The sequence below is a fragment of the Pseudomonas sp. VA159-2 genome (assembly GCF_024126635.1).
Lineage (GTDB): Bacteria > Pseudomonadota > Gammaproteobacteria > Pseudomonadales > Pseudomonadaceae > Aquipseudomonas > Aquipseudomonas muyukensis.
Genome location: NZ_JAMYBV010000013.1, coordinates 56,781 through 113,961, shown reverse-complemented (window position 1 = coordinate 113,961; position 57,181 = coordinate 56,781). Strand labels below are relative to the sequence as shown.

Annotated in this window: 47 protein-coding genes (2 of these 47 only partly in view); 30 read left to right on the top strand and 17 right to left on the bottom strand. The window is 67.0% G+C overall.

What is annotated here, in order from left to right:
- The 4 genes in view from NJG22_RS14930 to cpaB are tightly spaced (at most 18 nt apart) and all read right to left on the bottom strand, a layout consistent with a single transcriptional unit that may run on beyond the window.
- Window positions 1–1,071, bottom strand: partial view of a CpaF family protein gene (locus NJG22_RS14930; protein ID WP_217852508.1) — the 5' portion only. It extends 186 nt beyond the left edge of the window; 1,071 of the gene's 1,257 nt are visible here — the first part of the coding sequence; it begins with the start codon at window positions 1,069–1,071; its stop codon lies beyond the left edge, outside the window.
- Window positions 1,068–2,258: a pilus assembly protein gene (locus NJG22_RS14925; protein ID WP_253095550.1), complete on the bottom strand. Its 1,191-nt coding sequence runs from the start codon at window positions 2,256–2,258 to the stop codon at window positions 1,068–1,070. Before NJG22_RS14925 ends, NJG22_RS14930 begins: the two co-directional genes overlap by 4 nt.
- Window positions 2,255–3,490, bottom strand: coding sequence for a type II and III secretion system protein family protein (locus NJG22_RS14920; protein WP_253095548.1), 1,236 nt, complete (start codon window positions 3,488–3,490; stop codon window positions 2,255–2,257). Before NJG22_RS14920 ends, NJG22_RS14925 begins: the two co-directional genes overlap by 4 nt.
- A gap of 18 nt (window positions 3,491–3,508) precedes the next feature.
- A complete protein-coding gene (gene cpaB, locus NJG22_RS14915) occupies window positions 3,509–4,456 on the bottom strand; it encodes a Flp pilus assembly protein CpaB (RefSeq protein WP_253095546.1) in 948 nt (315 codons plus the stop codon).
- Window positions 4,457–4,745: 289 nt separating this feature from the next.
- On the opposite strand from cpaB, the gene NJG22_RS14910 reads away from it, so the two are divergent.
- Both NJG22_RS14910 and NJG22_RS14905 read left to right on the top strand, forming a co-directional pair.
- Window positions 4,746–4,928, top strand: a complete 183-nt coding sequence (locus NJG22_RS14910; protein ID WP_253095544.1) for a Flp family type IVb pilin — start codon at window positions 4,746–4,748, stop codon at window positions 4,926–4,928.
- A gap of 47 nt (window positions 4,929–4,975) precedes the next feature.
- Entirely contained in the window at window positions 4,976–5,383 is a 408-nt protein-coding gene (locus NJG22_RS14905; RefSeq protein ID WP_253095542.1) for a response regulator, read from the top strand.
- A gap of 40 nt (window positions 5,384–5,423) precedes the next feature.
- Here the strand turns inward: NJG22_RS14905 and NJG22_RS14900 are convergent, their stop codons facing one another.
- From NJG22_RS14900 to pbpC, 3 genes are all read right to left on the bottom strand, one after another.
- Window positions 5,424–7,094: a POTRA domain-containing protein gene (locus NJG22_RS14900; protein ID WP_253095540.1), complete on the bottom strand. Its 1,671-nt coding sequence runs from the start codon at window positions 7,092–7,094 to the stop codon at window positions 5,424–5,426.
- A gap of 85 nt (window positions 7,095–7,179) precedes the next feature.
- The gene (locus NJG22_RS14895; RefSeq protein ID WP_253095538.1) at window positions 7,180–8,727 is read right to left on the bottom strand and encodes a collagen-like triple helix repeat-containing protein; all 1,548 of its coding nucleotides are present in this window, start codon (window positions 8,725–8,727) and stop codon (window positions 7,180–7,182) included.
- Window positions 8,728–8,967: 240 nt separating this feature from the next.
- On the bottom strand, window positions 8,968–11,301 hold the full coding sequence (pbpC, locus tag NJG22_RS14890; RefSeq protein WP_253095536.1) for a peptidoglycan glycosyltransferase PbpC: 2,334 nt from the start codon (window positions 11,299–11,301) through the stop codon (window positions 8,968–8,970).
- Window positions 11,302–11,369: 68 nt separating this feature from the next.
- Between pbpC and NJG22_RS14885 the strand changes: the two genes are divergently transcribed.
- On the top strand, window positions 11,370–11,663 hold the full coding sequence (locus NJG22_RS14885; RefSeq protein WP_253095533.1) for a hypothetical protein: 294 nt from the start codon (window positions 11,370–11,372) through the stop codon (window positions 11,661–11,663).
- A 128-nt stretch (window positions 11,664–11,791) separates the two neighbouring features.
- Here the strand turns inward: NJG22_RS14885 and NJG22_RS14880 are convergent, their stop codons facing one another.
- Window positions 11,792–16,696 (bottom strand): alpha-2-macroglobulin, encoded by a 4,905-nt coding sequence (locus tag NJG22_RS14880; protein WP_253095532.1) that lies wholly within the window; start codon window positions 16,694–16,696, stop codon window positions 11,792–11,794.
- A 190-nt stretch (window positions 16,697–16,886) separates the two neighbouring features.
- On the opposite strand from NJG22_RS14880, the gene NJG22_RS14875 reads away from it, so the two are divergent.
- Entirely contained in the window at window positions 16,887–18,224 is a 1,338-nt protein-coding gene (locus NJG22_RS14875; RefSeq protein ID WP_253095529.1) for an MATE family efflux transporter, read from the top strand.
- A gap of 116 nt (window positions 18,225–18,340) precedes the next feature.
- Here NJG22_RS14875 and NJG22_RS14870 read toward each other — a convergent pair whose 3' ends face one another.
- The 5 genes from NJG22_RS14870 to NJG22_RS14850 all read right to left on the bottom strand — a co-directional run bounded on the left by NJG22_RS14870 (window position 18,341) and on the right by NJG22_RS14850 (window position 23,350).
- A complete protein-coding gene (locus NJG22_RS14870) occupies window positions 18,341–18,796 on the bottom strand; it encodes a transposase (protein WP_253095527.1) in 456 nt (151 codons plus the stop codon).
- Window positions 18,797–19,007: 211 nt separating this feature from the next.
- Window positions 19,008–20,921 (bottom strand): arginine decarboxylase, encoded by a 1,914-nt coding sequence (gene speA, locus NJG22_RS14865; protein ID WP_253095525.1) that lies wholly within the window; start codon window positions 20,919–20,921, stop codon window positions 19,008–19,010.
- Window positions 20,922–21,073: 152 nt separating this feature from the next.
- Window positions 21,074–21,445: a translation initiation factor Sui1 gene (locus tag NJG22_RS14860; RefSeq protein ID WP_253095523.1), complete on the bottom strand. Its 372-nt coding sequence runs from the start codon at window positions 21,443–21,445 to the stop codon at window positions 21,074–21,076.
- 299 nt (window positions 21,446–21,744) lie between these two features.
- Entirely contained in the window at window positions 21,745–22,281 is a 537-nt protein-coding gene (locus NJG22_RS14855) for an NUDIX hydrolase (protein ID WP_253095521.1), read from the bottom strand.
- Window position 22,282: 1 nt separating this feature from the next.
- A complete protein-coding gene (locus NJG22_RS14850) occupies window positions 22,283–23,350 on the bottom strand; it encodes a DUF2333 family protein (RefSeq protein WP_134692510.1) in 1,068 nt (355 codons plus the stop codon).
- Window positions 23,351–23,599: 249 nt separating this feature from the next.
- On the opposite strand from NJG22_RS14850, the gene NJG22_RS14845 reads away from it, so the two are divergent.
- The 14 genes from NJG22_RS14845 (at window position 23,600) to NJG22_RS14780 (ending at window position 42,849) form a co-directional block, all read left to right on the top strand.
- Window positions 23,600–25,216, top strand: coding sequence for a diguanylate cyclase (locus tag NJG22_RS14845; RefSeq protein WP_253095519.1), 1,617 nt, complete (start codon window positions 23,600–23,602; stop codon window positions 25,214–25,216).
- Window positions 25,217–25,460: 244 nt separating this feature from the next.
- Window positions 25,461–27,422: a methyl-accepting chemotaxis protein gene (locus NJG22_RS14840; protein WP_253095517.1), complete on the top strand. Its 1,962-nt coding sequence runs from the start codon at window positions 25,461–25,463 to the stop codon at window positions 27,420–27,422.
- A gap of 174 nt (window positions 27,423–27,596) precedes the next feature.
- Window positions 27,597–29,354 carry a protein-disulfide reductase DsbD gene (locus NJG22_RS14835; RefSeq protein ID WP_253095515.1) on the top strand — a complete coding sequence of 586 codons (1,758 nt, stop codon included), beginning with the start codon at window positions 27,597–27,599 and terminating at the stop codon, window positions 29,352–29,354.
- A 178-nt stretch (window positions 29,355–29,532) separates the two neighbouring features.
- On the top strand, window positions 29,533–29,985 hold the full coding sequence (gene aroQ, locus NJG22_RS14830; protein ID WP_011535870.1) for a type II 3-dehydroquinate dehydratase: 453 nt from the start codon (window positions 29,533–29,535) through the stop codon (window positions 29,983–29,985).
- A 100-nt stretch (window positions 29,986–30,085) separates the two neighbouring features.
- Window positions 30,086–30,550 carry an acetyl-CoA carboxylase biotin carboxyl carrier protein gene (gene accB, locus NJG22_RS14825; RefSeq protein ID WP_134692518.1) on the top strand — a complete coding sequence of 155 codons (465 nt, stop codon included), beginning with the start codon at window positions 30,086–30,088 and terminating at the stop codon, window positions 30,548–30,550.
- Between the two features lie 17 nt (window positions 30,551–30,567).
- Window positions 30,568–31,923: an acetyl-CoA carboxylase biotin carboxylase subunit gene (accC, locus tag NJG22_RS14820; RefSeq protein WP_134692520.1), complete on the top strand. Its 1,356-nt coding sequence runs from the start codon at window positions 30,568–30,570 to the stop codon at window positions 31,921–31,923.
- A gap of 297 nt (window positions 31,924–32,220) precedes the next feature.
- Window positions 32,221–33,099 carry a 50S ribosomal protein L11 methyltransferase gene (gene prmA / locus NJG22_RS14815; protein ID WP_253095513.1) on the top strand — a complete coding sequence of 293 codons (879 nt, stop codon included), beginning with the start codon at window positions 32,221–32,223 and terminating at the stop codon, window positions 33,097–33,099.
- A 42-nt stretch (window positions 33,100–33,141) separates the two neighbouring features.
- Window positions 33,142–34,449, top strand: a complete 1,308-nt coding sequence (locus tag NJG22_RS14810) for a DUF3426 domain-containing protein (RefSeq protein ID WP_253095511.1) — start codon at window positions 33,142–33,144, stop codon at window positions 34,447–34,449.
- 205 nt (window positions 34,450–34,654) lie between these two features.
- Window positions 34,655–35,668 (top strand): tRNA dihydrouridine synthase DusB, encoded by a 1,014-nt coding sequence (gene dusB, locus NJG22_RS14805; protein WP_217852467.1) that lies wholly within the window; start codon window positions 34,655–34,657, stop codon window positions 35,666–35,668.
- On the top strand, window positions 35,665–35,985 hold the full coding sequence (gene fis, locus NJG22_RS14800) for a DNA-binding transcriptional regulator Fis (RefSeq protein ID WP_134692528.1): 321 nt from the start codon (window positions 35,665–35,667) through the stop codon (window positions 35,983–35,985). The genes dusB and fis overlap by 4 nt, the downstream gene beginning before the upstream one ends.
- 76 nt (window positions 35,986–36,061) lie before the next feature.
- Window positions 36,062–37,669, top strand: a complete 1,608-nt coding sequence (gene purH, locus NJG22_RS14795) for a bifunctional phosphoribosylaminoimidazolecarboxamide formyltransferase/IMP cyclohydrolase (RefSeq protein WP_253095509.1) — start codon at window positions 36,062–36,064, stop codon at window positions 37,667–37,669.
- Window positions 37,670–37,855: 186 nt separating this feature from the next.
- On the top strand, window positions 37,856–39,151 hold the full coding sequence (purD, locus tag NJG22_RS14790; protein ID WP_253095507.1) for a phosphoribosylamine--glycine ligase: 1,296 nt from the start codon (window positions 37,856–37,858) through the stop codon (window positions 39,149–39,151).
- A gap of 135 nt (window positions 39,152–39,286) precedes the next feature.
- Window positions 39,287–42,052 carry a hybrid sensor histidine kinase/response regulator gene (locus NJG22_RS14785; protein ID WP_253095505.1) on the top strand — a complete coding sequence of 922 codons (2,766 nt, stop codon included), beginning with the start codon at window positions 39,287–39,289 and terminating at the stop codon, window positions 42,050–42,052.
- Window positions 42,053–42,252: 200 nt separating this feature from the next.
- The gene (locus NJG22_RS14780; protein WP_253095503.1) at window positions 42,253–42,849 is read left to right on the top strand and encodes a MarC family protein; all 597 of its coding nucleotides are present in this window, start codon (window positions 42,253–42,255) and stop codon (window positions 42,847–42,849) included.
- A gap of 12 nt (window positions 42,850–42,861) precedes the next feature.
- Here NJG22_RS14780 and cobJ read toward each other — a convergent pair whose 3' ends face one another.
- The 4 genes from cobJ to cobG are packed head-to-tail and all read right to left on the bottom strand — an operon-like array spanning window position 42,862 to window position 47,210.
- A complete protein-coding gene (gene cobJ, locus NJG22_RS14775; protein WP_253095599.1) occupies window positions 42,862–44,553 on the bottom strand; it encodes a precorrin-3B C(17)-methyltransferase in 1,692 nt (563 codons plus the stop codon).
- Window positions 44,550–45,284: a precorrin-2 C(20)-methyltransferase gene (locus NJG22_RS14770; protein ID WP_253095501.1), complete on the bottom strand. Its 735-nt coding sequence runs from the start codon at window positions 45,282–45,284 to the stop codon at window positions 44,550–44,552. Before NJG22_RS14770 ends, cobJ begins: the two co-directional genes overlap by 4 nt.
- Window positions 45,281–45,907: a precorrin-8X methylmutase gene (locus NJG22_RS14765; protein WP_253095499.1), complete on the bottom strand. Its 627-nt coding sequence runs from the start codon at window positions 45,905–45,907 to the stop codon at window positions 45,281–45,283. Before NJG22_RS14765 ends, NJG22_RS14770 begins: the two co-directional genes overlap by 4 nt.
- Window positions 45,900–47,210, bottom strand: coding sequence for a precorrin-3B synthase (cobG, locus tag NJG22_RS14760; protein WP_290444944.1), 1,311 nt, complete (start codon window positions 47,208–47,210; stop codon window positions 45,900–45,902). The genes NJG22_RS14765 and cobG overlap by 8 nt, the downstream gene beginning before the upstream one ends.
- A gap of 182 nt (window positions 47,211–47,392) precedes the next feature.
- On the opposite strand from cobG, the gene cbiE reads away from it, so the two are divergent.
- The 12 genes from cbiE to NJG22_RS14700 all read left to right on the top strand — a co-directional run.
- Window positions 47,393–48,604, top strand: coding sequence for a precorrin-6y C5,15-methyltransferase (decarboxylating) subunit CbiE (cbiE, locus tag NJG22_RS14755; protein WP_253095497.1), 1,212 nt, complete (start codon window positions 47,393–47,395; stop codon window positions 48,602–48,604).
- Window positions 48,597–49,691 (top strand): cobalt-precorrin-5B (C(1))-methyltransferase, encoded by a 1,095-nt coding sequence (locus tag NJG22_RS14750; RefSeq protein WP_253095496.1) that lies wholly within the window; start codon window positions 48,597–48,599, stop codon window positions 49,689–49,691. Before cbiE ends, NJG22_RS14750 begins: the two co-directional genes overlap by 8 nt.
- Complete coding sequence (locus NJG22_RS14745; protein WP_253095494.1) at window positions 49,688–50,416, top strand: cobalt-precorrin-6A reductase; 729 nt, start codon at window positions 49,688–49,690, stop codon at window positions 50,414–50,416. The genes NJG22_RS14750 and NJG22_RS14745 overlap by 4 nt, the downstream gene beginning before the upstream one ends.
- Window positions 50,417–50,499: 83 nt before the next feature.
- Window positions 50,500–50,730, top strand: coding sequence for a type II toxin-antitoxin system VapB family antitoxin (gene vapB, locus NJG22_RS14740; protein ID WP_253095492.1), 231 nt, complete (start codon window positions 50,500–50,502; stop codon window positions 50,728–50,730).
- The gene (gene vapC / locus NJG22_RS14735) at window positions 50,730–51,140 is read left to right on the top strand and encodes a tRNA(fMet)-specific endonuclease VapC (RefSeq protein WP_253095489.1); all 411 of its coding nucleotides are present in this window, start codon (window positions 50,730–50,732) and stop codon (window positions 51,138–51,140) included. Before vapB ends, vapC begins: the two co-directional genes overlap by 1 nt.
- Window positions 51,141–51,212: 72 nt before the next feature.
- Window positions 51,213–51,650, top strand: a complete 438-nt coding sequence (locus NJG22_RS14730) for an NfeD family protein (protein ID WP_134692558.1) — start codon at window positions 51,213–51,215, stop codon at window positions 51,648–51,650.
- 27 nt (window positions 51,651–51,677) lie between these two features.
- Complete coding sequence (locus NJG22_RS14725; RefSeq protein ID WP_253095488.1) at window positions 51,678–52,532, top strand: SPFH domain-containing protein; 855 nt, start codon at window positions 51,678–51,680, stop codon at window positions 52,530–52,532.
- A gap of 116 nt (window positions 52,533–52,648) precedes the next feature.
- Window positions 52,649–53,038, top strand: a complete 390-nt coding sequence (locus NJG22_RS14720) for a DUF2946 domain-containing protein (RefSeq protein WP_253095486.1) — start codon at window positions 52,649–52,651, stop codon at window positions 53,036–53,038.
- 46 nt (window positions 53,039–53,084) lie between these two features.
- The gene (locus tag NJG22_RS14715) at window positions 53,085–53,564 is read left to right on the top strand and encodes a copper chaperone PCu(A)C (RefSeq protein WP_253095484.1); all 480 of its coding nucleotides are present in this window, start codon (window positions 53,085–53,087) and stop codon (window positions 53,562–53,564) included.
- Window positions 53,565–53,584: 20 nt separating this feature from the next.
- A complete protein-coding gene (locus NJG22_RS14710; protein ID WP_253095482.1) occupies window positions 53,585–54,016 on the top strand; it encodes a DUF2946 domain-containing protein in 432 nt (143 codons plus the stop codon).
- Between the two features lie 69 nt (window positions 54,017–54,085).
- A complete protein-coding gene (locus NJG22_RS14705) occupies window positions 54,086–56,146 on the top strand; it encodes a TonB-dependent copper receptor (RefSeq protein WP_253095480.1) in 2,061 nt (686 codons plus the stop codon).
- Between the two features lie 58 nt (window positions 56,147–56,204).
- Window positions 56,205–57,181, top strand: partial view of a PepSY domain-containing protein gene (locus NJG22_RS14700; RefSeq protein ID WP_253095479.1) — the 5' portion only. The gene runs 388 nt beyond the window's last position; the window shows 977 of its 1,365 coding nt (coding positions 1–977); it begins with the start codon at window positions 56,205–56,207; the stop codon falls past the right edge of the window.

Genomic DNA, 57,181 nt, shown 5'->3' with positions numbered 1-57,181 from the left:
CACCACGTCCAGGGCCGCGCAGATCATCTGCCGCAAGGTCTTTTCGGCAACCTGGCGGCCAGTGAGGCCGACCAGGGTTTCCAGGCGCAGCAAGGCATCCTGGGCGGTGTTGGCATGCACGGTGCTCATCGACCCGTCGTGGCCGGTGTTCATCGCGGTCATCACATCGAGCACCTCGGCACCGCGGATCTCGCCGAGGATGATGCGGTCCGGGCGCATGCGCAGGGCGTTGCGGATCAGCTCGCTGGCCTTGATCTCGCCATGGCCCTCGGCGTTCGGCGGGCGGGTCTCCAGGCGCACGACATGCGGGTGGTGCAGTTGCAGTTCGGCCACGTCCTCGATGGTCACCAGGCGTTCCTGGGGCGCGATCATCTGGCTGAGGATGTTCAGCAAGGTGGTCTTGCCGGTGCCGGTGCCGCCGCTGACCAGGATATTGCAGCGCCGGGCCACGGCCCGTTCGAGAAAGTCGTAGATGGCCTGGTCGATGGCCCGGGTGGCCAGCAGGTCGGCGCTCTTGAGCATGTCCTGGCGGAACTTGCGGATCGACAGGCACGGCCCGTCCAGCGCCACCGGTGGGATGATCGCGTTGACCCGGCTGCCGTCGGGCATGCGCGCGTCGACCATCGGCGACGACTCGTCCAGGCGCCGGCCCAGCGGCGCGAGGATGCGCTGCATCACCCGCTCGACATGGTGCGCATCGATGAAGCGCAGGTCGGTCTGCTGCAACAACCCGGCGCGTTCGACGAACACCCGGTACGGGCCGTTGACCAGGATCTCGGTGACGCTCGGATCGCGCAACAGCACTTCCAGCGGGCCGTAGCCGGTCAGCTCGTCGACGATCTCCTCGGCCAGGCGCTCCATCTCGTAGCGCGACAGCGCCAGGCGCAGCCGCGCCACGTAGTCGCCGACCTGCTCGAGGACGAACTGCGCCAACGCTGGGCGCGGGCCTTCGAGCAGGTTGCGGCCGCTGTCCTCGATGGCATCGATGACGTGCCGGTGCAAGGCGCGCTTGAGCACCTGCGGATCGCTGGCGGCATGGCGTGGCCCGCCAAAGGGTTCTTCGTGGTTCATCGGTTGCCCCACAGCCGGCGCAACCAGGCATGGGCCGGTGGCGCCAGGTTTTCCGAGCGCCGCGCCAGGCGCTCGCCGAGGCCGCGCAAGGCCTGGGTCAGGCTTTCCCGCGGGGCCAGTTCGAACAGGCTCAGGCCCTGGTTCTTGGCGTTCAGGCGTAGCTCCGGGCTATGCGGCATGACGTTGAGCAGCGCCAGGCCGTAGCGCTTGGCCAGGGTCTCGGCATCTGGCGCCACCTGGCGCTGGTAGCGGTCCACCAACAGGCTGGCATGCTCGAGCTTGATGCCGCGGTCGCGCCACTGCTCGAGCACGTCCAGGTTGCGCCGGCAGTCGAGGATGTTCTGGTCGGTGTACAGGATCAGCTTGTCGCAGTGGCTGACGATGGTGCGCAAGGCCTCGCTGTCGTCCTGCCCGGTGAGGTTCACGACGATGTGCTGGAAGTGCTGGCGCAGGGCGCCGAGCAGCATGTACACCTCGGCGGCGCTGGTCTGGCCGAGGGCCTCGTCGTTGTCGGCATAGGCGAGGATGCGCAGGCCGCCCTTGTCGCGGCTGAAGGCGCTGTCGATCAGGGTCGCGTCGAGACGGCGCAGGTGGCGCAGGGCATCGCCGAAATGGAACGAGGCCTCCAGCCCCAGCAGTGCCAGGCTGTCGCCGCGGGGCAGGCCGAGGTCGAGCAGCAAGGTTTGCTGGCCGCTGTCCTGCACCACCCGCGCCAGGTGGGTGGTGAGCAGCGCGCCATCGGCGCCGTGCTGGGCGCCATACAGCACGCTTAGCCCTCCCAGGTTGGGGTTGCTGGCCACCGTCGGCAGGCGCTTGCCCAGGCGTCGCACCAGGCCTGCCACCTCGCTGGCCCGCGAGCCGTAGGCGACGAAGTCGCGGGCACCGGCGCGCATGGCGTGCAGCACCAGCTGGTTGTCCATGCCATCGCCCAGGGCGACGATCGCCAGCATCGGCTTGGCCTCCAGCAGGCCTTCGATCAGCGCGCACTGGCCGATCAGTTGCTCACGGTCCAGGCCGATGAACACCAGGTTGCTGAAGGTCATGTCGACCAGCGCCAGCAATTCGTCCAGGCCCGGGCTGCTGGTGCCGATCACCTGGCCGAGAGGCGCCAGCGCGCCTTGCAGCCAGTTGAGGTCTTCCTCGTTGCGGGTCAGGGCCAGGTAGGTGTGGTTCAGGCTTTCGTTCATTGGGACAACCCGCCACGGCCTTCGAAGTTGCCGTTTTCCATGAAGAACAGGCGGCCCCAGCTGGGGTCGTAGGTGCGCAGGCGCTCGCCGGGCAGCTCGGGCAGGCGCGCGTTGGCGGCCAGCGGCTGGACCAGGTGCGGAGTAACGATCATCAGCAGTTCGGTTTCCTCGCGGTTGAGCGCCGACTGGCGGAACAAGGCGCCGATGATCGGCAGGTTGCCCAGGCCCGGCATCTTGTCCACGCTGGAACGCACGTTGCTGCTGATCAGTCCGCTGATGATGAAGCTCTCGCCATCGGCCAGGGAGATGCTGGTGTCGGTGCGACGCACGCTCAGCCCCGGCACCCGGGTGCCGGCGATGACCACCGCGTTGTTGAAGTCGAGCTCGCTGACCTCGGGCGCCACCTTCAGGGTGATGCGGTCGCGGCTGACCACGGTGGGCGTCAGCGCCAGGCGCACGCCGAACTCCTTGTATTCGATCGACACGTTGTCGCTGCCGCTGCTGGGCACCGGGATGGGGATCTCGCCACCGGCCAAAAAGCTTGCGGTCAGCCCACTGAGCACAGTGAGGCTGGGGCGCGCCAGGGTGTAGGCGAAGCCGCTGTTCTCCAGGGCATTGATCATGGCCAGGAAGCGCCCGTTGTTGCCGCCCAGGACGATGTTGAAGACCTCATCGTCGAGGCGCGCGCCGGGGATGTCGCTCGGGCGCACCGTGGCCCCGGGCACCGTGCCGGGCGAGCCGATGAGGCTGTTGGAACCCTTGAAGAACAGGCGCGCGCCGGCCTCCTTGTACTTCAGCCGGCGTACCTCGACGAAACGAATATCGGCCTGCACCTGCACCGGCAGGTCTGCCTGCGCCGAGGGCAGTTGCGCGGTGGGCATCATGTCGGCGCTGGCCCGGCCCTTGACGAACAGCATGGCCCGGTGCGGCTGGGCGGCGCAGCCGGTCCACAGCATCAGGCTGGTGCTGCCCTGGGCCACCGCCGTGAGCAGCACCGCGCGCTCGCCGCTGGGCTGCACGTCGGCGACCTTCGGCTCGCCCACCGCGGCGCGGGTGATCGCTACCGGCAGGCGCAATTCCTGTTGCAGGCCCTGGTCCAGCTCGATCACCGAGGGCAACTGATCGAACGCCGCGCAGCCCTTGCCGGCGGCCTGCGCCTGCGCTGCCAGCAGCAGGCACAGCAGCCCGGTACAAGAGGTCATACGCAAAGCGCTATGCAAAGAACTACGCATGGAATGCATCCTTGCCGGTCAAGGAGTCTTGTTGTTATCGCCGCTCTGCGCACCACGGATGATCTGCATGGCCGGCGCGCTGGCACCGGCGAGCGCGGCGGAGCTGGCCAGGGGCACCTGGGACAGCTGGCTGAAGCGGTAGAGCTGGCGGTTGGCGTTGTCCAACTGCGGGCTGGCAGCCTGGCCCGACCAGTAGGCCGCCAGGCGCTGCTCGTCGGCGCTGCGCACCGCCAGGCGCAAGGTGCCGGCCTGGGCCGCCAGCATCAGGCGGCTGGCCAGGGCCTCGGGCACCGCCAGGCCAACCGTGCGGGTGGCGTTGCTGTTCAACGACTGCTGGTCGCGGCGGGCCTTCTGCTCCTCGGCGGTCTGTGCCGGGCGGCCATCGTTGGCCAGCCCGGTCTGCTGGTCGACGCTGAGCACACGCAGGGCCGGCAGCACCACCTGGGCCGACGCTTGCGGGTTGTTGTTCTCTTCGCGCAGGAACAGCAGCACATCGACGAAATCGCCGGGGCGCAACTGCCCAGCGGCGCCGACCACATCGTCCACCGCCACCGCCACCGCGCGCTCGTCGGGGCGGATCATCCGCGCCAGCGGGCCGCCGGCCTGGAAGCTCGACTCCTCCAGCCAGCTGCCCGCCGCCAGTGGCCGCGCGCTACGGCGCCCGAGCACCTGGTCGAGTTGCTCGAAGGCCCCGGCCGGCACCACTTGCAGGCGCTCGACCAGCACATCGTCGCCCGTCAGTGGAGTATTGGCCGGCACTGCGCGGCGCATCACCACGATGGGCGAACGCGCCGGCTCAGGTGGCGCGGCAACGATCACCGGGGCGGGGGCGACCACCTCGGAGGGCGCCATGGGTGCTGCGGCAGGCACCGCGGCCGGACGGCTCAAGCGCAGCCCCCAGTACCCGGCCAGCAAGGCGGCGACGAGGAACAGGCCGGCGAGGATCATGGTCAGGCGACTGCTCATTTGCGCTCTCCCCTACGCCTGGAACCAATGATGGCAAAAGGTAACTATTTCGCTATTGGACGGTAGCTGAGCCGCAATCTTTCGCCATTAGCTGTGCCGTTTTTTTCGAGCCATGAAATTGACGCTTCGGCAAAACAGGCACTTGGCCCGGCTAATCGGCCCTAATACTTTTGGACTAATGCTTTGTTACATTTGCAGCCTGCCAGGGCTTGGCGATGCTCTGATGGCAAAGGGGTGTCACTTCTCAAACCCCGACGACCGGCGCCCAACGAGCGCAAGGAGCAATGCCATGCTGCTGCAACAGATCCTCCTCCATTGCAAAGCCTTCCTGCACGGCAAGGATGGCGCCTCCGGCATCGAGTACGCCGTGATCGCGGCCATGGTCGCGGTGGTGCTGGCCGGCTTCGTCACGCCCATCTCCACCGAAGTGTCGGCGATCATGACCACCATCAAGACCGCCATCACCCAGTGACCGCCAGCGCCCTGCATGACCTGTAGTCCCCTGACCAGGAGCCGACCATGCCCAACTCGTCGTTGCGTCAACAGATCCTGCTGGTCGACGACGAGGAAGAGGCCTTGCTGGAGTTGGCCGAACTACTGGAAAACGAAGGGTTCAGTTGCCACACCGCCACCTCGGTGAAAGCGGCACTGCAGCAACTGACCCGGCACCCGGACGTGGCGCTGGTGATCACCGACCTGCGCATGCCCGAAGAGAGCGGCCTGGGCCTGGTCCAGCGCTTGCGCGCGCACACCGCGCGCCAGCACCTGCCGGTGATCGTGATGTCCGGGCATGCCGACATGAACGATGTCAGCGACCTGCTGCGCCTGCAGGTGCTCGACCTGTTCCGCAAGCCGATCTACCACGCGCGCCTGCTCGAGACGCTGGACAACCTGTTCCCCAAGCCGTTGATGCAGGCCGCTAAATAGCTGGGGCTGTTGCGCGACCGGTCCGACGCCTCGGCCGCGCCTACAACTGATAACTGAAGCTCAGGTTCAACCGCGGCCGCCGGTTGAAGCTGTCCAAGGCGATGTCCGACATCGGCTTGGCCACCTCCACCGCGATGTTGTAGTAGCGCGCATCGCCAAAGCGCAGCCCCAGGGCCGCCGACGACATGTTCGCCTTCTGCACCTCGAGCTCATTGAACCAGGCCCGCGCCGCATCGAGGGCGAGGTAGGGCTGCACGACCTTGAGCCAGGTGCCCTCGCGCTTGACGCTGTAGTTGACCTCGTAGGCCAGCCCCCAGCCCTTGTCGCCGGCCCCCTGGTCGCTGGGGTAGCCACGCCCGAAGTTCTGCCCGCCAAACACCGCGCGCTCGCTGTCGGGCAGGCTGTCGTTGCTCCAGTAGGCCGCCGCCGATGCCACGCCCTGCCAGTTGTCGGCGAAGTCGTCGCTCTGCACCCCGGACACCCGCAGGCGCAGGAAATCCAGGTCGTAGCCGGCGTTGCTGCGCGCACCGAAGTGGTCCAACCCCTGGTACACGCCCGCACTGAGGATCCGCAGGCGCCGCGCCTCGGCCTTGCGCCAATCGCCCTCGAAGGACAGCGCGCGCAGGTCGGTGCGGCTGTGCAACTGCAAGGGCAAGCCCACCACCTGGTAATCGATGCGGTCGTTGACCACGTAGAAGCGCCCGACCACCTCCAGCCATTCGCTGGGCGAGGCGATCAGCGACTGGCTGATGCCCACCGCGTAGCGTTGGTTCTCGCGCTGCTGGGTCAGGTCGATGCCGTTGTCCAGGCGGATGCGCGCCTTGGGCTCGCTGCGGTAGCGCGAGGCCGACAGCAGCAGGCGCGAGCCCTCGGCATCGAGGTACTGGCTGTAGTCGAGGCGCAAGTAATGCTCCTTGTCCTCGCCCGGCGGCACCAGCACGCTGGCGCTCAGCTGCTCGCCGAAGCGGGTCTGCGCATTGCTGCTGGCACCCAGCAACGCCTGCAGGTCTTCGCGGCTGCCATCGTTGAGGCTCATGCTGGTGGTGAACGGCTGGCGTGAAACCTGGGCGACCAGCCGGGTCGCGCCATCGGTGGTGCCGGGCGGCGGAACCTGGGCTTGGAAGGTCACGCCGGGGATGCGCCCGGCCAGGCTGGTGTAGCGCTCGAAGCTTTGCCGGGTCAGCGGGCGTTCGGCCTTGAGCTTGTCGAACAGCTGCTCAAGATAGGCCCGTGCCCCACCGATCTCGCCCTCGATCTGGACATCGCCGATATAGCCTTCCACCAGCACCACGCGCACCCGGCCATCGGCAAAGTCCTGGGGCGGCAAGTAGGCATAGGACAACAGGTAGCCATCCTGCTGGTAGCGCTGGGTGAGGCGGCGGGTGATGTCGATCAGTTCGGCCAGGGCGACCTCGCGACCAATCAGCGGCTGGTAATGTTCGCGCAGCTCGCTCAGCGGATACACCGTCCCCCCTTCGAAGCGCACCTTGCGTACCGCGACCCGGGTACTCATCAACAAGGGCTGCTGGGCGCTCGGCTGCGCCTGCGGCAGTTGCGCGGCGCCAGCACCTGGGCGATAGGCGTCCAACGGCAGGTTGGGGGTGGGCAGGCGGCGTTCGGTGTCGTTGCTGTTGAGGAAACTCGGCAGGGGCTCGCCGCGGGCCAGGCCGGCCCAGCTCAGCGCCAGCATCGTCACCAGCAATAGACGCATCGGGACACTCCATGATCCTGTGTTGGCAACGGTGCCTGGACGACCCTGCCGCCCAGGCACCTCATCTAGAGCGTAGCCCGTCGCCTCAGCGTTGCCCGCCGGCCAGGGCGCCAGTCACGCCATCGAGTACCCCGCCCAGCCCGCTGGGTTGCCCCGTGCCGCCATTGACCAGAGTGCCGGCCTGGCCGACCGTGCCGCCCACGGCAGTGACCGTGGTGCCGAGCTGGCTCACCACAGGATTGGCCGATGCGCCGGCCAGTTGCGTGCCGAGCGTGCCGACAGCACCGCCGACCTGGTTCAACAATCCCGCCACCGGGGCGCCTGCACCGGTACTGCTGCCGACCTGCTGCGTCACGCTGGCCACCCCGGAGACCACCGGCGCCAACCCCGTGCCCACTTGCTGGGTCACGGCGGCCAGCGGCGCCCCGGCCGCGGTGTTGGTCACGCCATTGCCGCCCAGCACCGTCCCCAGGCTGGCAACGGTGTTGCCGGTTTGTACCGTGCTGCTGCTGATGGCCGCCACCGCCGGGTTGCCGGTACTGCTGGCCAGGCCGCTACCGGCGCCGGCCACCACGCCGCCGACGGTTTCCAGCAAGCCGCTGCGTGGGCCGCCGGTAGCGGGGGCCAGGCCGCTGCTGGTGCTGACGGTCGTGCCGGTATTGGCGACCAGTTGGCCGACGCTGGCCGCCAACGGATTGCCGTTGCCAGCGACCTGCTGGCCAGCCTGGGTCAATGCCCCGCCCACCTGGCTGAGGGTCTGGTTCAGCGGCGCCGCGAGCCCGGTCTGGCGGGTGGCATTCGCTGCCGTGTTCTCCACCAGCGAGACCACCGGCACCAACGCGTCGCTCAGCCCTTGGCTGGTGCCGGCCAGCGGGCCATTGCTGGCGACTGGCGTCAGGGTGTCGCCCAGCATGGTCACCGCCTGGCCGACCCGGTCGACCCCTTGCCCGGCGCCGGCGACCACCTGGTTGACCAGCGGCACCTGTTCGACCGGCCCGCTGCTGGCCAGCCCGGCCACGCCCTGGCCCAGGCCGGAGACGCCGGTGCCCAGGTCGGCCGTGGCGGCGCCGAGCACGCCCACCGTGGTGCCCACGGCATTGTTGCCTGTGCCCAGTTGCCCAAGGCCATCGCTCAGGCCACTGCCGACGCTGTTCACCGCATCGCCGGTGGACGACACCAGCGCGCCCACGCCACCGCTCAACGAGGTGCTGCCAGCGATGGGCAGGCCGCCAATCACCTGCCCCAGGTTACTGACGCCGTCACCGACAGCGGAAACCGTGTTGCCCAGCTGATCGACCACCTGGCCAGTGACCAGCGACGCGGTGCTAGGCCCACCGCCCGTACCGCCGTCGCCACCACCCGGGGTGCTGCCACCGCCTGTGCCACCGCCGGGCGTGGTTCCCCCCGCAGTGCCACCGCCGGCCCCGGCACTCCCCTCACCGGGTGTGGTGCCGCCTGTACCTCCCGAGCCGCCTGCGCCATCGCCGCCGCCACCGGCCGCCGCACCGCCGTCGGCAGACGAGCCGTCGACCTCGCTGTGGTGCCCACCGCCGCCACTGCTGCAACCTGCCAGGCCCAGCGCCATGATCATCGCCAGCGCCGTGGCGGTTCTGCTCCACGCTTGAGTGTTCATGGGAATGACTCCTGCTGCTCGTGTGATGGGGCGACGGCATCGTCGCCCTGCTGTCAGCAGTGAAGCCCGAAGGTTGCAAAGGGGTAGGCCACGACTTGGTATTAGTACCCAGGTTAGGGCTCAAGATACGGCGAAAAGGGCTGTAACTTCATGAAGTTGCAAAATCGCCTGAGCGACGCTCACCAAGGATATAAGCCCATGTCATTAGTACCGCGCCAGGCGCAGGCGCCCAGCAACACCCTACTCGCTGACCTGGAACTCCACCCGCGCCGTTTCACCGCTGACATCCAGGGCACTGAGCTCGATCCGCCCGGCTTGCTCGAAGCGCACCAGCAGGCTGTCCTGCCCCTGGGTCTCGCCCAACGGCTGGCCATTGACGAACCACCAGCGCTGGCCACTACCGCCCAAGGCCGAAACCCGCAGTTGCAGTGGTTCGCTGCTGGTCGCCGGGCGGCGCAGGTTGTCGCCGGGGCGCACACCGACAATCGACAACGGCGGCGCGCTGGGCGCCACCTGCGGCGGGCAGCTTGGGTCCTGCGCCGGCAAGCGCGCGGCACGCCGCTCCAGACGCGGCAGCCAGGGCTCCAGCGGCGCCGGCCACAGGGCGATATCGCGGGCCTTGGCGCCGGGGCAACCGGCGTCCACGCGCAAGCCCTGGTCGTTGAGCCATACCGTTTCGCGCAGGCCCAGGCCCAACGGCTGGTCGGCCGCCTGCAAGGTCGGCGGGGTGGTGTTGTCCAGGGTCCAGGCAAAGCGCTGGCGCCGGCAGTTGCCGTCCTGGCGGTTCATCGGCTGGCCCAGCGGCCAGCAGATCGCGGCCACGCCGACCGAAGCCGGCACCGGCGCCACCGGTACCTCGATGCCGCGCTGGCTGTCGCGGTTGCTGAGCAGGTCGTGCACCTGCAGCATCAACGGCGCCGCCGAGGCCAGGCCGAACTGGCCCGGCACCGGGGTGCCATCGGGGCGGCCGATCCACACGCCGATCAGGTAGCGCGGGCCGACGCCCACCGACCAGGCATCGCGAAAGCCATAGCTGGTGCCGGTCTTCCATGCCAGCTGCGGGCGCTGTACCAGCTCGGCCTGGGGGTCGCGGTCCGGGCGGGCCAGGCCGCTGAGGATGCGCCGGGTGATCCACGCCGAGCCCGGCGACAGCAGGCGGCGCTCGAGCAACGGGTCCTGGGGTTGCAGGCGGATCTTCGCGCTGTGCCCTCCCCGGGCGAACGCGGCGTAGCCGCCGACCAGGTCTTCCAGGCGGCTGCCCGCGCCGCCGAGGATCAACGACAGGTTCGGTTCGGCCAGCGGCGGCAACAGCAACGGCATGCCGCCCATGCGCATCTGCGCGGCGAAACGCTTGGGCCCGTAGGCCTCGAGCAGTTGCACCGCCGGCAGGTTGAGCGACAGCGCCAGCGCCGAACTGGCCGACACCGGGCCACTGAAGCCCATGGAGAAGTTGCCGGGGCGATAGTCGCCGTAGCGCCGCGGCACATCCTGCAACAGCGACTCGGAATGGATCAGGCCATCGTCCATGGCCATGGCGTAGAGGAACGGCTTGAGGGTCGAGCCGGGCGAGCGCAGGGCATGGATCATGTCCACGTGGCCGAAACGGCGTTCATCGCCGAGGTCGATCGAACCCAGGTAGGCGCGCACCGCCATGCTCTGGGTCTCCACCACCAGCAGCGCCGCCGAGGTGCGTTCGGGCAGGCGCGCGCGCCAGCCCAGCAGCAGGTCTTCGAGGCGCCGTTGCAGGGCGGCATCGAGGGTGGTGCGAATCAGCGGCGGGCTGTTCGCGGTGTTCAGCCGCCGCGCCAGCAACGGCGCCAGTGCCGGCTCCTGGCGCGGCGCCAGCAACAAGGGTTCTTCACGGGCTTCGGCGATGCGCTGGCTCGGCCACACCTGGTACTCGGCCAGGCGCTGCAGCACCTTGTCGCGGGCCCGTTGGGCACGCCCGGGGTGGCGGTCCGGGCGCAACCGGCTGGGCGCCTGGGGTAGTACGGCGAGCAACGCTGCCTCGGCCGGGGTCAGGTGCCTGGGCGACTTGCCCAGGTACGCCCAGCTGGCCGCCGCCACGCCCTGCAAGGTCCCACCGAACGGCGCGCGGTTGAGGTATAGCTGGAGGATCTCGCGCTTGGACAGGTGCCATTCCAGCTGCGCCGTGCGCCACAGCTGGCGCAGCTTGCCCGCCAGCGTGCGGTCGTGCGGGTCGAGCAAGCGCGCCACCTGCATCGACAGCGTGCTGCCACCAGACACCACCCGCCCGCCACGCAGGTTGAGCCAGGCCGCCCGGGCCAGGGCCATCGGGTTGACCCCGGGGTGCTGGTAGAACCAGCGGTCCTCGTAGGCGAGCAAGGCCTCCAGGTACAGCGGCGAAACCTCATCCGGGCTGACCGGATAGCGCCACACCCCGTCGGCATCGGCGAAGCGCCACAACGGCGTGCCGTCCTCGGCCAGGACCACCCGCGCCAGGTCGTCGCCAGGCATCGGCAACGGCCACACGCGATCGGCCAGCCACACCAGGGCCAGGATCGCCAGCAGCGCAATCGCCGCACGGCGCAGCGGGCGCGCTAAGCTTGGCATCGGGAACCGAGCGGGCCAGGTGATGGCCAAAGGCTGGTTAGCCTTGATTCGTTCATCAGGAAGCGACTATGCATGTAGAAGGTTTTTTCGGTTGGCTGGGCCAGGCGCTGGGCGAGATGATCCGGTTCATCGTCGATGGCTTGGGCGGGTTGTTCAACCTGCTGGCCAATGCCGGTGGCAATTTCATCGACGGCCTGGCGCGCACGCTGGGCATGGACACCTCGCTGGTCAGCATCCTTGCGCTCATCGTGGGTCTGATGCTGCTGTACTCGGCAGTCCGCGCGTTCATGCGGGCGTCGATCATCCTCGGGATCATCTGGGCGCTGCTGGGGTTATGGGTATTGAGTTGGGTGGTGCACTGAAAGCTCTGTAGGAGCGGCCTCGTGTCGCGATAGGGCTGCAAGGCAGCCCCAGGGTATCAGCGTCGACGCAGACATTTTCAGGGCCGCTGCGCGGCCCTATCGCGACACAAGGCCGCGCCTGCAAAAGCTCAGCGGGCGCGTACCACCAATTCACCTTGGCTTTCGCCAATCGCCTGCAGGTTCGGGCGGTACATCGACTCCACCTGCGGCGGCGGGATGCGGTAGCTGCCCGGGGTCACCGCGCGGGCCAGGTACAGCAGGTGGGTGGTGCCATAGGCGTCCAGCTTGAGGGCCGCCACGTAGCGGTCGTCACGGTACTCCTGGTGCACCACGCCGGCGTTCTGCATCGACTCGCGCCACTGCTTCACCGCGCTGCTGGCGTTGTCCAGGCTGGCGGCGCTCTGCGCCAGGTTCTGGTTCTCCAGCTCCAGGCCCGCCGGCAACAGGTCCACCACCAGGGCGTCCGGCACCGGGGCCTGGGCCTTGAGCGCCAGGTGCACCAGCACCAGGTCGCCACTGCGCAGGTTGCGCACATCCAGCGCCTGGCCGTTCATGCCCAGGTACTCGCGGCGGATCTCCATGCCGTTGCCAACGGCGGCCGGGGCCTGGCGCGGGTAGCCGGACAAGGTCAGCTGCTGGTACAGGGTCTCGCTGCTTTCGTTCTGCACGGTCAACGGCGCGGCCAACAGTGGGCCTTCGAGCTTCATGCCGGTATCGCCGTTGTTCAATTCGCGCACTTCGCCGGCACTGTCCAGGCGCGCCTTCCAGTTGCCTTCCGGCTTGCCCAGCAGGCCACGGCCGGCGAGGAACAGCGCGTTGCGCTCCTGGGTCGACAGCCAGCGGTTGGCCGCCAGCTCATCGGACAACGCGAACAGGCGCTGGTCGACCTGGTTGCCGGCCAGGTTGTTCTCCTGCAACAGCGCCAGGATCAGCGCCTGGTCGCGTAGCGCGCTGCCGTAGTCGGCCATCCAGCCCTTGCCGCGGCTGACCGCCAGGCCTGCTTGCAAGGCTTGCTGGGAGCGGGTCTTGTCGCCCATCTTGTCCAGTGCCACCGCCAGCTGCACCAGCGGCAGGCCGGAGCGGGCGTCGGCGCGGCGTTCGAACAGGCTGCGCAGGGCACCCAGCGGCGCCTGTTGGCTGCGCGCCAGCACCAGCCCGGCATAGGCCTGCACGGCGAAGCGGGTATGCTCGGCGTTGTCGCTGTAGTCGACCTCGATCAGGTTGCGTTCCTGCACGTAGCGCAGCAAGCGCTCGCTGGCCTTCTTCACGACTTCGGCCGGTACACCGTAGCCCTGCTCGCGGGCACGCAGCAGGAAGTCGGTGACATAGGCGGTCAGCCAGTACTCTTCCTCGCTGTCCGAACTCCACAGGCCGAAGCTGCCGTTGTAGCGCTGCATGCCCAGCAGGTGCTCGATGCCCATCTCGATCTTGCGCTTGCGCACCTCGGCCGGTTCACCCTTGATGCCCAGGCGCTTGAGGCTGTCGGCGTCGGCGTACAGCGATGGGTATAGGCCGCTGGTGGTCTGTTCCAGGCAGCCGTAGGGATAGGCCTCGAGGGCACGAATTTGCTCGGCGAGGTTCAGTGGCGGGCGGCTCGACAGCGCCAGGCTGGCCTCAAGGCCGGCCGGCTCGAACTCGGCCAGGTCGCTGTCCGGCAGGCTCCAGGGCTGGTCCTTCAAGGCCACGCGATAGTGCTTGAGCATGGCCGGATAGGCCGGCCGCACGCCCAGGGTCCATTCACGTTCGAAGGCCTGGCCCGGCTCGCCCGGCAGTTGCAAGCCATCGACCCGCACCCGCACCTTGCCCTGGCCCAAGCCGCCCTGGGCCTGCACCGGGATCAGCAAGGTGCTGCGCTGGCCCTCGGCCAGGGTGACCTGCTGCTGCGCGCCACCGACCAGGCTCAGCTGGCCTTCGCCAGCCAGTTGCACGCTCAGTTGCTGGGCGCGCCCGGACAGGTTGGCCAGGTCCAGCGCCAGGTGGGTGCGGTCGCCACCGGCGAGGAAGCGCGGCGCCGACAGCTCGGCGATCAACGGCGCGGCAACCACCGTCTTGCCCTCGGCCATGCCGAAGTGCTCCTCGGTCCAGGCCTGGGCCATCAGCCGCAGTTCGCCATTGAAGTCGGGGATTTCGACCGTGGCCTGCCCTTGACCCTGGTCATCGAGGGTCACCGGCACGCTCTGCTGGGCGACGATGGTCACCGTGGTGTTGGGGCGCTTGCCGCCCTTGGCCATGGCCGCGTCGCCACCGAAGGCCAGGCTCGCCAGGCGGCCCTGGCCGGCTTCGATCAGCTGGCCGTAGATGTCCAGCTGGTCGGCGCCGTAGGCCTTGCGCCCGAACAGGCTGGCGAACGGGTCGGGGGTCTTGAAGTCGGTGATATTGAGGATGCCCACGTCAACCGCGGACAGCAGTACATGGATCTGCTTGGGCACGCTGCCATCGGCGTCGGCGACCTTGAACTTCACCGTCAGCGGCTGCTTGGGGCGCATCTTCTCAGGTGCCTGCAAGGTCACCGCCAGCTTGCGCTCGGCGCGGTTCAGCGGCAGGTGCAGCACGCCCACGGCGCGCTTGGGCGTGGCGTTGGCCTTGCGCTCGCCCGGGCGAATCACCAGGGCGCTGATGTACAGGTCGTGGCGTGCCCACTTCTTGTCCAGTTCGACCTCGAAGGTCTTGCCCTCGGCGGGCACCTCGATCTCCTGCCACCACAGCGGGCCATCGGCGGACTCGACCATCAGGTAGCCCGTGCCGGCGGCCGGCGGGGTCACGGTGACCTTGGCGGTGGCGCCGTCGGCGTAGGCCGGTTTGTCCAGGGCGATCTTCACCTGGTCGGGGCGCACGGCGCCGCCCTCGGCGTTGTCCTGGGCGCGGTAGCCGGCCCAGAAGCGCGCGCTGGAGACCAGGCCGGTCTGCGGATCCTCCACCTCGACGCGGTACGGGCCCCACTCGACCTGGAAGCTCAGCTTGGCGGTGGAGCCGGCCTTGACGCTGATGGTTTCTTCAGCCTGGGTGAGGAATTTCTCGTTGTAGTTGTAGCTCCAGCCGTCGCCCTGCGAGTAGTTCCAGTAGTAGTCGCGGCGCTCGCGGATCAACCGCACCTTGAGGTTGTCGGCGGCGAGCTTCTTGCCGTTGCGGTCGGCAACCAGGAACTCGAACTGCACCGGGCCGTCACTGTCGGTTTCCTCGCCGTCGAACAGGCCGCGCAGGCCCGGCAGGCGCTCGGCGGGCCAGATCGGCTGTTCCAGGCGGCGGGTGATTGGCCGGCCCCCGGACTCCTGCAGGCTGGCCTGCACGGTCAGTTGCAGCGGCGAGCGGGCTTCGCTCCAGCGGCTCTCGATATCGATGCGCGCCTTGCCGTTCTGGTCGAGGGTGACTTCATCGAGCTCCAGGTCCTGGTTCAGCTCGGTTTCGGTGACCGCGCCGAACTGGTAGCCCGGCAGCGCCTTTACCGCTTCGCGCAGCGGGCGCAGGTAAGCCTGGCCGCTGAGGCGGTTGCCGGCGGCTGGCGCACCGTAGAGGTAGCGGCCATTGACCTGGATGCTGGCGGTCTGGTCCGGCGCCAGCGGCGCGGCGCTGCCCTTGAGTTCCAGCGCCAGGCGCTCGGGGAGGAAGTCCTCGACGAGGAATTCGTAGACCTGCTTGCGGCCCCCGCCCAGGTCGAGCAGCAACTGCCAGCGGCCGGTCGGGGCCTCGCTGGCCAGTTGCAACTGGTACTGGAACAGGCCGTTCTGGTCGGCCTCCCAGACGAACTTGCGGCTGACCTGCTCGTCCGGGCGGCGGACTTCCACGGTCACCGGCTGGGCCTTGACCGGCTTGCCGTCCTGGTCGCGCAGCAGGCCGTTGAGCAGCACCGTCTCGCCTGGGCGGTACAGGTCGCGCGGGCCGAAGATGAAGAACTGCAAGGGGTTGGCCTGGGGGCCGGTGATGTCGAACTCGGCGAGGTCCAGGGCCGCGGTGTTCAGCCGCAGCAGGGTGGTGTGCACGCCCTGGGTGGCGATCAGGGTGTCGGCCTTGGCGGTGATCGGTAGCTGGGCATGGCCGTCGCCGTCGGTCTTGGCCTGGGCCAGCAGCTTGCCCTTGTCGTCGTGCAGCTCGAGGCTGACGCCATTGAGCGCCTTGCCGCCCTCGAGGGCCTGGGTGAACACATCGAGGCGGTCGCGGTAGCGGTGGGCGGACACGCCGATGTCGCTGAGGGTGAACAGGGTCGCCGGCTGCGAGTAGTCGTAGGTGCCGGACGCGCGCATCACCGCCAGGTACACACCCGGCGCTTGCAAAGGCTTGATCCCGGCGATCGGCAGCAGCACGGTCTCGCGGGTGTTGCGCGCCGGGTTGAGGTCGAAGCGGCCACTGTAGACCAGCTCGGCCATGTCCAGGGTTTCCTTGGACTGGTAGTAGTACAGGCTGGCGTTGCGGCCCCAGTTGACCAGGAAGGTCGAGAGCATCTCGGGTTTGACCCGGAAGAACTCGACGTCGACCTTGTCGACGTTCAGGGCGATCACCGGCAGGCCTTCGGCCAGGCGCGTGGGCAGCAGCGAGCCGCGGCTGGCGAAGCCCACGGTGGCTTGCATGTCGCGGGTCTCGAAGCGGCTGACCGACTCGGCGGCCAATGCATTGCCGTTGACCGCCAGCAGGCCCTTGTCGATGGTCAGGACCATCTTGCGCTGCGGTTCGAGGTGGCGCAGGCGCAGTTCCATCTGGTTGTCGGAGAGTTCCCAGGCACCATCGACCTTGCCCTTGACGGTGTCGACCAGGTGCAGCCTGGCGGCGAAGTCCTGGTTGGCATCCAGCGGCGCGGAGACGCTGACCGACAGGGTGCTGGCACCGTCGAGCTGGACTTCCGAGACATCCAGCACGGTCAGCTCGCGGCCGGCGTAGCGCTTGGCCAGCACGGCGGGGTCTTCGCGCTTGGCGGCCTTGGTTTCGGCTGGCGCGACGGCAGTGGCGGCGTCGGCCGGTGCCGCGGGCTTGTCCGGCGTGGAGGAATCACAGGCACTGAGCAGGGCCAGCGCGCAGGCCAGCAACAATCCTTTGTTGAGCATTTGAGTGGGAACTCTTCGGCAGCGTGTACATGAGGAGGGGCAACTATAGCGCAACGGCTGGCGGCTTACCTGGCGATGCGCGGCAAGTGAGACCCTGTTCGCGCCGTTTGGTTGCCGGGGCGGTACAATCCGTTCGGCCATCGCCGGGCAAGCCCCCCCGACGGCCCTACTGCATCCCGCTGGAGCCCGCATGTCTTCACTGTCCATCGCCTGGCGCGAGCGCCTCACCCACCGCAAGGTCTGGGCCCTGGCCGCGCCGATGATCCTGTCCAACATCTCGGTGCCACTGGTGGCGCTGGTCGACAGCACGGTGATCGGCCACCTGCCCCATGCCCACCAACTGGGCGCGGTGGCGGTGGGCGCCACGCTGTTCACTTTCATGGTCGGGCTGCTGGGTTTCCTGCGCATGGGTTCCACCGGCTTTGCCGCCCAGGCCGCGGGCCGCGCCGATGGCGCCGCGTTGCGCCAGGTGCTGGTGCAAGGGCTGCTGCTGGCGCTCGCCCTGGCCGTGTTGATTGGCCTGCTCGCCCTGCCCTTCAGCCAGCTGGCGCTGCAGGCAATGCAGCCCAGCGCCGCGCTGCAGGTATCGACCGAGGCGTTCTTCCATACCCGCCTGCTCGGCCTGCCGGCGGCGCTGGCCAGCTACGCCCTGGTCGGCTGGTTCCTTGGCACCCAGAACGCCCGGGCGCCGTTGGCCATCCTGTTGACCACCAACCTGCTGAACATCGCCTTGAACCTGTGGTTCGTGCTCGGCCTGGATTGGGGCGTAGTCGGTTCGGCGCGGGCCTCGGTGATTGCCGAATGGAGCGCCGCGCTGCTGGGCCTGGCCCTCACCCGCCCGGCGCTGCGCGCCTACCCCGGGCATGTCGCCTGGGCCGCGCTCAAGCGCTGGCAGGCCTGGCGCCCGCTGCTGGCGGTGAACCGCGACATCTTTCTGCGCAGCCTGGCGCTGCAACTGGTGTTCCTGCTGCTGACCGTACAGGGCGCGCGCCTGGGCGAGGCCACGGTGGCGGCCAACGCCCTGCTGCTTAATGGCCTGCTGCTCACCGCCTATGCCCTCGATGGCCTGGCCCATGCGGTCGAGGCCCTGTGCGGCCATGCCATCGGCGCCCGTGATCGCGAGTCGTTGCAACGCACATTGGTGGTGGCCTGTGGCTGGTCGCTGATCGTCAGTCTGGGTTTCGCGGAGCTGTTCGTGCTGGGCGGGCACCTGTTCATCGACATGCAGACCGACATCGCCAGCGTGCGCGCGGCGGCGTATCCCTACCTGCCGTACCTGGCGCTGCTGCCGTTGGTGGCGGTATGGAGCTACCTGCTCGATGGGCTGTTCATCGGCGCGACGCGGGCGCGGGAGATGCGCAATGCGATGCTGGTGTCGGTGTTGATTGCGCTGCCCGTGGCGTTTGCCATGCGCGGGTTCGGCAACCATGGGTTGTGGATGGCGTTCTTGCTGTTCATGGCGTTGCGGGCGATCACGCTGGGCTGGGTCGGGTGGCGCTTGCATCAACAGGATCGGTGGGTTCGGTGAAGCTGGGGCCGCTTCGCGGCCCTATCGCGACACAAGGCCGTACCCACAGGAGATCGCGGTCGTCTGTAGGAGCGGCCTTGTGTCGCGAAATGAGGGCGCAGCCCTCACCAGCTGACTCACAGCCAAACACAATCCCAATGTGAATACTCACCGGCACGCCGTACCAGGCCTGCCCTGATGGGATTCGCAACGATATATCGCGCGGCCATTCTCACATCCTCGTCTCGCCGCAAAGCCCGGTCGTGATATCCAGGCTGCCAAATGTGCTGTCGTGCAGCCCCCGCCTGATAAAGAGCACAGCTGCTTCGCGACTTGAAGGCACACATGAGTTTATCCAGGCTGGTAGGCCCAAGCTCGATCAACCAGTGCAGATGGTCTGGCATCAGAACCCAAGCCAATGTACGGCAGCTACCTTCATGATCACTCAGACGTAATTGATGGATGGCCGCTCGCGCAAACCAAAGGTTGTGGAACAGTGGGCTCCGTTGGCGGGTAACGGTAGTTAGCAGATAACGCCTGCCTGACTCTGAAAAGCGCCCTTGGCGCAGGCGATGATTGCCGTAACGGTCCATGTCGACGTCCTTTGGACATTGCATTCGCAGGATAGGTGTCTCGATGGGGGATGGCGTGAGCGGATCATTACCGGGTATGACGCGGTGAGGGCTGCGCCCTCAGATCGCGACACAAGGCCGCTCCTACAGGGGGATCGCGTATGGCAATTACTGCGCAATTGCCTGTAGGAGCACCTTGTGTCGCGAAAGGGCCGCAAAGCGGCCCCGGCGATTACGAAGACAGGTACGAAGACCGGGTCAAGCCAAGACGCAGCGCATCCAGGTACTGCGTGCGCTCGCGGGCGCTGATCTTGGCGCTGGCGACCTTGTCGCGGTAGTGGGTCATCAACTCCTCCGGCGACAGGTGCACGTAACGCAGCATGTCCTCGATGGTGTCGTGGGTCTCGATACCGGCGTGGTACACGCTGCCATCGGCGTTCTGGTAGATGTTCACCGAGTCGGTGTCGCCGAACAGGTTGTGCATGTCGCCGAGGATTTCCTGGTAGGCACCGACCAGGAACACGCCCAGCAGGTAGTCCTCGCCGTCCTTGACCGCATGCACCGGCATGCTGGTCTCGATGCTCTGCTCGTCGACGTACTGGTTGATCTTGCCGTCGGAGTCGCAGGTCAGGTCCTGCAGCACGGCCCGGCGCATCGGCTCCTCGTCCAGGCGGTGCAGCGGGATGATCGGCAGCACCTGGCCGATGGCCCAGGTATCCGGCAGGCTCTGGAATACCGAGAAGTTGCAGATGTACTTGTCGGCCAGCTTGTCGTTGAGCTCGTCCAGCACCTGGCGGTGCGAACGCTGGCGGGCCTTCAGCGAGTTGTGCAGGCGCCGGCACACGGCGAAGTAGCACTGCTCGGCCAGGGCTTTCTCGGCCAGGGTCAGCTTGCCGTCGGCATACTGCGCGGCCACGTCGCCCATGTAGTGGGTAGCGCGCCAGTAGGTCTCGGTGACCATCTCGATGTCGGTCGGGCCCAGCAGGTCGGCCAGCCACTGCACGGTCTCGGGCAGTGCCGCCTTGTTCTCGATGGTCGGCACTTCGTCATTGTGGCTTTCCACGTCGGTGACCTGGATCACCAGCATGGCATGGTGCGCGGTCAGCGAGCGGCCACTCTCCGAGAAGATGTGCGGGTGCGGCAGGCCCTGGGCATCGCAGAACTCCTTGAGCATGCCCACCACCACGCCGGCGTAGTCGTCCATGTCGTAGTTGATCGAGCTGGCGTTGCGCGAGTGGGTACCGTCGTAGTCCACGCCCAGGCCGCCGCCGACGTCGATATGGTCCACCGGCAGGCCCAGGGCGCGCAGCTCGCCGTAGTAGCGGATGGCTTCCTTGAAGCCGTGCTGGTAGTCGGCCAGGTTGGCGATCTGCGAGCCCATGTGGAAGTGCAGCAGGCGGATGCCCTGGTCCAGGCCGGCGTCACGGAAGCGCTGCACCACCGAGATCAGCTGGGCGGCGGACAAGCCGAACTTGGACTTCTCGCCACCGGTATCGGCCCACTTGCTCGAGGCCAGCGACGACAAGCGCACGCGCAGGCCCACCTGCGGCTTGACCTTGAGGTCCGCGGCTTCCTCGATCACCAGGGCGACCTCGGATTCCTTCTCGATGACAATGAACACATTGTGGCCGAGCTTCTGCCCCATCAGCGCCAGGCGAATGAACTCTCGGTCCTTGTAGCCGTTGCAGACGATGGTGCCGCCTTTCGGCGCCAGCGCCAGCACCGCCAGCAGCTCGGGCTTGGAGCCGGCTTCCAGGCCGATGGAGACGTTCTGGGTGGCGATGATGTTCTCCACCACTGCCTCTTGCTGGTTGACCTTGATCGGGTACAGCGCGGTGTACTGGCTCTGGTACTCAAGGCGCGCGATGTTGGCGTCGAAGGCACCGGTCAGCTGGCGCACGCGGTCCTGCAGGATGTCGGGGAAACGCACCAGCAGCGGCAGCGACAGGCCGCTCTGGCGTAGCTCCTGGACTTGCTCGAAGAGGTCGATCGGCGCGCTGGCCGGCCCGTTGGGGCGCACTTCGACGCGCCCGGCTTCATTGATGGCGAAATAACCCGCGCCCCAATGGCGGATGCCATAAACACTGCGGCTGTCGGCCACGGTCCACTGGCTACCATCGTCTTTGCGTGTGCGTCGTACGGACATTCAAGTCCCCTGTATGAAAAGTCGAAACACTGCCCCACCTTGTAGCGCTGGCAGTGTAGATACTGAAAATGACGATTCTTCCGTGTCAGGCATAGACCCTGCCCACGGGAACGAGTTTAGAAAGCGCTGGGCAAAAAATCGCGCGGCTGCACTCAGCCGCCGGATTTCTTCGCCTTGAAACCTTGCTTGATCAGCTCGGCGAGCAACAGCTCGACGTGATCGCCCTGGATTTCAATGACCCCGTCCTTGAGCGCGCCGCCGGTGCCGCAACGACGCTTGAGCGTGCTGGCGAGCTCCTTGAGCGGCTCAAGGGCCAGGGGGACGCCCGTGATGGTGGTCACGGTCTTGCCGCCACGGCCTTTGCTTTCACGGCGCACGCGGGCAATGCCATCCCCCTCGGGGATGACCTGCTGCTTGCAGATACAGTCATCCACCGGTTTGCCGCAGTCGGGACAGTGCCGACCGGCATCGGTGGAAAAGACGAGACCGCCAAGGGCGGAAAAGGAAGAAGCTTTCTTGGCCACTTTTGTTCCTCGGTGCTGAGGACAAAAACTGGTCGGCGGGTGCCGACCGCGAAGCCCCACTCTGGCAGGGGCGGCGCTACTGCCGCAAGGTCCTGCGGCAGCCCGAAAAGGGCGCGCAGTGTAACGATAAATCTGGCTGTTGCTAAGTACAGGATTGCGCCATTTTACGAAAGTTTTGCGACCTTTGGGCCACTGGGGCTGCTACGCAGCCCTTTCGCGACGCAAGGCCGCTCCTACAGGAGAACGTGATCCCCTGTAGGAGCGGCCTTGTGTCGCGAAAGGGGCGCAAAGCGCCCCCATTAGCTCAAGCCCGCCTGGTACCGCTGCAACGCCACCAGCGAGTCCGGGCAATACGGTCGTTGCGTACTTTCCGCCTGGGCCTGCTCGACACTGATGAACCGCGCCTCGATGACCTCCTCGGGCTGCAAGCGCAGCGCTCCGTCCCACACCGCCGAATACACCGCGCACCACAAGCGATTGCCCGGTTGCTCGAAGTAGAACGTCTCGTGAAAACGCAACTCGACGCCGCTCACGCCCAGTTCCTCGGCCAGCTCCCGGGCCGCCGACTGGTCATAGCTTTCCTGGCAGGCGACCATGCCGCCTGCCGCCACATCCCAGTACCCCGGATACAACGCCTTGCTCAGGGTGCGTCGGTGCACGCACAAGTCGCCTGCGTTGTTGAACAGCAGGATAAAGGTGCAACGGCCAATCAAACCGCGCTCGCGCAGCTCGGCCCTGGGCAAGGCGCCGAGCAGTTGATCGTGGTCATCGACCCAGGCCACCAGCTCGGCGTCGGAGGCCGAGCGGTGCGCGACCTCGGCGGGACTGACCGGCATATCAGCCCTGGGACAGCAGCTGGCGCAGGTCGATGACCGCGGCGTTGGCCCGGGAGATGTAGTTGGCCATCACCAGCGAGTGGTTGGCCCACATGCCAAAGCCGCTGCCGTTGAGCACCATCGGGCTCCACAGCGCTTCCTGCGAGGCTTCCAGCTCGCGGATGATCTGTCGCACGCTGACCGTGGCGTTCTTCTTCGCCAGCACGTCGGCGAAGTCCACCTCGATGGCGCGCAGCAGGTGCGACAGCGCCCAGGCCTGGCCACGGGCCTCGTAGAACACGTTGTCGATCTGCAACCACGGGGTCTCGACCACTTCCTCGTCGACCTGCGGCGCCTGGCCCGGGGCCACGGATTCGGTCTTGAGGGTGTTGTTCAGCTTGACCCGGCCGACACTGGCCGACAGGCGCTGCGACAGCGAGCCCAGGCGGGTGGCGACGTCACCCAGCCAGTTGTTCAGGTTGTCGGCGCGGGTATAGAAGATCGCGCCCTGGTCGCCCTTGGCCAGGCGGGTCTGGTAGCGGGTCAGCGACTTGATGCCTTCTTCGAACTCCGACTCGCTCGAGGGCAGGATCCAGCTCTTGTTGTCGAAGTTGAAGCGCGGCTCGGCCTTGGCCAGGTCGGCGTCCTCGGTGGACTGCGACTGCGAGCGGGCGAAGTCCTTGCGCAGGGCGCGGGACAGGTCGCGCACCTGGACCAGCACGCCATACTCCCAGCTCGGCATGTTGTCCATCCACAGGCCCGGCGGGAAACGGTCGTTGGAAATATAGCCGCCAGGCTTGTCGAGCAGGGTGCTGGCCACGGTCTTGAGGGTCTCGACGGTGGTATAGCCAATCACCATCTGCTGGCCGTTGCGTTCGGCGGCGGCCTGGGCGTTGTTCTGCACCGGGAACAGCGCCGGCTCCTGGCTCCAGTACCAACCCAGGCCGATGCACACCAGCAGGTACAGGCCGATCAACGTACCCAGGGCTCGGCTCCACAGGCCGCCCAGGTAGCTGCGGGTGGCGGCGCCACGGGTGTCGACCCGCTCACGGGGTTCGGCCTTGGCCTCGCGGTTTTTCCAATCCAGCATGGCAATTGTCCTTGATCAATCACGACGGTTAGGGGCTTGGACCACAGGCGTACGCCAGGGTGCCACGACAAGCCCGCGTGGCAGCACTATAAAGCAGACGTCGCCATTCGTATAAGCGACCATCGGGTCGGCAACTGAATAATAATTCCCTAAACACTTTGTTGACCCCAGGCACTCGCTTGCCAGAAAGCGGTGCTAGCATAGAGCCATCATCGAACCTGCACCCTCCCCTTTATAAGTAGTCAGGACATGACCCAGCCAGCCGAGCCGAGCCACGAACGCCTCAAGCAGCACTTTGCCCAGCGGGTGATCCACCAGGCCCGGCAGATCCTCGAGATCTGGCAGCGCCTGCAGCGTGGCGAGTGGTCCAGCGGCGGCCTGGGCGAATTGTGCGAGGCCAACCTGCGCCTGCAACGCTATGCCGAACGCTTCGAACAACCCGAGCACAGCAGCCTGTCGCAGGCCATCGGCCAGACCCTGCGCGCCATCGAGGCCAACAGCGCGCGGCTCAACTCCGAGCTGATCAGCGAACTCAACCGCCTGATGCAGCGCCTGTCGCGCACCGGCCTGCGCAAGGGCGACCAGCTCGACAACGTACCCCTGCCACCGCTGCGCAAGCCGGTGTACATCGTCCTGCAGGACCACGAACGCGCCGAGCGCCTGGCCCAGCAACTGGAGTTCTTTGGCCTGAGCGTGCAGGCGCTGTGCAGTGCCGAGGCGTTCCAGGCCTCGATGAGCGAGCGCCTGCCGTCGGCCATCGTCATGGACGTCGACTTCACCGGCGCCGGCCTCGGCCTGCACCTGGCGGCCCAGGCCCAGCAGGGGCTGGAGCTGCACATTCCGCTGCTGTTCTTCAGCCTCCACGAAACCGACACCCCGACCCGCCTGGCCGCCGTGCGCGCCGGCGGCCAGGAATTCCTCACCGGCACCCTGGACGCTTCCAGCCTGCTGGAAAAACTCGAGCTGCTGACCAGCGCCACCCAGTACGAGCCGTTTCGCGTGCTGGTGATCGACGACTCCCGCGCCCAGGCCCTGCACACCGAGCGCCTGCTCAACAGCGCCGGGATCATCACCCGCACGCTCACCGAACCGATCCGTACCATGAGCGAGCTGGCGGACTTCCAGCCCGACCTGATCATCCTCGACATGTACATGCCCGCCTGCACCGGCACGGAGCTGGCCAAGGTGATCCGCCACAACGACCGCTACGTCAGCGTGCCGATCATCTACCTGTCGGCCGAGGACGACCTGGACAAGCAGCTCGATGCCATGAGCGAAGGCGGCGACGACTTCCTCACCAAACCGATCCGCGCCCGCCACCTGATCACCACCGTGCGCAACCGCGCCGCCCGCGCCCGCCACCTCAAGGCGCGGATGGTCCGCGACAGCCTTACCGGGCTGTACAACCACACCCATATCCTGCAACTGCTCGAGGATTGCAGCTTCCGCGCCCGGCGCGAGGCGCAGCCGTTGAGTTTCGCCATGCTCGATATCGACCATTTCAAGAAGATCAACGACCGCCATGGCCACCCCATGGGCGACCGGGTGATCAAGAGCCTGGCGCTGTTCCTCAAGCAACGCCTGCGCAAGACCGACTTCATCGGCCGCTACGGCGGCGAGGAGTTCGCCATCGTCATGCCCAATACCGGGCTTGCGGCCGCGTACAAGGTGCTCGACGAAATCCGCCGGCGCTTTGCCGAGATCCACTACCCGGCGCAACCCCATGACCTGCAATGCACCTTCAGCGCCGGGGTGGTGCAACTGGATGACGCGCTCGATGCCCTGACCATGGCCAGCGCCGCCGACGAGGCGCTGTACCGGGCCAAGCATGCCGGGCGCAATTGCGTGGTCAGGGTCGAGCCGTAGCCGCCGGCATCGGCCGCGCTAATGGAACACTCGTAACCCATTGGTTTAACTCGCTCCTACAAGGGGACAGTTCCCTGCGTGTGACAGCGCAGCCCAAAGGGTTAAACACAGCAACCATCAAACAATACCGGCACTGTGCCACTTTTTTAGGGCGCCAGCCCTCCGTCGTCATCACCTCGTCACAAAATCGCAATAACTTCAGGCCCCGACCTCTCCACTCCCCCTCCGCAGGAAGTTCGCGGCTATGCGCCTGAAGTGGCTGACCAATTTCAACACCCTGTTGCTGGTGACCGTGTGTATCGCCCTGGGCGCGACCCTGTGGTGGTCGCAACGCGCCCTGGAACGCCCCTACCAGTTGATGGAGCGCTACCTGGGCCTGTCCCAGCAGTTCCAGCATGACGCGGCACGCAACATCGAGGCCTACCTGGGCAGCGGCGATGCCTTGCGCCATGCCGCGGCCAGCCAGGCCACCGGCGCCTTGCTGGCGGCCCTGGACGACTGGCCGCAAGCGCTGGCGGCCAAGCTGCGCCCGAGCCTGGACAGCTTGCAGGCCTTCAGCGCCAACGAGTTGCTTGGTGCCGGCAAGCTGGCCGGCGACCCGCAGGCCCTGCTGTTGCAGGCCGAGCGCGAACTGGGGGCGAACTTCGAGCAACTCGCCGGCTACGCCCGCGACAGCGCCAGCGCCGCCGCCGGCCCGTACCAGGCCGCACTGCTGGACGCCGCGGTGCACCTGGCGCGCCTGTCCCTGGCCCGCGACAAACTGGTCAGCAGCGGCCGCGCCGAGCTGGCCGACGAAGTCGACCGCGAACTGCAGCTGATCGCCGCCCAGGCCGAGCGGATCGACGCCTTGCCGCTGCTCGGCGTGACCCGCGCCGCCGAGTCCAACGCCGATGACTTCGCCGCGATGATGGGCCTGCAAACCCAGGCCAGCAGCCAGCAGGAGGACATCGCCGTGGGCCTCAAGCGCGAGCTGCAGAGCCTGCTCAAGCGCTACCCCGCCGAGCTGCAACGCACCCGCGCGCAGATCGAACGCCGCGCCGCCCTGGCGGCCAGCACCAACGAACGCCTGGACGCCGTGCGCCAGGCCATCGCCGCCCTGGAGCCGGAGGTACGCGCCCAGCACGGGCAGATCGCCGGGGAAGTGCGCATCATCCAGGGCCTGATGATCGGCCTGATCCTGCTCATCGCCCTGCTCATCGACACCCTGCAACGGCGCCTGGCCCGCACCCTGACCGGCCTGGCGCCGGCGCTGTCGCGCTGGGCCGAGGGCGACTTCGCCCATGCCATCGACCTGGGCCGGACCAACCGCGAGCTGCATGACATCGAGGAATCGCTCAACCGCCTGCGCCAGTACCTGGTGGAGCTGGTCGGCACCCTGCGCCGCAACGCCGAACAGGTGGCCGGCAGCAGCCACGCCCTGGCGGGCATGAGCAGCGCCTTGCACGACGGCGCCGAACGCCAGGCCGGCGACACCGCGCAGATCCGCGACGCCCTCGGCGAACTGGAGGCGACCATCCAGCAGGTAGCCGGCGACGCCAGCGCCGCCGCCGACGCCAGCCGCGATGCCGGCCAGGCCGTCGAACGGGGCCAGACGGTGATCGGCCAGAGCCTGTCCGGCCTGCGCGCCCTGGTCGACGAGGTGCAGGGCAATGCGCGCATGATCGAACAGCTGGCCGAGGAGTCGGCCACCATCGGCGGCGTGCTCACAGTGATCCGCGCGATAGCCGAGCAGACCAACCTGCTGGCGCTCAACGCCGCCATCGAGGCCGCCCGGGCTGGCGAAATGGGCCGCGGCTTCGCCGTGGTCGCCGATGAAGTACGCTCGCTGGCCCAGCGCACCACCGGCGCCACCGGCGAGATCCAGGCCCTGATCGACCGCCTGCAACAGGCCGCCCGCGACTCGGTGGACGGCATGCGCACGCAACTGGAGCATGCCGAGGCCACCGCCAGCCAGGCGCAGTCGGCCGATGGCGCGCTGGATGCGATCGTCAACGCCATCGGCACTATCGCCGGGACCGCGCTGCGCATCGCCGAGGTGACCGCCCAGCAAACCGGCGCGGTGAGCGAGATTCGCGATCACAGCGAGCGCATCCACGCGCTGGGCGAGGACAACCTGCAACGCATCGGCGAAGGACGCCAGCAGGGCGAGCAGTTGCTCAAGCTGGGGGGCGAGTTGAATACGGCGGTGCGGGCGTTCCGGCTATGACATCGGCAGGGCCTGGATTGCGGGGGCTCTGCCCTCGATCGCGACACAAGGCCGCTCCTACAGGAAACCGCGCTCCCCGGTAGGAGCGGCCTTGTGTCGCGATGGGCCGCGCAGCGGCCCCAATTTCGGCCAACTCCGCTATCATGCCGCCAGGTTCCACCTCGCGAGTCCGTCATGCGCCGCCTGTTTTTCCTGTTGTTCCTGCTGCTGGCCAGCCCCGTGTTCGCCACGGGCCTGCTCGACAACCGCCCCAGCGCCACCCTCGGCGCCGTCAGCAACAGCGCCGATTTCCTGCCGGTGCAGGAGGCCTTCAAGCTCAGCCTGGTCCAGGCCGACGCGCACACCATCAAGCTGCGCCTGGTCGCCACCGACGGCTACTACCTGTACCGCCACCGCCTCCAGTTCCGCACGGAACCGGCGGACATCACGCTGGGCACGCCGCACCTTCCCGAAGGCGAAGCCAAGCACGACGAGTTCTTCGGCGATGTCGAGGTCTACCACGGCGTGCTCGACATCGAGCTGCCGCGCAACGACCCACGCGCCTTCACCTTGCTGGTGGGCTACCAGGGCTGCGCCGACAAGGGCCTGTGCTACCCGCCGCAAACCGAGCGGCTGGGCATCGTCGGCGAAGGCCCGACGCAGCCGGGCGGCGCCGAGCAGGGCTGGAGCTGGAAATCCCTGGCGCTGTTCTTCCTCGCCGGGATCGGCCTGACCTTCACCCCCTGCGTGCTGCCGATGCTGCCGATCCTCTCGGGCGTGGTGCTGCGCGGCCAGGTCGGCGGGCTGCGCGGCCTGTCGCTGTCGCTGGCCTACGTGCTGCCGATGGCCGCCAGCTTCGCCGTGCTCGGCGCGCTGATGGGGCTGTTTGGCGCCGGCCTGAACCTGCAGGCGCGGCTGCAGTCGGCGTGGGTGCTGGTGCCGTTCGCGGCGTTCTTCGTGCTGTTCGCCCTGGCCATGTTCGGCCTGTTCGAGATCAAGCTGCCCCAGGCCCTGAGCAATCGCCTGGACCGGGTCGCCAACCGCACCCAGGGCGGCTCGCTGCTGGGCGCGGCGATCCTCGGGGTGTTGTCCAGCCTGCTGGTGTCGCCCTGCGTGTCGGCACCGCTGGCCGGCGCGCTGCTGTACATCAGCGCCAGCGGCGATGCCCTTGGCGGCGCGCTCAAGCTGTTCGCCCTGGGCCTGGGCATGGGCGCCCCGCTGCTGCTGGTGGCGACCGGTGGCGCGGCCTGGCTGCCCAGGAGCGGCCCGTGGATGAACACGGTCAAGAACGCCATCGGCGTGCTGTTGCTGGGCCTGGCCATCGGCCTGCTCAGCCGGGTGCTGCCAGGGCCGCTGACGCTGCTGCTGATCGGCCTGCTGGCCGCCGGCGTGGCGCTGTTCCTCGGCGCCCTGGAGTTCGTCGTCAAGCCTGCCCGCGAGCGCCTGGCGCAATTGCTCGGCCTGGTGCTGCTGGTCTATGCCCTGGCCTGTTGGTACGGCGCCCTGAGCGGCCAGGGTGATCCCCTGCGGCCGCTGCCGCCGCCCAACGTGGCCGGCACCGCAGCCGTGGCCAAGGCCGATGCCTGGCAGACCCTCACCAGCCCGGCCGAGCTCGACGCCGCCCTGGCCGAGGCCAAGGCCGCCGGCCAGCCGGTGCTGCTGGACTGGTACGCCGACTGGTGCATCAGCTGCAAGGTGATCGAACACGACGTGCTCACGGCGCCAGCGGTGCAAGCGCAACTGGGTGCGTTCCGCCTGCTGCGCCTGGACATCACCGCGAGCGACGCCGCCCAGCGCGCGCTGCTCGATCGCTACCAGCTGTTCGGCCCGCCGGCGCTGATGTTCTTTGCCGCGAACGGCAGCGAAATGACTGGCGATCGGGTGATCGGCGAGATAAACGCCGGCGATTTTGCCCAGGTCCTGGCCCGCGTGCGCGGCCAACTCGGGCTATAACTTCCCGCAGCCTGGGAAAAATCGCCAATCCGGTGACCAAAGTTAATCATCCGGTCACATACTTTGCGCGAATCTCGGACATCGTGCTGGCTATTGCCGGGAACTGGACACCCAGCGCCCGTTCCGGCATAGTCGCCGCGCTATGTCGAATTGCCCTACAAAAACCAAGGAACCGCAGATGGCAACCCTACTGGTGCTGCACGGCCCCAACCTGAACCTGCTCGGCACCCGTGAACCGGGCCACTACGGCGCGGCCACCCTCGCCCAGATCAATCAGGACCTGGAGCAGCGCGCCCGCGCCGCCGGCCACCACCTGCAGTACCTGCAGAGCAATGCCGAATACGAATTGATCGACCGGATCCACGCCGCGCGCAACGAAGGCGTGGACTTCATCCTGATCAATCCGGCCGCTTTCACGCATACCAGCGTCGCATTACGTGACGCGTTGCTCGCGGTGAGCATCCCATTCATCGAAGTGCACCTGTCCAACGTGCACAAGCGTGAACCGTTCCGCCACCACTCCTACTTTTCCGATGTTGCCGTAGGGGTGATCTGCGGCCTCGGCGCCACCGGCTATCGGTTGGCCCTGGAGTCTGCGCTGGAACACCTGGCTGCCAACGCACAGCCCTGATGACACAAGGCCTTGGCCCCAATGGGCCGAGGTCCGGAAGAAACGTTTTCGACACGTTTTCAAATTACGTCCCCGACCGAACCTTGGGAGTTGCTGATTAATGGATATCCGTAAAGTCAAAAAGCTGATCGAACTGCTGGAAGAGTCTGGCATCGACGAACTGGAGATCAAGGAAGGCGAAGAGTCCGTTCGCATCAGCCGTCACAGCAAGACCCCGGCCGGCGCCCAGTACTTCGCCGCCCCAGCACCGATGGCCGCTCCGGTTGCCGCTGCCGCCCCGGTCGCCGCCGCTGCCGCGCCAGCCGCTGAAGCTGCAGCCCCGGCGCTCAAAGGCACCGTGATCCGCTCGCCGATGGTCGGTACCTTCTACCGCAAGCCATCGCCGACCTCGCCGAACTTCGCCGAAGTGGGCCAGGCCGTGAAGAAAGGCGACACCCTGTGCATCGTCGAAGCCATGAAGATGATGAACCACATCGAAGCCGACATCGGCGGTGTGATCGACGCCATCCTGGTGGAAGACGGCCAGCCGGTTGAGTTCGACCAGCCGCTGTTCACCATCGTTTGATTCGCGGAGAGCCAACGATGTCTGGGAAGCTCGAAAAAGTTCTGATCGCCAACCGCGGGGAAATTGCCCTGCGGATCCTGCGTGCCTGCAAAGAGCTGGGCATCAAGACCGTCGCCGTGCACTCCACGGCCGACCGTGAACTGATGCACCTGGGCCTGGCAGACGAGTCGGTCTGCATCGGTCCTGCATCGTCCAAGGATTCCTACCTGCACATCCCGGCGATCATCGCTGCCGCCGAAGTCACCGGCGCCACCGCGATCCACCCGGGTTACGGCTTCCTCGCGGAAAACGCCGACTTCGCCGAGCAGGTGGAAAAATCCGGCTTTGCCTTCATCGGCCCGAAAGCCGACACCATTCGCCTGATGGGCGACAAGGTCTCGGCCAAGGACGCGATGATCAAGTCGGGCGTACCGACCGTGCCGGGCTCCGACGGCCCGCTGCCGGAAGACGAAGAAACCGCGCTGGCCATTGCCCGCGAGGTTGGCTACCCGGTGATCATCAAGGCCGCTGGTGGCGGTGGTGGTCGCGGCATGCGCGTGGTGCACAAGGAAGAGGACCTGATCGCCTCGGCCAAGCTGACCCGCACCGAAGCCGGCGCCGCCTTCGGCAACCCGATGGTCTACCTGGAGAAGTTCCTGACCAACCCACGTCACGTGGAAGTCCAGGTGCTGTCCGACGGCCAGGGCAACGCCATCCACCTGGGTGACCGTGACTGCTCGCTGCAGCGCCGCCACCAGAAGGTACTGGAAGAAGCCCCGGCCCCGGGCATCGACGAGAAGGCCCGCCAGGAAGTCTTCAAGCGTTGCGTCGACGCGTGCATCGAAATCGGCTACCGCGGTGCCGGTACCTTCGAGTTCCTGTACGAGAACGGCCGCTTCTACTTCATCGAGATGAACACCCGCGTCCAGGTCGAGCACCCGGTCTCGGAGATGGTCACCGGTATCGATATCGTCAAGGAGATGCTCAGCATCGCCGCTGGCAACAAGCTGTCGTTCCGCCAGGAAGACGTGGTGATTCGTGGTCACTCGCTGGAGTGCCGGATCAACGCCGAGGACCCGAAGAAGTTCATCCCGAGCCCAGGCAAGGTCAAGCACTTCCATGCCCCGGGTGGCAACGGCGTGCGCGTCGATTCGCACCTGTACAGCGGTTACTCGGTTCCACCGAACTACGACTCGCTGATCGGCAAGCTGATCACCTACGGCAAGGACCGCGACGAAGCCATGGCGCGCATGCGCAATGCCCTGGACGAGATCGTCGTCGACGGCATCAAGACCAACATCCCGCTGCACCGCGACCTGGTGCGTGATGAAGGTTTCTGCAAAGGCGGCGTCAACATCCACTACCTCGAGCACAAACTGGCCAACCAGGAGTGATCGCGTTAGCGTGATGCATGAACCCCGGCCTTGTGCCGGGGTTTTTGTTGCCCGCAAGGCAGGCACATCCCCCTGTAGGAGCGGCCTTGTGTCGCGAAAGGGCTGCATGGCAGCCCCGGCGGTGTTGCATGATGCCGATGCCTTGGGGCCGCCGCGCGCCCCTTTCGCGACACATGGCCGCGCCTACAGGGACCGTGCCACCCTCTGGCTTCTCTACAAACCCCCCACACTCGCGTAAACTGCCAGCCTTTCGCGCAGCCTCGGGCTGCCCCTGTCGATTTACCAAAGGTGCCCGCCATGCCCTGGCTGCAAGTACGCCTGGCCATCAGCCCGGAACAAGCCGAAACCTACGAAGACGCCCTGCTGGAAGTCGGCGCCGTCTCGGTGACCTTCATGGACGCCGAAGACCAGCCGATCTTCGAACCGGACCTCAACACCACCCCTCTGTGGTCGCATACCCACCTGCTGGCCCTGTTCGAGGCCGACGCCGAGCCTGAGCAGGTATTCGCCCACCTGCGCCTGCTGACAGGCACCGAGCTGCCCGAGCATGACGCCGAGGTGATCGAGGACCAGGACTGGGAACGCAGCTGGATGGACAACTTCCAGCCCATGCGTTTCGGCCAGCGCCTGTGGATCGTGCCGAGCTGGCACGAAGCCCCGGAAAAAGACGCGGTCAACCTGCTGCTCGACCCGGGCCTGGCGTTCGGCACCGGCACCCACCCAACCACCGCGCTGTGCCTGGAATGGCTCGACGGCCAACCGCTGCAAGGCACCCAGGTACTGGACTTCGGCTGCGGCTCGGGCATCCTGGCCATCGCCGCGCTGCTGCTCGGCGCCCGCCAGGCGGTCGGCACCGACATCGACGTGCAGGCCATCGAGGCCTCCCGTGACAATGCCCAGCGCAATGGTATCGCCGACGACAAGTTCGACCTGTACCTGCCCGAACAGATGCCGGCCATGCAGGCCGACGTGCTGGTCGCCAACATCCTCGCTGGCCCGCTGGTGGCATTGGCGCCGCAACTGTCCAGCCTGGTCCGCCCCGGTGGCCTGCTGGCGTTGTCGGGCATCCTCGCCGAGCAGGGCGAGGAAGTGGCAGCCGCCTACGCCGCCGACTTCGACCTGGACCCTATCGTCGTGCGCGACGGCTGGGTACGCATCAGTGGTCGCCGCCGCTAAGCGCGCCTAGACTCAACACCTGCCCAGCCTCCGGATCGCCGCATGACCGACAGTTTCGTCACCCAGTGCCCGCATTGCCAGACCAGCTTTCGCGTCACTCATCACCAGTTGAGCGTGGCGCGCGGCGTGGTGCGCTGCGGCAACTGCCTGCAGGTGTTCAACGCGGCCAAGCAACTGCTGGAGCAGAACCGCGCCGGCAGGCCGCCTGTAGAGCCACCAGCGCCAGCAACCGTGCAGCCGCCCAGCGAGCCGCCGGCGCCGGTGGCCAGCGAGCGGGCGCCGATGAGCGAAGAGGACTGGGCCGTCACCGCCGAGCAGCTGGACGCACTGGACCTCGACCAGGAACTGGCGCGCCTCGAACGCCGCAGCCCCGGCGACCGCCGCCAGGCGCCTGCGCAAGGCGTGCTGCAGGCCCGCCGTGACGACCAGGGCGCGGACGAAGCCGACGCAAAACCATTCGGCACCGCAACCGACGAGCGCCCCGAGCCCGCAGCGGAACCCGAGGAGGCGCCGGTACTGCTCGAACAAGAAGCGCTGGACCTGGAACCCGTCGTCGACGCGCGCACGGAGCCGACCCTCGGCGCCACTGACCTGGACCTGGACGACGAACCGTCCGTGCGCCATCCGTCGGCCGACAGCGATTTCAACAGCCCGCCCCTCTCCAACCACGACGACCTCGTGCCAGAACAGGGCTTGTCGGCCCTGGACGACGATGTACGCGGCGAACGTCTATCGGCCCGCGACGAGGACGAAGCCGAGGTGCGCCTGGCGCCGAGCCCGGTAGCGAAGGCCGAGCGCCCGCGCAAGGAGCCGCTGATCGACGTGGTCGACGACCCGTTGCAACTGGGCTGGGAAAAACCCGCGCCCAACTGGGGCAAGCGCCTGCTGTGGGGCGTGCTGACCCTGCTCGCCGCCGGCCTGCTGGCGTTCCAGTACGTCTGGTACCACTTCGACGAGATGGCCCGCCAGGACCAGTACCGCCCGTGGTTCCAGCAACTGTGCCCGATGTTCGGCTGCCAGGTGCCGACCCGCGTCGACATTTCGCGGATCAAGAGCAGCAACCTGGTGGTGCGCAGCCACCCCGACTTCAAGGGCGCGCTGATCGTCGATGCGATCATCTACAACCGCGCTCCGTTCGCCCAGCCTTTCCCGCTGCTGGAACTGCGCTTCGCCGACCTCAGCGGCCAGCTGATCGCCAGCCGCCGCTTCAAGCCCAGCGAATACCTGTCGGGCGAACTGGCCGGCCGCGGCGAGATGCCCAGCCAAACCCCGATCCATATCGCCCTGGATATCCTCGACCCCGGGCCGAAGGCGGTGAACTACAGCCTGAGCTTCCGCTCGCCGGAGTAAGCGACAAGCGGCAAGCTTCAAGCCGCAAGTAAAAGCCTGCCTGCAGGCCTCTTGCAGCTTGAAGCTTGCCGCTTGGCGCTGGGTGTCATAACGCCGCAACTGTTCAGATTTTATCCAGATTCATCTTTATCCGGTCATCGAGAGCGGGTATCATGCCAACCCTTTTTCGAACTCCAATGATTCGGCCCCACAACAGGGAACACCTATGTCGGCGGTACGCATCGGCCCTTACACACTGCAGAACAACCTGATCCTGGCACCCATGGCCGGGGTCACGGACCAGCCTTTCCGTACCCTGTGCAAGCGCCTCGGGGCGGGCATGGTGGTGTCGGAGATGGTTTCCAGCGACATGCGCCTGTGGAACAGCCGCAAGTCGAGCCTGCGCCGTATCCACGAGGACGATCCCGAGCCGCGCTCGGTACAGATCGCCGGCGGCGACGCGCAGATGATGGCCGAGGCCGCCCGCGCCAACGTTGCCGCGGGCGCGCAGATCATCGACATCAACATGGGTTGCCCGGCGAAAAAAGTCTGCAACAAGGCCGCCGGCTCTGCTTTATTGAGAGATGAAGCCTTGGTCAGCGAGATCCTCCATGCCGTCGTCGGCGCCGTGGACGTGCCGGTGACCCTGAAGATCCGCACCGGCTGGGACCGGGCGAACAAGAACGGCCTGAATGTGGCGAGGATCGCCGAGCAGGCCGGCATCCAGGCGCTGGCGGTGCATGGCCGCACACGCGCCGACCTGTACACCGGTGACGCCGAGTACGACACCATCGCCGCGATCAAGCAGGCGGTGTCGATCCCGGTGTTCGCCAACGGCGACATCACCTCGCCGGAAAAGGCCCGGGCGGTGCTGCATGCCACCGGTGCCGACGGCCTGCTGATCGGCCGTGCCGCCCAAGGGCGGCCGTGGATCTTCCGCGAGATCGAGCATTACCTGCGCACGGGCGAGCACCTGCCTGCCCCGGCGCTGGACGAAGTGGAACGCATTCTGCTGGAACACCTGGCCGCGCTGCATGCCTTTTATGGCGATGTGATGGGCGTGCGTATCGCCCGCAAGCACGTTGGCTGGTACCTGGCGACCCGACCCGGCGGCAAGGAGTTCCGCAGCCGGTTCAACGCTTTGCAAGATACACAAGCGCAGTGCGCCAACGTTCAGGCGTTTTTCGCCGAACGTCGACAGAGCCTTGGGACAGAGGACGAACAAGGGGTGGCCGCATGACGATGATGACCGAGACATTAGTGAGTGGAACAACGCCCGTGAGCGACAACGTCAACCTCAAGCAGCACCTGAACACGCCGAGCGAGGAGGGCCAGACCCTGCGCGGCAGCGTCGAGAAGGCGTTGCACAACTACTTCGCCCACCTGGAAGGCGCTACCGTCACGGACGTGTACAACCTGGTGCTCTCGGAGGTCGAGGCGCCGCTGCTCGAAAGCGTGATGAACTACGTCAAGGGCAACCAGACCAAGGCCAGCGAGATGCTCGGACTCAACCGAGGCACGCTGCGCAAGAAGCTCAAGCAGTACGATCTGTTGTAAGGCCAGAACCCCAACCAAAAAGGCGCTCGTCACGAGGCGCCTTTTTTGCTGACTCCACCGCGTTATGGAATCTGAAATGACCGACCAGACTACCCGCCTGCCGATCCGCCGCGCCCTGATCAGCGTCTCCGACAAGACCGGGATCCTCGAATTCGCCCGTGAGCTGCAACTGCTCGGTGTCGAGATCCTGTCCACCGGCGGCACCTACAAGCTGCTCAAGGACAACGGCGTCAACGCGGTGGAAGTGGCCGACTACACCGGCTTCGCCGAAATGATGGACGGCCGGGTCAAGACCCTGCATCCGAAGATCCACGGCGGCATCCTCGGCCGTCGCGGCACCGACGACGCCATCATGAACGAGCATGGCATCAAGCCGATCGACCTGGTCGCGGTCAACCTGTATCCGTTCGAAGCCACCATCAACAAGCCAGGCTGCGACCTGCCGACCGCCATCGAGAACATCGACATCGGCGGCCCGACCATGGTCCGCTCGGCGGCGAAGAACCACAAGGACGTCGCCATCGTGGTCAACGCCAGCGACTACGCCGGCATCGTCGAAGGCCTGAAGGCCGGCGGCCTGACCTACGCCCAGCGCTTCGACCTGATGCTCAAGGCGTTCGAGCACACTGCCGCCTACGACGGCATGATCGCCAACTACATGGGTACCATCGACCAGGCCAAGGACACCCTGTCCACCGAAGACCGCAGCGAGTTCCCGCGCACCTTCAACAGCCAGTTCGTCAAGGCCCAGGAAATGCGCTACGGCGAGAACCCGCACCAGAGCGCGGCGTTCTACGTCGAGGCCAAGAAAGGCGAAGCCAGCATTTCCACCGCCGTGCAGCTGCAGGGCAAGGAACTGTCGTTCAACAACGTGGCCGACACCGACGCCGCGCTGGAGTGCGTGAAGAGCTTCGTCAAGCCGGCCTGCGTCATCGTCAAGCACGCCAACCCGTGTGGCGTGGCGGTCGTGCCTGAAGACGAAGGCGGCATCCGCAAGGCCTATGACCTGGCCTACGCCACCGACACCGAGTCGGCCTTCGGCGGCATCATCGCCTTCAACCGCGAACTGGACGGCGAAACCGCCCAGGCCATCGTCGAGCGCCAGTTCGTCGAGGTGATCATCGCCCCGAAAATCTCCCAGGCCGCGCGCGAGGTGGTTGCCGCCAAGCAAAACGTGCGCCTGCTGGAGTGCGGCGAGTGGCCAACCGAGCGCGCTGCCGGCTGGGACTTCAAGCGGGTCAACGGTGGCCTGCTGGTGCAGAGCCGCGATATCGGCATGATCAGCGCCGATGACCTGAAGATCGTCACCAAGCGCGCCCCGACCGAGCAAGAGATCCACGACCTGGTGTTCGCCTGGAAAGTGGCCAAGTTCGTCAAGTCCAACGCCATCGTCTACGCCAAGCAGCGCCAGACCATCGGTGTCGGCGCCGGCCAGATGAGCCGCGTCAACTCCGCGCGCATTGCCGCGATCAAGGCCGAACACGCCGGCCTGCAGGTGCAGGGCGCGGTGATGGCCTCGGATGCGTTCTTCCCGTTCCGCGATGGCATCGACAACGCGGCTAAAGTGGGTATCAGCGCCGTGATCCAGCCGGGTGGCTCGATGCGTGATGCCGAGGTGATTGCTGCCGCTGACGAAGCCGGCATCGCCATGGTGTTCACCGGTATGCGCCACTTCCGCCACTAATCAGATGCTGGGCCGATCCCGGCCCCTGTAGGAGCGGCCTTGTGTCGCGAATGGGCCGCAAAGCGGCCCCGGCAATATCTGTTGCGAAGCTGAAAACCTGGGGCCGCTACGCGCCCCTATCGCGACACAAGGCCGCTCCTACACAGGGAACGCGGATCGGCGCCAAACAGAATTCGAGGTTTTGACATGAAAGTTTTGATCATCGGCAGCGGCGGCCGTGAACACGCCCTGGCCTGGAAAGTCGCCCAGGACCCACGCGTCGAGAAAATCTTCGTCGCCCCCGGCAACGCCGGTACCGCCACCGAAGCCAAGTGCGAGAACGTCGCCATCGACGTCACCGCCCTGGAGCAACTGGCCGACTTCGCCGAAAAGCACGTCGACCTGACCATCGTCGGCCCGGAAGCGCCACTGGTCATCGGCGTCGTCGACCTGTTCCGCAGCCGCGGCCTGGACTGCTTCGGCCCAACCAAGGGCGCGGCCCAGCTGGAAGGCTCCAAGGCGTTCACCAAGGACTTCCTGGCCCGCCACAAGATCCCCACCGCCGACTACCAGAACTTCACCGAGATCGAGCCGGCCCTGGCCTACCTGCGGGAAAAAGGCGCGCCGATCGTGATCAAGGCCGACGGCCTGGCCGCCGGCAAGGGCGTGATCGTCGCCATGACCCTGCAGGAAGCCGAAGACGCCGTGCGCGACATGCTCGCCGGCAACGCCTTCGGTGACGCTGGCTCGCGCGTGGTGATCGAGGAGTTCCTCGACGGCGAGGAAGCCAGCTTCATCGTCATGGTCGACGGCCACAACGTGCTGCCGATGGCCACCAGCCAGGACCACAAGCGCGTCGGCGACCAGGACAGCGGCCCGAACACCGGCGGCATGGGCGCCTATTCGCCAGCCCCGGTGGTCACCGCCGAGGTGCACCAGCGGGTGATGGACCAGGTGATCTGGCCAACCGTGCGTGGCATGGCCGAGGAAGGCAATGTCTACACCGGCTTCCTGTATGCCGGCCTGATGATCGACAAGGCGGGCAACCCCAAGGTCATCGAGTTCAACTGCCGCTTCGGCGACCCGGAAACCCAGCCGGTCATGCTGCGCCTGGAATCGAGCCTGGTGCTGCTGATCGAAGCAGCCTTCGCCAAGGCCCTGGACAAGGTCGAAGCACAGTGGGACCCGCGTCCGAGCCTGGGCGTGGTCCTGGCTGCCGGTGGCTACCCCGGCGACTACGCCAAGGGCGCCGCGATCAGCGGCCTGGACGCCGCGGCCAAGCTCGAAGGCAAGGTGTTCCATGCCGGTACCGCACTCAAGGATGGCCAGGTGGTTACCGCCGGCGGCCGTGTGCTCTGTGCCACCGCCATGGGCGCCACCGTCGAGGCCGCCCAGCAGCAAGCCTACCGCCTGGCCGAACAGGTCAAGTGGGAAGGCAGCTTCTACCGCAGCGACATCGGCTATCGGGCCATTGCCCGCGAGCGCGGTGCACACCAGCAGTAACCGTGCGGCCAATGGCCGTGGCGCCCGCGCGCCCGGCCCTCGGCTCGTCGACAAGGCCCCCTCGGGGCCTTGCCTTCGCCTCGGCGCGCCGCGCATAGTTGTGCTCCGGCACATCAGCTAAGAAAGGATTTCGTCGTGCGTCGGCTTCGGATTGCCACCGTCCTCATCGTCAGCCTGCTGACCCTGCTCTGCCTGTTGCCGGCGCAAGCCGAACCGGGCACCGGCTGGTCGGTGCTGCTCGACGAACAGGCCAGCCTGCAGCTCTCCGACGTGCGCTCCGAGCGCTACCGCAACCAGTTCAGCCCCCTGGCGCTGAACCAACTGGATGGCGCCCTCCCCGACCAGGCCCTGTGGCTGCACTATCGCCTCGAACCCGGCGAGCAGGAGCAACTGGTCCGTATCTTCGCCCCCGACCTGTCGCGCCTGGACCTCTACGCCCTCGAGGGCGACAAGCTGCTACGCCAGTTGCACCACGGCCGACAGGGCGAGAATGCCAGCCCCACCCTGCATGGCAGCGACCATGTGCTGCCGCTGCCGCGCAGCAGCCAGGCGGTGGACGTCTACCTGCGCCTGGTGTCGGAACACCAGCTGCGCCCGGCCATCAGCCTGGAGCCGGCGGCCAAGGCTGCCGCCGACCAGCGCCAGCCGCTGCTGTTCGGCCTGTTGTTCGGCGGCCTGGTGATGCTGATCCTGCATAACCTGATCCGCTACGCCTACACCCGCTCCACCACCACCCTGACCTTGGCGCTGTACCACGCCCTGATGCTGCTCAGCGCGCTGATCCTGCTGAACCTCAGCGGCCCCTGGTGGCACCTGTGGTACAGCGCCCAGACCCCGGCCGCCTACCTGACCCTGGTGCTGGCCGGGCTGGCCGGGCTGTTCTTCACCCTGCACTTCTTCACCCCGCGCAGCTCGGCCAGGCTGAACCGCCTGCTGCACATGGAGATGCTGGTGGCCGGGGTCAGCGGCCTGGTGCTGCTGTTCGTCGACACCCTGCCGCTGAACCTGATGACCTACGCCCTGCTCGCCCTGGGCAGCCTGAGCATGCTGCTGATCAGCAGCTACCACTGGTACAAGGGCTACACCCCGGCGCGGCTGTTCACCCTGGCCATGCTGGTGTTCAACCTCGGCGGCCTGGTGCTGCTGCCGGCCCTGCTCGGCCTCACCCGCACCTCCACGCCCTGGCTGCTGTGCGTGCTGCTGGCGCTGACCGTGGTCAGCGGCCTGTTGCTCAACCTGGCCGTCAGCGAACGCCTGCGGCGGATCAGCGAGGAGCGCTTCAGCGCCAGTCGCGCCCTGGCCGCCAGCGACGCCGAGATCAATGCCAAGGCCGAGTTCCTGGCCAAGATCAGCCACGAAATCCGCACGCCCATGAACGGCGTGCTGGGCATGACCGAGCTGCTGCTGGGCACGCCGCTGTCGGTCAAGCAACGCGACTACGTGCAGACCATCCACAGCGCCGGCAACGAGCTGCTGACGCTGATCAACGAGATCCTCGACATCTCCAAGCTCGAGTCGCGGCAGATCGAGCTGGACGACGTGCAGTTCGACCTCAACGCGCTGATCGAGGACTGCCTGAACATCTTCCGGGCCAAGGCCGAGCAGCAGAACATCGAGCTGATCAGCTTCACCCAGCCCCAGGTGCCACGGGTGATCAGCGGCGATCCGACGCGCCTGCGCCAGGCCTTGTCGAGCCTGCTCGACAACGCGCTGAAGAACACCGAGCAGGGCGAAATCCTGCTGGTGGTGGCCCTCGACCAGCGCGGTGACACCCCGCGCCTGCGGATCGCCGTGCAGGACAGCGGCGAGCCCATGCCCGCGGCCGAGCGCGATGCCCTGCTGCAGGCCGAGTTGCACAGCCGTCACTTCCTGTCCAGCAACAAGCTGGGCGGCCACCTTGGCCTGGTGATCGCCAAGCAACTGATCGGCCTGATGCAGGGCGAATTCGGCATCAAGACCAGCGCCAACATGGGCAACACCCTGTGGCTGACCCTGCCGCTGGATCCGCAACGCCTGGAGCAGCCGCCCACCGACCTCGACGGCCCGCTGCGCGATGCCCGGGTGCTGGTGGTCGACGACAACGACACCTGCCGCAAGGTCCTGGTGCAGCAATGCAGCGCCTGGGGCATGAACGTCAGCGCGGTGCCTTCCGGCAAGGAAGCCCTGGCCCTGCTGCGCACCAAGGCGCACCTGCGCGACTACTTCGATGCCGTGCTTTTGGACCAGAACATGCCCGGCATGACCGGCATGCAGCTGGCGGCGAAAATCAAGGAAGACCCGAGCCTGAACCACGACATCCTGGTGGTGATGCTCACCGGTATCAGCAACGCGCCGAGCAAGATCATCGCGCGCAATGCCGGGGTCAAGCGCATCCTCGCCAAACCCGTGGCCGGCTACACGCTCAAGACCACCCTGGCCGAGGAACTGGCGCTGCGCGGCCGCGAGCTGGCCATGCCGAGCGCACCGGCCGGCACCCCGCCAGCGCTGGACCTGCCCCGCGACTTCCGCATCCTGGTGGCCGAGGACAACAGCATCTCGACCAAGGTCATCCGTGGCATGCTGGGCAAGCTCAACCTCGAACCGGACACCGCCGCCAACGGCGAGGAAGCCTTGCAGGCGATGAAGGCGCGGCGCTACGACCTGGTGCTGATGGACTGCGAGATGCCGATCCTCGATGGCTTCTCCGCCACCCAGCAGATCCGTGCCTGGGAAACCGCCAACCAGCGCCCGCGCACGCCGGTGGTGGCACTGACCGCGCACATCCTCACCGAGCACAAGGAACGCGCGCGCCTGGCCGGCATGGACGGGCACATGGCCAAGCCGGTGGAATTGTCGCAATTGCGCGAACTGGTGCAGTTCTGGGCGGGGCAGCGGCAGGTGGTTACCGACCCCCTCGACTGAAACACCGCGGGCAGCGCTATCGGTGTAGGAGCGGCCTTGCGTCGCGAATGGGCTGCACAGCAGCCCCGACCATTTCTGCTATAGCTGAGATCCTGGGGCCGCTCTGCGGCCCTTTCCGACCGGTCCGACGCCTCGGCAAGGCCGCTCCTACAGGTTCCGTGCTATACAGATGCCTCTCTTTTCCGCCTGGACCCGCCCCCATGCTCCATGAGTTGTTCAGCGTCTATCTGAAAATGCTTGTGCTCTACAGCCCGTTCTTCGTGCTGTCGTGCTTCATCGGCCTGACCCGCGGCCACTCCAGCAAGGAACGCAAGCAGCTGGCCTGGCGCGTCGCCATCGCCACGCTGATCGCCAGCGTGCTGCTGTACCTGTTCGGGCGGGTGATCTTCGGCGTGTTCGGCATTACCGCCGACGCCTTTCGCATCGGCGCAGGCTCAGTGTTGTTCATCTCGGCCCTGGGCATGGCCCAGGGCAAGTCGGCGATCCAGACCGACAACGTGCAGCAGGACGTCACCATCGTGCCGCTGACCATCCCGCTGACCGTGGGCCCCGGCACCATCGGCGCACTGCTGGTGATGGGGGTTGGCCAGCCACACTGGGACGACAAGCTGCTGGCCATCGTCAGCATCGCCCTGGCCAGCTTCACCGTGGGCCTGGTGCTGTATCTCTCGCACCGCATCGAACGGTTGCTCGGCGACCAGGGCTTGCAGATCGTCAGCCGCTTGATGGGGCTGTTCGTCTGCGCCCTGGCGGCGCAGATCATCTTCACCGGGATCAAGGGCTACCTGGTGCCCTGATCGCGGGTCGCCTCAGGGCTTGGCCGGGTACCAGCGCGGGGTGTACACCCACTCGCCGCCGTCGGCACGGGGGAAGGTGCAGGTGGTCGAGGAGCCGACCAGCACCATGGTGCGCATGTCGACCATCTCGGGCACCAGCTCGCCCAGGGTGACCACCCGCAGGGTCTGCCCCGGGCGCCCGATGTCACGCCCCAGCACCACCGGCGTATGCGCCTGGCGATGGCGGCGCACCACTTCCAGTGCGTGGCCCAGTTGATGCGGCCGCGACCTGGAGATCGGGTTGTAGAACGCCAGCACCAGGTCGGCCTGGGCCGCCAGGTCGAGGCGTTTCTCGATGATCGACCAGGGCTTGAGGTTGTCCGACAGCGACATCACGCAGAAGTCGTGGCCCAACGGTGCCCCGGCTTGCGCGGCGGTGGCCAGGGAGGCCGAGACGCCCGGCAGGATCTCAAGCTCGACCCGCTGCCAGGCCGGGTCAGTGGATTCGTGCAGCGCCTCGAGCACCGCGGCGGCCATGGCGAACACCCCCGGATCACCCGACGACACCACCACCACCGAACGCCCTTGCGCCGCCAGCTCGAAGGCATGGCGGGCGCGCTGCATCTCTTCGCGGTTGTCGGTGCAGTGCAGCACCTGGTCGTCGCGGAACGGGCCGGCCATGCGCACGTAGGTTTCGTAACCGAGCACGTCCTGGGCACGGGCCAGCTCGGCCTTGACCGCCGGCACCATCAGCTCGGCGGCGCCCGGGCCTAGGCCGATCACGGCCAGGCGACCCCGGCGACGGCCCAGGCGCTCGACCTCGATCGGCGCGGGGGCAATGGCCACGGCCAATTCGCCAAGGCTTTCGATCCGCGCCTGGGGCAGTTCGGTGCCGAGCATTTGCTGCAGGCTCGCGCCTGCCGGCGCGAAGCGCAAGGCGACGTTCAGCGCCTGTGCGGCCTCATGCAGCGCAGGCTCGGCCATCTCGGTCTCGCTCGCCAGCAGGCAGGCCAGGGCCGGCTCGGCAATGCCTGCGGCCTGCAAGCGCTCACGCACCCGCTGCGCCAGGCCGGCCTCACCGGCCGCAACCGCCACCACCACGCAGCGCGCGTGGATCAGCAACTCGTCACGGCTGGCGGGGCGTGCAGCGCAGCCAACATGGATGGTGCGTTGCGCATCGGCGCTGGCCGGCAACTGCGCCTGATCCAGCCACGGCGCGTCGCCTTCGATACGCACGGCCTCGCCCGCCAACAGGTCGGAGACGAAACGCTTGCCCTGTTCCAGGTCCGCCAGGGCATAGCCTGGCGGTGGGTTGAGCAGGCAAGTGCCAAAGCGCAGCTCGCCACTGGTGGTGATTGCCGCTGGCACACCCAGCGCCTCGCCAAGCGCGCGCGCCATGACGTTGACCCCGCCCAGGCCACCCAGCAGCGGTACCACGGCGCTGCCGTCCTCGGCCACGGCCAGTACCGGTGGCTCGACGCCTTTTTCGCTCAACAGTGGCGCCAGGCTGCGAATGACGATCCCCGCCGCGCACAGGGCGATGATCGGCGTGTCTTGCCGATACAGCTCGCGCAGGGTGTCGCCGAAGACTGCGTAGTAACGCTCGGCCCCCTCCACACGCCCTTGCAGGCCATGGATCACCGCCTGTGGATAACGCTGCTGGATACGCTGCGCGGTGGCCAGGCTGCCCGGGCCGAGAATGACGATTGCCGGTGCCTCGATCATCCCTGCCATTTTTCACCCGGCACGATGATCAGCGAGAAGTAGGGCGAAGACTGTGGGTCGACCGCGTCCAGCGCGACGATCTTCTGGTTGGCCATGGTCGCCCGCTCGACGTACAGCGCACGGCCATCCAGGCCCAGCTCGGCGAGCACCTGGCGTACCTTGGGGAAGTTGCGCCCCAGCTTCATGATCACCGCCGCATCGGCGTCGGCCAGGCGGCGCTTGAGTTCGTCATGCGCCAGCACGCCCGAGAGCACGGTGAGGGTCTGGTTGCGGTACACCAGCGGCGCGCCGAGTACCGAGGCGCCCCCGAGCATCGAGCACACACCTGGAATCACCTGCGCTTCGTAGCGCGAGGCCAGGCGGTCGTGCAGGTACATGTAGGAGCCATAGAAGAACGGGTCCCCTTCGCAGATCACCGCCACGTCGCGGCCGGCGTCCAGGTGTTCGGCCACCTGCACGCTGGCTGCGTCGTAGAAGTCGCTGATCACCTGCTCGTAGGACAGCGGCGCCGGCAATGCCTCGGTGGTCACCGGGTAGACCAGCGGCAGCAGGGTCTGTTCGGCTTGCAGGTGCGCCTCGATGATGCCGAAGGCATTGCCGCGCTTGCCCTTGGCCACGAAGTACGCCACCACCGGCGCTTCGCGCAGCAGGCGCAACGCCTTGAGCGTAATCAGTTCGGGGTCGCCCGGGCCCACACCCAGGCCCAGCAGTCGTCCACGTGCGTGCATCATTCCACCTCCGTGGCCAGGGCGTTGACCGCGGCGGCAGCCATCGCGCTGCCGCCCAGGCGGCCCTGCATGATCACGAACGGCACCCCACGGCTGTCGGCGGCGAGCATGGCCTTGGATTCGGCGGCGCCGACGAAGCCCACCGGGAAGCCGAGGATCAGCGCCGGTTTCGGCGCCCCGGCGTCGAGCATTTCAAGCAGGTAGAACAACGCGGTCGGCGCGTTGCCGATCACCACCACGCTGCCTTCCAGGTGCGGGCGCCACAGCTCCAGGGCCACCGCCGAGCGGGTATTGCCCTCGGCCTTGGCCAGGTCCGGCACGCTTGGGTCGCGCAGGGTGCAGATCACCGGGTTGTTGGCCGGCAGGCGGGCGCGGGTGATGCCTTCGGCGACCATGTGCGCGTCGCAGAGGATCGGCGCGCCCTTGGCCAGGGCCTCGCGGCCGGCGCGGCCGGCGCCTGCCGAGAACTGCAGGCCGTCGATGGCCTCGACCATGCCGCAGGCATGGATCACTCGCACGGCGAGCTTTTCGAGATCGGCGGGGATGCGCTCGAGCCGGGCCTCCTCGCGGATGATGCGGAAGGAATTGCGATAGATCTCCTGACCATCGCGGATGTAGTCAATCATCAAGGTGCTCCGTCGGCAGGTCGAGCATGGCGCCTGCTTCTTCTGGGGTGAGGTTGGCGCCGTGCAGCCTGCCGAAGCCCGGCAGGCGCGCGTCGCGCAAGTAAAGGTCATAGCGGCCCGGGGCGCGGGCCAGCAGGGTGGCCGGGGCGGTGTGGGCCATGGCGCAGGAACGAGGGCAGGCAGACAAGTGCACGCTGCCCGGGGCACCGTGGCGCAACAGGGCGGCCAGGGTAACGGCGTCGGCCTTGGTGTCGGCCTGGGCCTTGGCGCAACCGCTGGAGCCGGTGCAGGCGACCACTCGCGCCAACGGATGCGCGTTGTGGCAGAGCATGCCGCAGGCCACCAGTTGCGCGCGTGCGTTTTCCAGCGCCGGCGGCTCGAGGGAGGTCAGCACCAGGCTCTGCCAAGGGCTCAGCCGCATGCTGCCATCGCCCCATTGCCGGGCGATGCGCGCGGCACTGCGCAGCATGGCCGGCGTCAGCCGCCCCAGGGGTGGCGCGACGCCCAGGGCCACGCCCTGGCGCTGGGGCAGCACGCCCAACCATGGGCTTGTCGTGGCCGGGCGCTGCCAGGCCATCGAGGTGCTCTCGACTTGGATCGCCAGCCCTTCCAGAAAGTGCGCCTGCGGGCACACCTGCAGCAATTGACGCATGCGCGACTGCTCGGGCGTCGCCAGGTCGAGGAAGCGCTCCAGTACCGCGCGCACCAGCGCCAGCCCTTGCTCTACCGGCACCGCCCCCAGCGCCTGGCCATTCGACAGGCTGCTCGCGAGCCCGAAGCGCAACCAGATTCGGCCTTCGCCTGGCATCGCGGACAACCACAGATCATGGGCATGTTCGCGCATCGTCAACGCTTCGCCGCCATCGAGTTGCACGGCGAACTTGGCCGACAGCTTGTGGAACCGGGGGGTGCTTTCCAGCAGGTCGAGGATTTGACCGGCCAATGGCCGGGTGTCGAACAACATGGCCGGATCGAGCCCGGCCAGAGGGCTGAGCATGAGGTTGCGCACATCATCGCCCGCCGCGTCACGCGGGCCGAGCCCGGCGGCCAGCAGATACTCGACCAGCCCGTCGTGATTCTGGCCTATGCCACGGATCTGCAGGTTGGCGCGGTTGGTCGCCTCGATCACCCCAGCGGCGAAGCGTTCGGCGGCGTCGGCCACGGCATCGGCCTGGTCGGCCAGCAGCAGGCCACCGGGCAGCTTGATCCGGCAGATGCCACCGTCGCGCGCGGCAACGATGCGCCACAACCCCGGGCAGGCCGAGGGACGGGGCAAAACTTCGGTGGGCAGGGGCGGCTTCAAGGAGGCATCCGGCAATCGTGAAAGTGCGCTTCAGTGTAGAAGGCGCGGTATTATGCCTGCTTTGTCCGACGGCATGAAAAACCGGTGGTCGCACGCTAAGACGAACCGCGGGACAAGCCTGCTCCCACGTCGCTTCCTGGGAGCAGGCTTGCCCCGCGATCAATGATTGGTACGAGGAACAGATGGCCCCCTGGCTGACAGTAATAGGTATCGGCGAAGACGGTTTCAGCGGCCTGGGCAAACAGGCCCGGCGCGCGCTGCTGTCAGCCACCCGGATCTTTGGCAGCCCGCGCCAGCTGGCCCTGCTACCCCGCTGCGTGACCGCCAAGCAACTGACCTGGCCCAGCCCTTTCTCCCTGACCCCGGTCATGGCCCTGCGCGGCGAGCCGGTCTGCGTGCTGGCCAGCGGCGACCCGATGTTCTACGGCGTCGGCGCCAGCCTGGCGCGCCAACTCCCCGCCGAGGAGCTGCAAGTGCTGTCGATGCCCTCCTCCTGCGCCCTGGCCGCCGCCCGCCTGGGCTGGCCGTTACAGGACGTGCAGGTGGTGTCGGTGGTGGCCCGGCCGCTGGCCGCGCTCAATGCCCATCTGCACAGCGGCATGCGCCTGCTGGTGCTGAGCAACGACGAAAGCAGCCCGGCGGCCATTGCCGCGCAGCTGCGCGAACGTGGCTTCGGCCCCAGCCGTCTGCAGGTGTTCGAACACCTCGGCGGCCCACAGGAACGAACGCTGAGCGGCAGCGCCGACGACTGGCCACATACCAACATCGCTCTACTCAACCTGGTCGCCATCGAATGCCAGGCCTCGCTTGACGCCCCGCGCCTGCCTCGCGTGGCCGGCCTGCCTGACAGCGCTTTTCGTCACGACGGCCAGCTGACCAAGCGCGACGTGCGAGCAATCACCCTGTCCCGCCTGGCACCGCAACCGGGCGAACTGCTGTGGGACGTAGGTGCCGGTTGCGGCTCCATCGGCATCGAATGGATGCGCGCCCACCCCAGCTGCCGCGCCCTTGCGATCGAGGCTGACGAGGGCCGCCAGGGCTACATCGAATACAACCGCGACACCCTCGGCGTGCCCGGCCTGCAACTGATCCGCGGCAAGGCACCCGAAGCGTTGGCCGGGCTGGAACGTCCGGACGCGATTTTCATCGGCGGCGGCGTTACCCGCGAAGGCGTGCTCGATCTGTGCTGGGAGCGCCTGCTGCCAGGCGGACGCCTGGTTGCCAACGCCGTCACGCTGCAAAGCGAAGTCGCCCTGGCGCAGTTTCGCGACCAACACGGCGGCGAGCTGACCCGTATCCATATCGCCCACACCCAGCCACTGGGCAGCTTCGACACCTGGCGCCAGGCCCTGCCGATCACTTTGCTCGACGTGGTGAAGCCCGTCGATGCGTGAAGAAACCCTCGAACAGCCCGCGCCCCTGCGCAGCGGCCTGACCACCGGCAGCTGCGCCACCGCCACCAGCCTGGCGGCGGCGCGCCTGCTGCTGACCGGCCAGCACAATGACGCGGTGCACATCACCCTGCCCAAGGGCAAAGTGGTAGAGATGCGCCTGGAGTTCTGCCATCTCAAAGGCGAAGCCGCCGAAGCCGGCACCCTGAAAGATGCCGGCGACGACCCCGATGTCACCCATGGCGCCCTGCTCTACAGCCAGGTGCGCCTGCTGGCCGAGCCCGGCATTCGCTTTGTCGCCGGGCAAGGCGTGGGGACCGTGACCCGCCCGGGGCTGGTGCTGGGCGTCGGCGAGCCGGCGATCAACCCGGTGCCGCGCAGGATGATCGGCGACCACTTGCAACAGTTGGCCAGCGAATGCGGCTATGGCGGCGGCTTCGAAGTCACGGTCAATGTCCAGGGTGGCGAGTCGCTGGCCCTGAAGACCATGAACCCGCGCCTGGGCATCCTCGGCGGGCTGTCGATCCTCGGTACCAGCGGCATCGTCCGGCCGTTTTCCTGCTCGGCCTACATCGCCTCGATCCACCAGGGCATCGACGTCGCCCACACCAACGGCTACACGCACATCGCCGCCTGCACCGGCAACGCCAGCGAAGACACCATGCGCCGGGTCTACGACCTGCCCGAGATCGCCCTGATCGAGATGGGCGACTTCGTCGGCGCCGTGCTCAAGCACCTGCGCAAGGTGCCGGTGCCGCGCCTCACGCTGTGCGGCGGCTTCGGCAAGATCAGCAAGCTGGCGGCCGGGCACATGGACCTGCACAGCCGCCATTCGAGCATCGACCTGCCGCAGCTGGCGGGCTGGGCAGCGGCCATCGGCGCCGATACCACGCTGCAACAGGCCATCGTCGGCGCCAACACCAGCCAGCAGGCGCTGGCTATGGCCCACGCCGCCGGTATCGCGCTCGGCGACGAGGTCTGCCGTCACGCCCTGCTCTTCGCCCGCAGCGTGGTGCCGGCCGAGGTGCAAGTCGAAGTGTTCGCCATCGACCGCCAGGGCGGTATCGTCGGCAAGGCGGGTGTGCAATGAACGGGCGCATCCTGCTACTTGGCGGCATTACCGAAGCCCTGGCCATCGCCCGACAACTGGGTCCGCTGCATGTCTACAGCCTCGCTGGCATCGGCCGTATTCCCCAGGACCTGGCGTGCCAGGTGCGGGTTGGCGGTTATGGCGGCGACGCAGGCCTGGCCAGCTATCTGCGCGCCGAAGGCATCGACCTGCTGATCGACGCCACCCACCCCTACGCCGCGCAGATCAGCGCCAACGCCGCTCTGGCCGCCACCAGCGCCGGCATCCCCTGCTGGGCACTGCGTCGTCCGGCCTGGCAGGCGCAGGCGGGGGATGACTGGCGCGAAGTGGCTGACTGGGCCGAACTGATCGAGGCGCTCGCACCCTTCGAGCGACCGCTGTTCACCCTCGGCCGTGAACCGCTGCAACATCTGAATGAAATACCGCACCACCAGTTCTGGACCCTGCGCGCCCTCGAGGCCTACCCCGGCAATGAACGCTGCGAGGTGATCGGTGCGCGCGGGCCGTTCCTCATCGACGATGAACGTGCCCTGTTCGAGCGTCGGCGGGTCGACGTGCTGGTGAGCAAGAACAGTGGCAGCACAGCCACCGAGCCGAAGCTCGAGGTGGCGCGGGAACGAGGTATCCCGGTGCTAGTGCTCAAGCGGCCGGCGCTGCCGGAAGTGGATCGGGCGTTTCAGGATGCAGCAGCGGTACTGGAGGCTCTCGGCCGGTTCAAGGCCTGACTCGCAAGCTGTATATCCCATTGACATATCCAATCCTCGAATTAAACTCCGGACATACATTTACGCTTTCAAGGAGGCCCATCATGGAGCAAGGTGCAGTCTTCAAAAGCAACCGCAGCCAGGCTATCCGCATGCCAAAAGCCCTCGCCCTTCCAGAAGACGTCACCCGCGTGGACATCGTCGCGGTGGGGCGTTCGCGCATCATCTCGCCTGCCGGCGAATGCTGGGATAGCTGGTTCGAGGGTGACGATGTGAGTGCGGACTTCATGGCCAGCAGGGAACAGCCAGCCGACCAGGAGCGCGAAGGATTCTGATGCTCAGGTACATGCTCGATACCAACATCTGCATTTTCACCATCAAGAACAAGCCACAGGTAGTGCGTGAGGCATTCAATCGCTACCACGGCCAACTGGCCATCAGCACGGTCACCCTGATGGAGTTGATCTACGGCGCGGAAAAATCCGCAGCGCCAGAGCGTAACCTGGCCATTGTCGAAGGGTTCGCCGCACGGCTCGATGTGCTTGACTACGACATTCAGGGCGCAGCTCACACCGCGCAGCTACGTGCGGAGCTGGCCAAGACCGGCACGCCCATCGGCCCCTACGACAGAATGATTGCCGGCCACGCCCGCGCTCGCGGCCTTACCCTGGTGACCAACAACCTGCGCGAGTTCCAGCGTGTACCTGGCTTGCGTGTGGAAGACTGGGTGACACACCCATGCTGACGGCCACGAGATGGCCCTGTGCCTTGATCCTGCCGTAGAATCACCCCTCCCCTTCTGGAAGGCTCCGCCCATATGGAAATGCAATGGTGGATCTGGCTCGTCTTCGGCGTGGCCCTGATCCTGCTGGAACTGGTGCTCCCCACCTTCTTCATTCTCTGGTTCGGCATCGGCGCCGTGCTGGTGTCGTTCGTCTCGCTACTCGCCCCCAGCCTGCAACTCGATATGCAGGGTTTGCTGTGGGTGGTGTTCTCGTCGATCACCACCGTGCTCTGGTTCAAGGTGTTCCGGCGCAAGAAAGCGGACGTGCGCTGGACCGCCGATAGCGTGATCGGCGAGGTCGGCCTGCTGACCAGCGCCGTGTCGCAGTTCCAGAAAGGCCGCGTGCGTTTCCAGAAACCGATCCTCGGCAACGAGGAATGGACCTGCATCTCGGACAGCGATATCCCCGCCGGCGAGCGCGTGCGCCTGGCTGCCATCGAAGGCAACACCGCCCGGGTCACCCGGGCCTGAATCCGCACTAAAAGGAAGTTCGCAAGCATGACCAGCCTCATCGTCGTCGCCACCCTCGCTGTATTCGTACTGATCACCGTGTTCAAGGGCGTGCGCATCGTGCCCCAGGGCGAGGAATGGATCGTCGAGCGCCTGGGCCGTTACCACAGCACCCTCAAGCCGGGCCTGAACATCGTCATTCCGTACATGGACGTGGTCGCCTACCGCCTGCCGACCAAGGACATCATCCTCGACGTGCAGCAGCAGGAGATCATCACCAAGGACAACGCGGTGATCGTCGCCAACGCCCTGTGCTTCGCCAAGGTGGTCGACCCGCAGAAGGCCTCCTACGGCGTGCAGAACTTTTCCTTCGCCGTGACCAGCCTGACCATGACCTCGCTGCGCGCCATCGTCGGCGCCATGGACCTGGACGAAGCGCTGTCCAGCCGCGAGCAGATCAAGGCGCGCCTGCGCGAGGCGATGTCCGAGCAGACCGAAGACTGGGGCGTGACCGTGCGCTCGGTGGAGATCCAGGACATCAAGCCGTCGCCGAGCATGCAGACCGCCATGGAGCGCCAGGCAGCCGCCGAGCGTGAGCGTAAAGCCGACGTGACCCGCGCCGAGGGCAACAAGCAGGCGGCGATCCTCGAGGCCGAGGCGCGCCTGCAAGCCGCCAAGCTGGACGCCGAAGCCCAGGTCAACCTGGCAGAAGCCTCGGCCCGGGCAATCACCCTGGTCAAGGAAGCGGTGGGTAGCGAGACCGTGCCGGCCATGTACCTGCTGGGCGAGCGTTACATCGGTGCTATGGAGAACCTGGCGGCCAGCGACAATTCGAAAGTCGTGGTGCTGCCGGCTGACCTGCAAGAGACCGTGCGCGGGCTGCTAGGCCGCGGCAAGGTCTGATAGCGCGGCTTGCTGGCGAACCACTCGCCCCCAGGTGCGGCACTTCACCGCACCCCGGCGTTTTTACCTATACTCCGCCGTACAATAGCCACCACGATTCCTGACCGGATCTCTCCATGCCCCCACGTCGGCACATCGCCTGGATAGCCTGCCTTGCAGTGCTGTTCAACCTGCTGGCCATGCCGCTGTCCTCTGCCGCGCCCAAGGGCCCGGCCGAACAGCTGCTGTGGGGGGCTTTCTGCTCCAGCATGGCCAACAAGGCCAAGGTCGATGTCCAGGCCCTGGCCAAGATCGACCTGGGGCCGCAAAGCGACGACAGCGCCAGCATGACGAACTGCTGGTGCTGCCTGGGCGCGGCGCCCTTGCTGGCCTTGCCCGTCTATCCGCCCCAGCTGCACAACCCGCCGCTGCTGCCCGCCGGGCACCTGCCACACCTCGCCGACTACCAACCCACGCCGCGCCAGCTCTGGCCCGCGCTCAATCCCCGTGCCTCTCCACTGGCCTGAGTTCACTACGCTGTCCATCAGAACCTGAACAGACCGGAGACTCACCATGCTCAAGCAAGCCCTCGTCCTGGCCGCCCTGCTGCTGCCCGGCGCCTACGCCAACGCCCACGAATACAGCGTCGGCGACCTGCACATCGCCCACCCCTGGTCGCTGGAACTGCCGCCGAACGCACCCAACGTGGCGGCCTACTTCGTCGTGCACAACAACGGCAAGGCCGACGACCGCCTGCTCTCGGTAAACAGCCCAATCAGCGACGACGCCCAGCTGCACGAGCACGTGATGAGCGCCGCCGGCGCCATGAAGATGCAACAGGTGCAGAGCGTGGTGGTACCCGCAGGCAAGGACCTGACCTTCGCCCCCAGCGCCTACCACGTGATGATCATGCAGCCCAAGGACCGCAGCCTGCTCACCGACGGCAAGCGCTTCGCGCTGACCCTGCACTTCGAGAAAGCCGGTGACGTCACCGTCGATGTCGCCGTGCAGAAGCAGCCTCCGGCCGAGCAAGGCGCGGCGCACGCGCACTGACCGACTGACAGGCGCTCGCCATGAGCCTGCCGCGCAACAGCTCCGCCCGCAGCACCCGCCCTGATCGCAGGCGCGTCGGTGGCGGCTGGCTGAGCCTGTTCGCCATGTGGATGATCTTCATCGGCCCGCTGGTGTCCCAGTCGATGCCGATGGAGCACCACGCCGGCATGGCCATGCCCATGGACATGTCGATGAACATGCCCATGGCCCAGGGTCACGACGCGCACCACGGCCACGGCAACGATGGCCAGCTGCATGTCATGTGGGAGAAGTGCGGCTACTGCAGCCTGCTGTTCAACTGCCCCGCCCTGCCCCAAAGCCTCAGCCCGCTCAGCGCAGGCAGCGTCACCCCACCCAGCCACCTCACCGTTGCCACGCGCCAGGGCCATGCCCGGCAGGCCGTCTTCCCCGGCGCCCGCAGCCGCGCGCCGCCCCTTTCGATCCTCGTCTGAACACAACGCTATCAATGCCCGAAGCCAGGAGGCTTCGCGCTGACTCATGACTGATCGACTGGAATCATTATGTCCGGCTGCACCCCTGTTTTTGCCCTTTCCCTGCGTGGGACCATCGCCGTGCTGTGCGGCTCGTTGCTCGCGCCACTGGCCCTGGCCGCCGAAACCGGCCATCAAGGCCAGGTACACGACACCGCCGAGCTGAGCCCGACGGTGATCACCGCCATCGCCCCAAGCTCGCCGCTGACCGTGGTCACCAACCCCAAGGACCCACGCCAGCCGGTGCCGGCCAGCGACGGCGGCGACTACCTCAAGACCATCCCCGGCTTCTCGGTGATCCGTGCCGGCGGCACCAACGGCGACCCGGTGCTGCGCGGCATGTTCGGCTCGCGCCTAAATATCCTCACCAACGGCGGCATGATGCTCGGCGCCTGCCCGGGCCGCATGGACGCGCCAACCTCGTACATCTCGCCGGAAACCTACGACCGCCTCACGGTGATCAAGGGCCCGCAGAGCGTGATCTGGGGCCCCGGCGGCTCCGCCGGCACCATCCTGTTCGAACGTGACCCGGAGAAATTCGGCGAGCTGGGCAGCCGGGTCAACGCCAGCATGCTGGCCGGCTCCAACGGCCGCTTCGACAAGGTGCTCGACGCCGCGGCCGGCAACCCGCTCGGCTATGTGCGCTTCGTCGGCAACCAGTCGCACTCGGACGACTTCGAGGACGGCAACGGCGACACCGTGCCGTCGCGCTGGAACAAGTGGAACGGCGACGTCACGCTTGGCTGGACCCCGGACGCCGACACCCTGCTCGAGCTGACCGCCGGCAAGGGCGATGGCGAGGCGCGTTCGGCCGGGCGTGGCATGGACGGCTCGCAGTTCAAGCGTGAAAGCCTGGGGCTGCGTTTCGAAAAATCCAATATTGGCGAGGTGCTCGACAAGGTCGAGGCGCAGGTCTATTACAACTACGCCGACCACGTGATGGACAACTACACCCTGCGCACGCCCGTCGGCATGGCCATGGCCAGCAACGTCGACCGCCGCACCCTCGGCGCACGGATCAAGGCGACCTGGCGCTGGGCCGATGTACAGCTGATCAGCGGCATCGATGCCCAAACCAACGAGCACCGCAAGCGCAACGGCATGGGCATCGACACGTACAAGGCCAAGCCCTGGGACAAGGACGCCGACTTCCATAACTACGGCGTGTTCGGCGAGTTGACCTGGTACGCCACCGGCGAGGACCGGTTGATCACCGGCGCGCGCCTGGACCGCGCCTCGGCCCGCGATTTCCGCAAGGGCATCGCTACCAGCGGCGACACCCGGGCCGATACCTTGCCCAGTGGCTTCGTGCGCTATGAGCATGACCTGGCCGCCGTGCCGGCCACCACCTACATCGGCCTGGGCCACTCCCAGCGCTTCCCCGACTACTGGGAGCTGTTCTCGCCGACCCTGGCACCCACCGGTTCGGTGAATGCCTTCGACGGCATCAAGCCGGAGAAGACCACCCAGCTCGACTTCGGCATCCAGTACCGCGACGAACGCCTGGAGGCCTGGGCATCGGGTTACGTCGGGCAGATCCGTGACTACATCCTGTTCGACTATGTGCCGGGCAAAGGCGGCATGGGCAGCAAGCTGGTGTCCCAGGCGCAGAACATCGATGCGCGCATCATGGGCGGCGAACTGGGCGCGGCCTACAGGCTGACCGACAACTGGAAGGCCGATGCCACCCTGGCCTACGCCTGGGGCAAGAACAGCAGCGATGGCAAGGCCCTGCCACAGATGCCACCGCTGGAAAGCCGCCTGGGCCTGACCTACAGCCGCGACACCTGGAGCGTCGGCGCCCTGTGGCGCCTGGTGGCGGAGCAGAACCGCATCGCCAAGAACCAGGGCAACGTGGTGGGCAAGGACTACGACAAGAGCGCCGGCTTCGGCGTGTTTTCCCTCAACGGTGCCTACAAGGTGAACAACAACCTCAAGCTCAGCGCGGGCGTCGACAACCTGTTCGACAAGGCCTACGCCGAGCACCTGAACCTGGCCGGGAACGCCGGGTTCGGCTACCCGGCGAACAGCGTGCAGCCGGTCAACGAGCCAGGCAGGACCTTCTGGACCAAGGTCGACTTCAGCTTCTGACAACAACAAACGGGCGCGGGGCCTGACCGCGCCCACTCAAGGTCTACGGGAGGCTCCCATGAGCAAACCAAATGTATCGTTCTACAACCTGGCGTGGCGCTGGCATTTCTATGCCGGGCTGTTCGTGGCGCCGTTCATGATCCTGCTGGCAATCACCGGGATCATCTACCTGTTCAAGCCGCAGCTCGATCCCTTGATGTACCGCGAGCTGATGGTGGTCGAGGCCGGCCATCACCGTCAAAGCGCCGACAGCCTGCTGGCCAGCGTGCGCCAGGCTTATCCACAGGGCCATGTCGGCCAGTACCTGCCACCACTGAATGCCGAGCGCAGCGCGCAGTTCGTGGTGCATGACGGCGGGCGCGAACTCAACGTCTTCGTCGACCCGTACAGCGCCAAGGTGCTGGGCGAGCAGGATGGCAAGCAGAACCTGCAGGCCATCGCCCGCGCCCTGCATGGCGAACTGATGGTCGGCACGCTCGGTGACCGGCTGGTGGAACTGGCGGCGGGCTGGGGCATCGTCCTGGTGGTGTCCGGCCTCTATCTCTGGTGGCCACGCGGGCGCAGCAGCGCGGGCGTGCTGTGGCCACGTTTCAGCGCGCGTGGCCGCTTGCTGTGGCGCGACCTGCATGCCGTCACCGGTTTCTGGGGCTCGGCCCTGCTGCTGTTGATGCTGCTCAGCGGCATGACCTGGACCGGGCTGTGGGGCAAGCAGTATGCCGACCTGTGGAACCGCTTCCCGGCGGCCATGTGGAATGACGTGCCCAAGTCCGACCAACAAGCGCGCGCGCTCAACAACGCCCATCGCCAGACCGTGCCGTGGGCGATGGAAAACACGCCGATGCCGGTATCCGGCGCCCACGCCGAGCATGCCGGGCATCACAGCATGGACACTGCCCCCGCTGCGCCGCAGGTCAGCCTGCAACAGGTCGAGGATGTCGCCAGCCTGCGCAAGGTCGAACCGGGCTACAGCATCACCCTGCCGACCAGTGCCGAGGGCGTGTTCACCATCGCGGTGTTCGCCGACGATCCGCGCAA

Bases quoted from the DNA above. Each gene is read 5' to 3' on its own strand.
- vapB (WP_253095492.1), top strand. From the start codon at position 50,500: ATGGAGCAAGGTGCAGTCTTCAAAAGCAACCGCAGCCAGGCTATCCGC.
- NJG22_RS14705 (WP_253095480.1), top strand. From the start codon at position 54,086: ATGTCCGGCTGCACCCCTGTTTTTGCCCTTTCCCTGCGTGGGACCATC.
- cpaB (WP_253095546.1), bottom strand. From the start codon at position 4,456: ATGAGCAGTCGCCTGACCATGATCCTCGCCGGCCTGTTCCTCGTCGCC.
- NJG22_RS14780 (WP_253095503.1), top strand. From the start codon at position 42,253: ATGCTCCATGAGTTGTTCAGCGTCTATCTGAAAATGCTTGTGCTCTAC.
- cobJ (WP_253095599.1), bottom strand. From the start codon at position 44,553: ATGATCGAGGCACCGGCAATCGTCATTCTCGGCCCGGGCAGCCTGGCC.
- NJG22_RS14855 (WP_253095521.1), bottom strand. From the start codon at position 22,281: ATGCCGGTCAGTCCCGCCGAGGTCGCGCACCGCTCGGCCTCCGACGCC.
- NJG22_RS14905 (WP_253095542.1), top strand. From the start codon at position 4,976: ATGCCCAACTCGTCGTTGCGTCAACAGATCCTGCTGGTCGACGACGAG.
- dusB (WP_217852467.1), top strand. From the start codon at position 34,655: ATGTCGGCGGTACGCATCGGCCCTTACACACTGCAGAACAACCTGATC.
- NJG22_RS14840 (WP_253095517.1), top strand. From the start codon at position 25,461: ATGCGCCTGAAGTGGCTGACCAATTTCAACACCCTGTTGCTGGTGACC.
- NJG22_RS14720 (WP_253095486.1), top strand. From the start codon at position 52,649: ATGCCCCCACGTCGGCACATCGCCTGGATAGCCTGCCTTGCAGTGCTG.
- NJG22_RS14765 (WP_253095499.1), bottom strand. From the start codon at position 45,907: ATGATTGACTACATCCGCGATGGTCAGGAGATCTATCGCAATTCCTTC.
- cbiE (WP_253095497.1), top strand. From the start codon at position 47,393: ATGGCCCCCTGGCTGACAGTAATAGGTATCGGCGAAGACGGTTTCAGC.
- NJG22_RS14845 (WP_253095519.1), top strand. From the start codon at position 23,600: ATGACCCAGCCAGCCGAGCCGAGCCACGAACGCCTCAAGCAGCACTTT.
- NJG22_RS14920 (WP_253095548.1), bottom strand. From the start codon at position 3,490: ATGCGTAGTTCTTTGCATAGCGCTTTGCGTATGACCTCTTGTACCGGG.
- NJG22_RS14715 (WP_253095484.1), top strand. From the start codon at position 53,085: ATGCTCAAGCAAGCCCTCGTCCTGGCCGCCCTGCTGCTGCCCGGCGCC.
- accB (WP_134692518.1), top strand. From the start codon at position 30,086: ATGGATATCCGTAAAGTCAAAAAGCTGATCGAACTGCTGGAAGAGTCT.
- NJG22_RS14725 (WP_253095488.1), top strand. From the start codon at position 51,678: ATGACCAGCCTCATCGTCGTCGCCACCCTCGCTGTATTCGTACTGATC.
- speA (WP_253095525.1), bottom strand. From the start codon at position 20,921: ATGTCCGTACGACGCACACGCAAAGACGATGGTAGCCAGTGGACCGTG.
- NJG22_RS14885 (WP_253095533.1), top strand. From the start codon at position 11,370: ATGCATGTAGAAGGTTTTTTCGGTTGGCTGGGCCAGGCGCTGGGCGAG.
- NJG22_RS14745 (WP_253095494.1), top strand. From the start codon at position 49,688: ATGAACGGGCGCATCCTGCTACTTGGCGGCATTACCGAAGCCCTGGCC.
- NJG22_RS14750 (WP_253095496.1), top strand. From the start codon at position 48,597: ATGCGTGAAGAAACCCTCGAACAGCCCGCGCCCCTGCGCAGCGGCCTG.
- NJG22_RS14710 (WP_253095482.1), top strand. From the start codon at position 53,585: ATGAGCCTGCCGCGCAACAGCTCCGCCCGCAGCACCCGCCCTGATCGC.
- pbpC (WP_253095536.1), bottom strand. From the start codon at position 11,301: ATGCCAAGCTTAGCGCGCCCGCTGCGCCGTGCGGCGATTGCGCTGCTG.
- NJG22_RS14810 (WP_253095511.1), top strand. From the start codon at position 33,142: ATGACCGACAGTTTCGTCACCCAGTGCCCGCATTGCCAGACCAGCTTT.
- NJG22_RS14880 (WP_253095532.1), bottom strand. From the start codon at position 16,696: ATGCTCAACAAAGGATTGTTGCTGGCCTGCGCGCTGGCCCTGCTCAGT.
- fis (WP_134692528.1), top strand. From the start codon at position 35,665: ATGACGATGATGACCGAGACATTAGTGAGTGGAACAACGCCCGTGAGC.
- accC (WP_134692520.1), top strand. From the start codon at position 30,568: ATGTCTGGGAAGCTCGAAAAAGTTCTGATCGCCAACCGCGGGGAAATT.
- NJG22_RS14875 (WP_253095529.1), top strand. From the start codon at position 16,887: ATGTCTTCACTGTCCATCGCCTGGCGCGAGCGCCTCACCCACCGCAAG.
- purH (WP_253095509.1), top strand. From the start codon at position 36,062: ATGACCGACCAGACTACCCGCCTGCCGATCCGCCGCGCCCTGATCAGC.
- NJG22_RS14900 (WP_253095540.1), bottom strand. From the start codon at position 7,094: ATGCGTCTATTGCTGGTGACGATGCTGGCGCTGAGCTGGGCCGGCCTG.
- aroQ (WP_011535870.1), top strand. From the start codon at position 29,533: ATGGCAACCCTACTGGTGCTGCACGGCCCCAACCTGAACCTGCTCGGC.
- NJG22_RS14770 (WP_253095501.1), bottom strand. From the start codon at position 45,284: ATGATGCACGCACGTGGACGACTGCTGGGCCTGGGTGTGGGCCCGGGC.
- NJG22_RS14835 (WP_253095515.1), top strand. From the start codon at position 27,597: ATGCGCCGCCTGTTTTTCCTGTTGTTCCTGCTGCTGGCCAGCCCCGTG.
- NJG22_RS14925 (WP_253095550.1), bottom strand. From the start codon at position 2,258: ATGAACGAAAGCCTGAACCACACCTACCTGGCCCTGACCCGCAACGAG.
- vapC (WP_253095489.1), top strand. From the start codon at position 50,730: ATGCTCAGGTACATGCTCGATACCAACATCTGCATTTTCACCATCAAG.
- NJG22_RS14870 (WP_253095527.1), bottom strand. From the start codon at position 18,796: ATGGACCGTTACGGCAATCATCGCCTGCGCCAAGGGCGCTTTTCAGAG.
- NJG22_RS14910 (WP_253095544.1), top strand. From the start codon at position 4,746: ATGCTGCTGCAACAGATCCTCCTCCATTGCAAAGCCTTCCTGCACGGC.
- purD (WP_253095507.1), top strand. From the start codon at position 37,856: ATGAAAGTTTTGATCATCGGCAGCGGCGGCCGTGAACACGCCCTGGCC.
- NJG22_RS14850 (WP_134692510.1), bottom strand. From the start codon at position 23,350: ATGCTGGATTGGAAAAACCGCGAGGCCAAGGCCGAACCCCGTGAGCGG.
- NJG22_RS14895 (WP_253095538.1), bottom strand. From the start codon at position 8,727: ATGAACACTCAAGCGTGGAGCAGAACCGCCACGGCGCTGGCGATGATC.
- prmA (WP_253095513.1), top strand. From the start codon at position 32,221: ATGCCCTGGCTGCAAGTACGCCTGGCCATCAGCCCGGAACAAGCCGAA.
- NJG22_RS14730 (WP_134692558.1), top strand. From the start codon at position 51,213: ATGGAAATGCAATGGTGGATCTGGCTCGTCTTCGGCGTGGCCCTGATC.